Here is a 57,671-nt window from a genome sequence, read left to right on the forward strand (position 1 = left end):
GATGATATCACCTGGCTTGCGTTGACGCCCCATACGGGCCGCACGCACCAGCTGCGTGTGCATCTGGATCATATCGGGCATCCGGTGCTGGGCGATCCGTTTTATGGTCGGGGGGATGAACCGCCGATTTTTGGACAGCCGCCGACCCTGATGCTTTTGTCGCGCCAGATCGTGGTGCCGTTCCATGCCGACCGCGATCCGGTGGTGGTCGATGCACCGCCGCCCGAATTGATGCGGCCGGGGCTTTCGGCCTGTGGTTACGTGGGCGACTATGCCCCGCATGCGGCGTCAGTTGATGCTCAGTATGGCGGCGATGGCAGCGATGCTGAAGGCGGACAGGAGGGTTTCGAGGGTGATGATTGAGGCCATGGCTTCGGGATCGCCATTAAGCTGCCGGGCGAGGATATAGGCATTGCCCGCGCACGGCATCCCGGCATAAAGCACCCCCATGGCAAGCACCATGCCCTCCACCCCGGCCAGATGCAGCGCAATGCCGGTGATCAGCGGCAGGAGGGCGAGCTTGATCGTGGTTGAAAGGGCAATCGCGCCCAATGCCTGTTTGCTGAGGATAAATCGCAACCCGGCCCCGACCGACAGCAGGCTGAGCGGCAGGGCGGCGGTTTTGAAAAGGGCGGCGGTATTTTCAATCGGCAGCGGCACGTGAATGTTGCTGATATTCAGCACCGCCCCGGCCCCGGCGGCGATGATGATCGGGTTTTGCGCAAGGCCGAGCATGATGCGTTTGAAGCTGCCCTTGCCACCGGCAAAGGCATTCAGCACCACAACCGCCAGCATGTTGGTGGCAATCACCATCACGGCAATAAAGACAATCGCCAGTGCCAAGCCTTCGCTGCCATAAAGCGCATCGGCGACGGCGAGCAGGACATAGCTGTTATAGCGGACCGATCCCTGAAAGATCGAGGTAAACAGCGGTGTGTTGCGGGTGATGAGCGGGCGCAGAAGCAGCAATACCGCCGCAAGAGCAAGGGTCGCGCCCAATGTGACCATGACCGCAGTGCCGCCGTGGCCGGAGCCAAAATCGGCACGATAGATTTCGACAATCAGAAGCGATGGCAACAGCAGATAATAGGTCAGCCGATCAATCCCGGCCCAGATGTCAGACCCGGTGATCAGATAACGTTTCAGTGCCGCCCCGACCAGAATGGCGGCAAAGATCGGGAAAATGGCAGCGATCAGGTCATAGGCGAGTTGCATGGGGCGGTCGCATCAGTTTGACGTGGAGTGGGCCGGCGTGGTGGCAGAGCGGGCCGGGGATGTCTCAAACCTTGCGGTTCTGGTATTCGGCAAAAACCTGTTCGGGGGAATGGCCGCGATATTGTTCGCAGATTTCCTCGAATTTCGGGTTGCTGATCAGAAGGTCGGCGGTGCTGCGGTTGCAGGCAATCGGCACTTCATACATGTTGGCCAGCCGGATCAGGGCGCGGACATCGACATCGTGGGGCTGGGGTGTCATCGGGTCGGTGAAGAAAAACATCGCCTGCAATTCGCCATGCGCAATCATCGAGCCGAGCTGCTGATCGCCGCCGAACGGGCCGCTTTTAAGCGCCACGATATCAAGGTCGGGAAAGCGTTCCTGAAGCACGCGCCCGGTGGTGCCGGTGGCGAAAATCCGGGTGCCGGAAAACTGTGATTTGTGGGTTTCCAGCCAATCGGCCATTTCGCGTTTGCGACGGTCGTGGGCGACAAGTCCGATCGAAAGCGTCATGGGTGGTTTCTCCTGCGTCTTGATCCGGGCGATCCCGGCGGGCGATCTTAGCGGACCGGTCCATCATAGGGCAATATGATGGCATAGTTTATTGAAAATAAACGAGAATTTTTGCCAGAACCGGAAGTCGAAGATTTTTGCAAAATGTTCTTGATTTGTTCTTTTATTTGTGGCATAAAGATAAAGTCAACAGGACAAATGGGTCCGGAGACATAACCCGCCAAGCGTGATTCGCTTTGGCGGGTTTTTGCGTTTCGGGGTCGGATTGTTTGTCAAAAGCAGGGGATGAAGTGATGAAAAAGCGACGATGTTAAGTGGTTAAGTAGCAGGCGATCACCGCCAAGCGCGGCAGATCCGTGTGGGGTAAAGTTATTACGGCAGGAGTGCGTCCGGGCATTGAAACGGCCCGGGAAACGGCGGCGTAAAGTTTTACAAACCGGAAAGACAGAACGGGAGAGGTGCGCCTGCCGGGAAGGGCGCGGGCCAGATTTGGGCCGATGCGGGGCCGGATGCGGATCGAGCCGACGATTGGGCAGATCAGCAGCGGAGCAGGGGTGGTTCGGGTGCGATGTCATCACGCCCGTGCCGGGATTGGCAGCGTTGGTCAACACGGGTGAGTTCCGTTCAGGCCGCAGCATTTGGCGAGAGTGGTGCAGGAGCGTTCAGCGGAGCCCCGTCGCCATCGGTGGGCAGGGCCAGCATGTGCAATCGCATCGGCAACCAGACCAGCCCGATGGGACTGTTCGGCATCCGAGGTTCCGGTGCGGCGGGAGCGGGCATCGGCCGACCTGGAATGTCCTGCCTATTGCGCTTCGGGGTGCGGCCAGAGCAGAGAGGGAGGCGTTTGGACCGAGTCCGATAACCCAAGCCTTTGTCACACCCGCAGCAAAGCCTGATACATTGCTGTTACTCCCGAGCGACCACCGTGTCGTAAAGTCCGTAGTGCGACAGGCCCTCATGACTTTCAATACCGGTGTAACGCAGCGACGCATCCTCATAGCGGCGGAATGCAAAGACGGCTTCGTTCATACGCTCGGTGTTAAAAACCTTAAGGCGGACGAGCAGATGAAAGTCGGCAACCGTCAGACCTGTAACGGCGTGAAACAGGTCCGGTTCCAGTTTGGTGATCACGTCCCGGAGTGTATTTTCCCGGAAGTCCGTCAGATACATGAAGGCAGGAATTCTTGTCGCGAATTTTATCAGCTTTTCCTGAACGAGCTTCCGTTTTGATTTGTATTCCTTTTCCTCGTCCGTCAGTTCTTTCTTTTCTTTGGGGGATAATTTGCCATCCTGTGCTTTGGCCTTGTCCTTGAGACCTTTGACTTTGTCGCTCTTGTTGATGATGGTTTCGATGATGTTATCACCCAGCGCACGCCAACCCTCAATGCGTTCAACTGCGGACATCGCTTCGGGAGTATCCATGATCCGGCGCAAGGTATCGTTGTCCACGTTGACCAGCAGCGAGCTTTCCCACTTGCGCGCCAGCAATGTTGCCGACGTGCCTGCCATCGCGATGTCGAGAATACCTCCTGCGTCGATTTGGGTCATGTTCGCGCCGTCGTAGGCCAGCACCGGCAGGAAGGATACAAGATCCTTTACGGCATTTTCCGGGTTCGGTTCATTGGGTGAAAGGCCTATCCCGTATTCCGAAAGCTGCCGCAAGGCGCGCGTTGGCGCAAAGTCGAAGACGAAACAGACGGGTTTCAGGATTTCCTCTTCGTTCGGGTTGTCGCCGTTCGGGTTCTTGATGGACCAAGGCGACTGGACCCTGAACGCCGCCTGAAAATAGGTTTCTGGTGACTTCAGATTGCGAAGCATCAGAATGGATGTCCATTGTTTCACCGTAACTCCCGTGGTGAGCTTGCCGCACGAGAGGGTAACTGTCTTGGTGTCGAACCCGCTTCCAATTGCCGCGCGCACGGGCGGCAGCGCGTCAAGACCGATGCCTGCCGACGCACCGGCGGCAACGACGATATCGTATTCGCGCCAAAAGGTGTTGTGCTTCTCAGTAAGGAGTTTTGCCATTGCATGGCACGCCGCCACATTGGGCAGAAACCAGAAGGAATGCTGCAGATAGGGCAGCAGGCGAACGTCTGAATATGGGAAGGGAGGCCGGGTGCCTGTCTTAAGGCTATCAACAGCTTTTGCTGCGTACTGTCCCCGGATGATGTCCAGCCACTTTTGCACGTCGTTTTTGTGCTTGAACTGCGCCGCGTCGCCTGTGCCGTTGGCAGCAAAAAACTCGTTGAGATCGAACTCGTCGAATTCACCTGCGCTCGCGACTGCTACAAGTTCGTCGGGCATCTGGTAGGTCAACAGACGCATTTGCGGCAGTGCGCCATAAGGGTTCCATTCGTCAGGGTTCTTGGCGGCAAAATCGGCCTTGGCGCGCTGTTCGTCTGTATAGGTCCAGTTGAAGATTTGTTCTTCAATAAACTCACCCGTCGCCAGCGCCTTGAACGGCGTGCCGGAGAGATAAAGATAGGCCTTGGTGGTGATGGGAAGGAACTCGGTTTCCTTCTGCGACAGAACGTTCAGGTCCTCGTTCACCCCATCCAGATCGGCAGCGTATTCAAGCTTGGTTTCTTTTTTAAAGACCGTTTCTTCTTCGCCCTCGAACAGTTCCTTGGCGGTCTCGCGCCACGCGCCGAAATGATATTCATCAAACACCACGAGGTCCCAGTTTTCCTTATGGAGCCATGCGTTTTTCGCCTTGATGTTTCCAGCCGTGTCACGACCCAGCAGGTCCTGAAAAGAACCGAAATAAACAACAGGCTTGTTGCGATCAATCTGTGTCGGGTCGCCGCCCGATGATTTTGATAGGTATTGCCAACCGTCAAAATCCACATGGCTTTCAAGGTCGGTCTGCCATGCATCCTCGACTGCAGGTTTGAAGGTGACGACCAGAACCCGCTTTGCGCCAAGCTTTTTGGCCAGTTGGTAGGAGGTAAACGTCTTGCCAAAGCGCATTTTCGCGTTCCAGAGGAATCGCGGAACCGCGTGCATGTCTTCGGCCCAACGGGAATGAAAATAGGCATGCGTGACGTTAACCGCTTCTGCCTGTTCCCGACGCATGTGGAATGTTTGATGATGCGTTCCGCTGAATTTCTGTCCTGAGCGCAGTTCGGCAAGCACAGTACGCACGTCCGCGGCTGTGCACTGCATCCATTCCAGTTCAGTGTTTTTGAAACCCTTCCTGACCAGAGCGGTGCGTACTTCGTGGTCGCTAAACACGGTTCCGTCGTCACGCTCCGCCGGTTCGTCCAGTTCGATCTGATAGTTCTTTATGGCGGCGGTCTTGACCTGCTCAGCTATGCGCAGTTTGACATCGCGTGCTGTTTGTCCGACCTTGAGAAGACCAGTGTGTGCTTCATCCGCAATCGAATAAGCGTAGATGCGTGGTCGGGCTTTAGGTTTGGGGGCGAGGATTTCCGCAATGGTGGGCTTATTCATTTTCACTGTCGTCAATGTTCATCACTCTGACTTGAGATTCAATATAGGCCTGTTCTTCCTCGTTAATGTCGTATTTCTGATACAACTCTTCATCGGTCCAATTCCGATCCCAAGTCTGCATTGGTACCCATGTATAAGTGCCGTGGGTTGCATGCTGGGTAATTTTCCGAACAGAAACAAGAAAACGGAAGAACCGCGTTGTGTAGTAAGATTGAATGCTTTTTGCGGCTTCCAGTGATTCAACGTAAAAAAACAAAAATGATTGTGTGCATACGGATGGAGACGGAGCAATCAATGGTTTGCCCAATATCTGGTGTGGAATAGCATCTCCTCCATTGAACGCTTGTGGGACGAGTACTTTCCAATAGTCTGTCAGATGTTTGCTTTTGGTTACATCCCCTCTGTCTATATAACCAATGCCTCGCTTCATTTTTCGAATGAAGTAGAGTGGCACATCACCGGGCCGTTTAGTTTTATGAAAACCGTCAAAATTCGATGTCCAGCCGAATTCTTTGTCACGGGCAAGGATGTTGTTGATGGATGGTTCCGACATTGCCCGAACTTTGTGTAGAATCGAAACTGCTCGAGCGTCTCGAACGAATATATCATATTCACCAAGATTTCTTAGAACGGGACCTATCGCTTCTCCGCCCCTCATGGTTGTTACCTTGCAATCTCCGTCATGGGATGCATCCCAGAGGAAATAGCAAACGCCAGCTTTCACTTCGACACCGGGGAAAACATCATTTGCCGCAGGGAAGTCGATAAGCTCACGTATACTACGATCCTTAAGCATTGCTTGGCGAAACTCTGTAAGGCCTAGCCCCGAAGCCATCCACCGAGATGGGATAACCATTGTCAAATATCTTGGCTGAAGGGCCTTGGCTTGTTCAACAAAGCGTTGGTAGATGGGAACGTCGCGTGTTCCGCCATCGGACCCGAGTTGGTACGGGGGGTTTCCGATAATAACGTCAAATTGCATTTTGTCTCCAAACAGCTCTACAACCCGAGCTTCGATGTCGGTGGTATGAATGAATGCATAAGCATGGGTTTCCATACCATCTTCGCGGTCGTAACTAGATTGGCTAGCCTTGCAAAAAACACACCTGCCATTGAACCAGTCATGATTAGTGCGCTCGAACCAGATATTGCCTGCATGGGTGTCGAAGCTTTTTGCGACAGAATGCTCGCCATTCGCATGTTTTGAACAATAGAGGCTACGACGTGCGAGCAAGCTGGTAAGATGGGTGATGCCGATTCCGAAAACCTGTTTTGTCAGAATATGATCTACACGCTCTTGCAGGTCAGAAATTTCGGTAGCGAGGCCTTGAGTAAGACGATTGGTAATTTCACGCAAGAAAACCCCAGATTTTGTGCAAGGGTCCAAAAATTTTACCGATTTGTCAGCCCAGAGGTTCGCGCCGTTGTGGTCAGCTGCCCATGCTTCGGCCAAGGTGTCGAGCATCCGGTTGGCAAATTCGGGAGGTGTGAATACCTCGTCGTTAGACAGGTTCGCGATGCAGGTCAGTACATCCGGGTTTCTACCACGCAAGGAAAAACTGGCTTGCAGACTCATTTCGCTTCCTCCGGTACATTTTCGTAGGCAGCTGCCAGTGTGTTCACTGTCATTGTTGGGTAGGTCCTGATCGGTTTGAAGATTTCATGTTTGCCAAGATGAGCGAACAGCGAGCCTTCGGCGCTGAAAGCCGATGATCCGGTGAGAACATCGAGGCGGAAATCCCGCCGCTGGAACTTGCCTTTGCCGAGATAGCCCCATTCGGCGAATGAAATTGGTTCTCCATCATGCGTTTTCATGGTCAGTGCATCGCCCTGAACAAGGTTGACTGACAGTACCACCAATGCAGCACGGTAGAGGTTATCCGACGGATTCAGTTTGAGATAATCTGCAAAAATTTCAATGAGGTTGGCGCGGCATTCGATCATGTTGTCGGCCAGAAGTTCGATGCCATAGATGCACATTAGCCCGAGAAGCGCATAGTGGCGCTTTTCAAAATCGGATTTTCCGAACTTGATTTCGACGGCGGCAAGCTTCCGCTGCAGGACGTGGACCAGAAAATTACCGCTACCACAGGCAGGTTCCAGAAAGCGGGAGTCGATACGTTCGGACTCATCCTTAACAAGGTCGAGCATTGCCTCAACCATCCAAGCGGGCGTAAATACTTCGCCGTGGTCCGCGACGCGCTCTCTTGATCGGATCAATCGCTGGGCTGCTTTTTGCTCGTTCAGTTGGGCCATTGTCGTCTCTTTTTCTCGTTCATGCCTTTTGGTCCTGAGCGGCGTCCAAGTAGCGGCTTGGTTCCATCCGGTCATGCAGGACGCGGATGATGTCGACCCTGCCGGGTTCGGTGGTGCGGTAGAAGATCACATGCACCGGATTGCCGACCGGGGTAGTGTTGCTTTCGGTGCGGCTGTGGCGGATATGGAAGCTGCGCATATCGGGGTGTAATTCCGGGCGGGCGGCGGTGGCGCCGCCTTCGGGGTTTTGGGCGATGCGGCGCAGAGCGGCAAGAAGCAGGGCGGCGTAACGGTTGCGTGCGTCCTGCCCGTGCCGGTGCGTACTTTCATCAAGAAGGGCGTTGATATCGGCTTTGGCCGATGCCGTAAGCCGGTATTGTGCTGCCACGGATCAGGCTCCGGCGGTTTTGCCATTGGTTTTGTCAGTGGTTTTCTCGGGGGGAGCGAGCCAGCCTTCGAGGCTTGCGTCGTCCATATCCTCGTAATTGCCGTTTTCAAGATCGGCAATGCCGGTATCGATGCTTTTGCGCAGCAGTTCGAGCTTCAGCTCGTCCTCTTTCCAGCGTTGCTGCAAGCCGCGCACGGCGTCGCGCATCGCTTCGCTGGCATTCTGGTATTTTCCGGCCCGGACCATCTTTTCAACGAAAGCGTCCTGATCATCGGTCAGATTGACATTTCGGGTTGGCATGTCGGAGCTCCTTCTGATCGGCGAATTCTATCGTCATTGGCAAAGATTGCCAATGGGTGTTTGCGCTCGTGTCGCGCGGATGATGGACCGGGCCGAAGAAGTTTCCTTTTTCGTCTTTCGGTGGGGTTGGGGGTGCCGGGTTCGCGTAGGGGGCGTCTATCGACGGACCGGGCTTGCCGCACGGTTGTCTGGATTCCCGCCTGCGCGGGAATGACGTTGGGGAAGTTGCGGGGGACGGTTAAGAGGGCGGGCTGGCAAAGGGTGGTGCGGGTTTAGGCGGGTGGGGAGCCTGAAATCCGCGTAAAACAAAACGGCCGCCCCATTGGAGCGGCCGTTTCACGGATCGGGTTGCCCTGATCAGGATTACATATGGATCGCGCGTTTGTCGGCGTCCAGGGCGGCTTCCTTGACGGATTCGCCAAGGGCCGGGTGGGCGTGGCAGGTGCGCGCGATGTCTTCGGCAGAGGCGCCGTATTCCATCGCCAGCACAACCTCGGCAATCAGATCGCCAGCCGCCGGGCCGACAATATGTGCGCCGACGACGCGGTGGGTTTTCTTGTCTTCGAGGATTTTGACAAACCCCTCGGTGCTTTCCATTGCCTTGGCGCGACCGTTGGCAGTGAAGGGGAATTTGCCGACCTTGTAGTCGACGCCTTCTTCCTTGAGCTGCTCTTCGGTTTTGCCAACGGCGGCAACTTCGGGCCAGGTGTAGACAACACCCGGGACCTTGCCGTAATCGACATGGCCTTCTTCGCCAGCGAGCATTTCGGCCAGCGCAACACCGTCTTCCTCGGCCTTGTGGGCCAGCATCGGACCGATGATGGCGTCCCCAATGGCAAAGATGCCCTGCACGTTGGTCTGGAAATGTTCGTCGGTCTTGACGCGACCGCGATCATCAAGTTCGACGCCGACCTTATCAAGGCCAAGGCCCTTGACGAACGGACGGCGGCCAATGGCGACCAGAACGACGTCGGCCTTGACTTCCTCGGCATCGCCGCCCTTGGACGGTTCAACCGTGAGCGTCACGCCAGACTTGCCGGTTTTCGCACCGGTTACCTTGTGGCCCAGTTTGAATTCAAGGCCCTGTTTGGCAAAGATGCGCTGGGTCTGTTTGACCAGTTCGCCGTCCATGCCCGGCAGGATACGATCAAGATATTCGATCACGGTGACTTCGGAACCAAGCCGACGCCAGACCGAACCGAGTTCGAGACCGATCACGCCCGCCCCGATGACAACCATCTTTTTCGGCACTTTCGGGAGCACCAGACCACCGGTCGAGGAGACGATGTTTTTCTCGTCGATCTCGACACCCGGCAGCGGGGTGACTTCCGAACCCGTGGCGATCACGATGTTCTTGGCATTCAGGGTTTCTTCGCCGCCGTCCAGAAGGGCAACCTTGACCGAGGTGGGCGAGGTGATTTCGCCAGCACCCTTGACATAGGTGACCTTGTTCTTCTTGAACAGGAATTCAATGCCCTTGACATTGCTGTCAACGACCTTGTCCTTGCGGGCCATCATCTTTTCGAGATTGACCTTCGGCTTGGAGACTTCGATGCCATGGGTATCGAAATGTTCCGTCGCTTCCTCGAACAGGTGGGAGGAATGAAGCAGGGCCTTGGACGGGATGCAGCCCACATTGAGGCAGGTCCCGCCAAGGGTGCCGCGTTTTTCAACGCAGGCAACCTTGAGACCAAGCTGTGCGGCGCGGATGGCGCAAACATAACCGCCAGGACCGCCACCGATCACGACAACGTCGTAGTTCTCAGCCATGAGTTCTTTGATCCTTTTGTCTGATCAGATGTCGAGCAGGATGCGTTCCGGGTTCTCGATGCATTCCTTGACGCGTACCAGGAAGGAAACGGCTTCGCGGCCGTCAATGATACGGTGGTCATAGGACAGTGCGAGATACATCATCGGACGGATTTCGACCTTGCCGTCGATCGCGACCGGGCGCATCTGGGTTTTGTGCATGCCGAGGATACCGGACTGCGGCGCATTCAGGATCGGGGATGACAGAAGGGAGCCAAACACGCCACCATTCGAAATGGTGAACGAGCCGCCGGTCATTTCATCCATGCCCAGTTTGCCGTCACGTGCGCGTTTGCCGAAATCGACAATCGTGCTTTCGAGGTCGGCAAAACTTTTCTTTTCAGCCGAACGGATCACCGGAACAACCAGACCCTGCGGGGTACCAACGGCAACGCCGATATCGCAGTAGTTTTTATAGATGAAGCTGTTGCCATCAATCTCGGCATTGACCGCCGGCCATTCATTAAGCGCCGTGGTGCAGGCCTTGATGAAGAAGGACATGAAGCCGAGCTTCACACCGTGTTTCTTTTCAAAGCCGTCCTTGTACTGATTACGGCAGGCCAGAAGGTTGGTCATGTCCACTTCGTTATAAGTGGTCAGCATGGCCGCGGTGTTCTGGGCTTCTTTGAGGCGGCGCGCGATGGTCTGGCGCAGCTTGGACATCTTGACGCGTTCTTCGCCTTCGCGCAGTTCGCGTTCGGGCTTCGGTGCAGCAGGTGCCGCCGGAGCAGCAGCAGCAGCGCGCGGCGCCGATCCACCATTTTCGAGGAAGTTCAGAACGTCGCCCTTGGTCAGACGGCCGTCTTTGCCCGATGCCGGAATTTTCGATGGGTCGAGATTTTTGTCTTCGACCAGTTTGCGAACGGCAGGCGGCAGCGGATGATCGGCATTGGCCGAGGTCGAAGCCGCCGGTGCGCTTGCTGCCGGGGCAGCCGCCGGTTTGGCTTCTTCTTTTTTCGGCTCTTCTTTTTTAGATTCTTCCTTGGCTTCGGCTTTTTCTTCCTTGGCCGGAGCAGCGCCTTCGGCACCTTCCTTGATCATGGCGATCAGGGCGCCGACTTCGACTTCGTCACCTTCCTGGGCGACCAGTTCGGCAATCGCGCCGGCGACCGGTGCGTTGACTTCGACGGTGACCTTGTCGGTTTCAAGTTCGACAATCGGTTCATCGGCTGCAACTGCATCACCGACTTTTTTGTACCATTTCGCAATTGTTGCTTCGGTAACAGACTCGCCCAGCGTGGGAACTTTAACTTCAGTCGCCATTTTTTCCTCGACCGTTTTTTCAATCAGACAGTTTGGGCCTGCCCGAATACGAATGAATTCTGAATGTGCGGGTCGGACGGGCGGTTTCCCGCCCGTCCGATAAAGTTATTTTACGCTCAGCGCGGCATCGACCAGTTCGGCCTGTTCGCGCAGGTGAGCCTTGAGCAAGCCCGTTGCCGGGGACGCGGCAGCCTTGCGACCGACATAGATCGGGCGACCGGCCTTGTGTTTGATTTCAGACAGCACGCCTTCGATACGACGATCGACGAAGTACCAAGACCCCATGTTTTCGGGTTCTTCCTGACACCAGACCACGTCGGCATTGGGATATTTGGCAAGTTCTTCTGCCAGTTCCTTGGCCGGCCACGGATAGAGCTGTTCGACGCGCACCAGGGCAACATCGTCAATCCCGCGGTTTTCGCGTTCAGCCAGCAGATCGTAATAGACCTTGCCCGCCGACAGGACGACGCGTTTGACCTTTTTGGCATCGGTCAGTTTGCCGGTTTCGCTGATCACTGATTTGAAGACGGTCCCCGGTCCGAATTCGGACAGCGGCGAGACCGCCTGTTTGTGACGCAGAAGCGATTTCGGCGTCATCAGGATCAGAGGCTTGCGGAACGAACGGCGGATCTGGCGGCGCAGGATGTGGTAATAGTTTGCAGGGGTCGTGACGTTGGCCACCTGCATGTTGTTTTCACCACAAAGCTGCAGATACCGTTCCAGACGAGCGGAACTGTGTTCCGGGCCCTGACCTTCGTAACCGTGCGGCAACAGCATCACCAGACCCGACATGCGCAGCCATTTGGCTTCGCCCGAGCTGATGAACTGGTCAATGATGACCTGTGCACCGTTGGCAAAATCACCGAACTGGGCTTCCCACAGAACCAGCGAATGCGGTTCGGCAAGGGTGATGCCATATTCGAAGCCCAGAACACCGGCTTCGGACAGGGGCGAGTTGAGGACTTCAAGCTCGGCCTGGCCGGTACGGATGTTGTTGAGCGGGGTGTATTTTGCCTCGTTGGTCTGATCGACCAGTTTTGCGTGACGCTGCGAGAAGGTGCCGCGCTGGCAATCCTGACCGGACAGACGCACCGGTGTGCCTTCGCACATCAGGGTGCCGAATGCGAGGGCTTCACCGGTTGCCCAGTCGATGCCTTCGCCGGTTTCGAACATCTTGGCCTTGGCCTTGAGCTGGCGCAGGATTTTCTTGTTGATGTCATAGTCGCTGGGCGGGGTCGAAAGTGCCCGGCCAACTTCCTGCAACAAGTCGTTTTCCACACCGGTCTGACCGGTCCAGTCCGCATCTTCGCCGTGCGAGGAGGCGAGGCCCGACCATTTGCCTTCGAGCCAGTCTGCCTTGTTCGGGCGATAGGCTTCGGAGGCCTTGAATTCGTCGTCAAGGTGGTTCTGGAATTTCTGATCCAGTTCCTTGACGCGTTCTTCGGTCAGAAGACCTTCCTTGACCAGCTTCTGGGCGTAGATGTCCTTGGTGGTCGGGTGTTTGCCGATCACGTCATACATCTTGGGCTGGGTGAAGGCCGGTTCGTCGCTTTCATTGTGGCCAAAGCGGCGATAGCAGAACATGTCGATGACAACGTCCTGTTTGAATTCCTGACGGAATTCGGTCGCGATGCGTGCGGCGTGAACCACGGCTTCTGGGTCGTCACCATTGACATGGATGATCGGCGCCTGAACGACCTTGGCAATATCCGAGCAGTAAGGCGAAGAACGGCTATCGGACGGCTTGGTGGTGAAACCGATCTGGTTGTTGACGACAAAGTGGATCGTACCGCCGGTACGATAGCCTTTGAGGTGCGACAGATCGAAGGTTTCAGCGACAAGACCCTGACCGGCAAAGGCCGCATCCCCGTGAAGGAGGATACCCATGACCTGTTCGCGTGCGGTGTCCTTGCGCTGTGCCTGTTTGGCGCGGACCTTGCCCAGAACGACGGTGTTTACCGCTTCGAGGTGGGACGGGTTCGCGGTCAGCGACAGGTGAACAACGTTACCGTCAAATTCGCGGTCAGCGGACGTCCCAAGGTGATATTTGACGTCACCAGAGCCCATCACGTCGTCCGGCTTGGACGGGTTGCCCATGAATTCCGAGAAGATCGCCTGGAACGGTTTGTTGAGCACATTGGCCAGAACGTTCAGACGACCACGGTGCGGCATGCCGAACACGACCTCGCGGATGCCAAGCTGGCTGCCGCGTTTGAGGATCTGTTCAAGGGCCGGCATCAGGGCTTCGCCACCGTCGATGCCGAAACGCTTGGTGCCGACATATTTGGTGTGCAGATAGTTTTCGAAACCTTCGGCTTCGACCAGACGTTCAAGGATGGCTTCCTTGCCGCGTGCGGTAAACTGTGTCTGGTTGCCGATGCTTTCGACGCGCTGCTGAATCCAGGATTTCTGTTCGGGTTCCTGGATATGCATGAATTCGATGCCGATCGAGCCGCAATAGGTTTTGCGGGCCAACGATACGATCTGACGAACGGTCGCGGTTTCAAGGCCAAGAACATTGGCGATGTAGATCGGACGATCCATGTCGGCTTCGGTGAAGCCATAGGTTTTCGGATCGAGTTCCGGGTGTGGATCGCGCGGGGCAAGGCCCAGCGGATCAAGATTCGCTTCGAGATGGCCGCGCACGCGATAGGAGCGGATCAGCATCAGGGCGCGAATCGAATCATGTGCCGCGGCACGGATGGCGTCGGAGCTGACCGGCGCGGTCTGTTGTGCGGCGTGGGCCGCCGGTGCGTAACCGCCATTGGCGGGACGTTCGGCGTGGCCCTGTGAGACGTCGTAACCTTCCATACCGCCAACAACCTTGGTTTCCCGCGGCTGCCAGCTGGGTCCCTGCATTTCGGCAAGGAGATCGGAGGCGTCGTCCTGCAACCCGTCAAAAAACTCGGCCCAGCTCTGATCAACCGCAGTTGGGTTGCTCTGATACCGGGCATAAAGTTCAGCGATGTAGGTTGCGTTCGACTCGTTCAGAATCGTGTCGATATCTTGAGGTTTCATTTGTGGTCTTGGAAGGCATGGTCCCGAAAGAGACCACGCCTCCCCCTGCCTTTCCTCTGACTACCCTGATTACCCGTTCAAAGCCTTGAGCATGGTCGAGCCAAGGCTTGCCGGGGAATCGGCAACAAGAATACCAGCGCTGCGCATTGCTTCCATTTTCGCATCCGCAGTGCCCTTACCGCCGGAGATGATCGCACCGGCATGGCCCATGCGTTTACCCGGAGGTGCGGTGACACCGGCAATGAAGCCGGCAACCGGCTTTTTGACTTTGGAAGCCTGCAGGAATTCACATGCTTCTTCTTCGGCGGAACCACCGATTTCACCGATCATGATGATGCCCTGGGTTTCAGGGTCATTCAGGAACAGTTCAAGGCAATCGATGAAGTTGGTGCCGTTGACCGGGTCACCACCGATACCGATACAGGTCGACTGACCCAGCCCTGCGGCGGTGGTCTGTGCGACTGCTTCGTAGGTCAGCGTACCGGAACGTGAAACGATACCGATTTTGCCGCGACGGTGAATGTGGCCCGGCATGATGCCGATCTTGCATTCGTCGGGCGTGATGACACCCGGGCAGTTCGGACCGACCAGACGGGTTTTCGAACCCGAAAGGGCGCGCTTGACGCGAACCATGTCGGCAACCGGAATGCCTTCGGTGATGCAGACAGCCAGTTCGACCTTGGCGTCGATGGCTTCAAGGATCGCATCAGCCGCGAAGGGCGGCGGAACATAGATCACCGATGCATTGGCACCGGTCACATGGACCGCTTCGTCAACGGTGTTGAAGACCGGCAGGTCAAGGTGCTTGGTGCCGCCTTTACCCGGGGTCACGCCGCCAACCATTTTGGTGCCATAGGCAATTGCCTGTTCGCTGTGGAAGGTACCCTGCGAACCGGTGAAACCCTGGCAGATAACTTTGGTGTTTTTATCGACGAGAACAGCCATAGTTACGCGGCCTCCTTCACAGCTTTGACCACCTTTTCGGCGGCATCGGCAAGGTTATCGGCCGAAACAATCGGCAGACCCGATTCTTCGAGGATTTTCTTGCCAAGTTCGACATTCGTACCTTCGAGGCGAACGACCAGCGGAACGTTCAGGCTGACTTCGCGGGCTGCTGCCACAACGCCGTCTGCGATCACGTCACAGCGCATGATACCGCCAAAGATGTTGACCAGGATGCCTTCGACATTCGGATCAGACAGGATCAGCTTGAAGGCCGTGGTCACGCGTTCCTTGGTGGCACCGCCGCCAACGTCAAGGAAGTTTGCCGGTGCGCCGCCATAAAGCTTGATGATGTCCATGGTTGCCATGGCAAGGCCTGCGCCGTTGACCATGCAGCCGATGGTGCCGTCGAGCTTGATGTAGTTGAGGCTGTGTTTTGCAGCTTCGAGCTCGGCCGGGTTTTCTTCGTCTTCGTCGCGCAGTTCTTCGATGTCGGGATGACGGAACAGCGCGTTGTCGTCGAAGTTCATTTTGCAATCAAGCGCGATGATGTCGCCATCACCGGTAACGACCAGCGGGTTGATTTCAACCATGGCGGCATCGGTTTCGAGGAAGCAGTTATACATGGCGGTCATGAATTTGACGGCCTTGGAAACCTGTTTGCCTTCGAGGCCCAGTGCGAATGCGAGTTTACGGCCATGGAAGCCCGAGAAACCGGCAGCCGGATCGATGTCAACGGTGACGATCTTTTCCGGGGTTGCTTCGGCAACTTCTTCGATGTCCATGCCGCCTTCGGTGGAGGCCATGAAGATCACGCGCGAAGTGGCACGGTCAACAAGCAGCGAAAGATAAAGTTCGCGTGCGATGTCGCAGCCTTCTTCGATATAGACGCGTTTGACTTCCTTGCCATCCGGGCCGGTCTGGTGGGTGACCAGGGTCGCGCCGAGCATCTGGCCGGCATTGGTGCCGACTTCCTCGACGCTTTTGACGACGCGAACGCCGCCCTTATCGCCAGCGGTTGCTTCCTTGAAGGTGCCTTTACCGCGGCCGCCTGCATGGATCTGTGATTTCACCACGTAAACCGGGCCAGCCAGGGACTGGGCCGCTTCGGTGGCTTCCGCAGCGGTGTATGCAACCTTGCCGTTCGGCACGGTCACACCGTATTTGCGAAGAATTTCTTTCGCCTGGTACTCATGAATATTCATGTTCGGTCGCTTTCTTGCCTTCCGTACGATTTCCTGTGGGTCAGAAATCGTGGTTTCAATGTCCCTGCTTCATAACGGGACGTTGTTGCGAGGCCCGCGTTCATTGACGTTATAATAACGACAATGAATGAAAAACGGGCCGGTCACTGACCAGCCCGCTTCGCGATCTTAGAGCATGCCCTTGGCAGCTTCGACGAGGCCGCGAACTGCGTTCACGGAGTTGTCGAAGTTTGCCTTTTCGGACTCGTCGAGGTTGATTTCGACGATGCGTTCAACACCGCCAGCGCCCAGAACGACCGGGACGCCGACATACAGGCCGTCAACGCCGTATTCGCCGCTAAGGTAAGCAGCAACCGGCATGACGCGTTTCTGGTCTTTGAGGTAGCTTTCGGCCATCGCGATTGCCGAAGCAGCCGGGGCGTAGAAAGCGGAACCGGTTTTCAGAAGAGCGACGATCTCAGCGCCACCGTCACGGGTGCGCTGAACGATCTGGTCGATCTTTTCCTGGGTGGTCCAGCCCATTTTGATCAGGTCGGGAACCGGGATACCGGCAACGGTCGAATAACGGATCGACGGGACCATGGTATCGCCGTGACCGCCCAGAACGAAGGCGGTGACATCCTTGACCGATACATTGAATTCTTCGGCGAGGAAGTAACGGAAGCGGGCAGAGTCCAGAACGCCAGCCATGCCGACAACTTTTTTCGGATCGAAGCCGGTTGCCTGCTGCATCACCCAGACCATCGCATCAAGCGGGTTGGTGATGACGATGACGAATGCGTCCGGGGCATGTTCCTTGATGCCCTGACCAACCTGGGTCATGACCTTGGTATTGATGCCGATGAGGTCATCACGGCTCATACCGGGTTTGCGGGCCACACCGGCAGTCACGATAACGACATCAGCGCCTGCGATGTCCTTATAGTCACTGGTGCCCTTGAGGTCGGCATCAAACATGTCGACGGGGGAGGATTCAGCAATGTCGAGAGACTTGCCCTGTGGCATGCCATCAACGATGTCGAAAAGGACGACGTCGCCAAGCTCTTTCAGGCCGACGAGGTGGGCCAGAGTACCACCAATATTGCCGGCACCGACGAGCGCGATCTTGTTGCGGGCCATTCCGTTACCTTCTTCCCTATTGCGCTTCCGAGGCGTCGAAACTCAACTTGGGAGCGCGATTGAAAATTTAAACCTGCGAACGCGAAAGAATCGTTCGTAAACACCGAGTGTCGTAAACTGATTCGGCCGCTTTTACAAGGGGAAACGCCGCTGTTTTCACGAGGAAAACCGCCGGTTCCCGGTTTGTTGCAACTATTGTCTAAACGCTTAAAAACCAATCATGTTGCAGATGCGAATAATTGCAAATCGGCAGCAAAACCAAAGCCTGTTTGCGCCTTGGCGCTGCCTAAAGGAAAGGCAGGTCGCGCTTTTGCCGCGAATTGATGCGCATGATCTTATCTTCTGACGTCCAGCCTTGCAGGAAACGGCCATCTGCCATGCGGCAGGCGGTGCATGAGGAAATCGTGCTTCAGGCAGATTCTGCATTTTTGCAAAGACAAATGCACGCCAGACGCAAGAATCGGCATGCCAACCCGTACCTGCTGGTGATTTTTTGTGCCATCATTGAACCCGTGCGGGTGGAGTCGTTTTTGAGGGGTTCAAATTCGCCCGGACCGCAGGGGTGTCAGATGGGGCATCAAATGGGGCATCAAATGGGGCATCAGACCGATCAGGTCAGATGCGGCATGTCGAGATATTCCTGGCTGCGCATTTCGGTCATGCGTGACACGGTGCGCTGAAATTCAAACGAATAATCGCCGTCGGTATAGATTTCCGACGGATCGCATTCAATCGCACAGATCAGCTTGGTTTTATGTTCATACATCGCATCGATCAGGGTTCCGAACCGTTTGGCCCAGTCGCGGCGCGAGTCCGGCAGTTTCGGGATCAGGTCAATGACGATGGTATGGAAATGGGTGGCAATCGCGATGTAATCGCCCGGTCCGAGCGGCTTGGTGCAGAGCTCGTCAAAGGTAAAGCGCGCCACACCGGCCCCGGCGGCGGAAATTTCGATCTTGCGGCCCTTGTTGGTCAGGCTGTCGGGGGCGACGCGCGCACCTTCGGTGACGGTTGCGAACATCTCGTCAATTTTCGCTTTCGCATCGGGACCTGCCGGGAACAGGAAGACATCGGCCGCCGTCAGATTGCGCATGCGGTAATCGGTGGGGCTTGCGAGTTCGAGCACATCAAGTTTCTGTTTGATCATGTCGATGAAGGGCAGGAAGTTCTGACGTTGCAGGCCGTCCTTGTAAAGATCATCGGGCATGCGGTTGGACGTTGTGACAATCACCACGCCATGATCAAAAAGCTGTTCGAACAGGCGGCCCAGAATCATCGCATCGGTGATGTCGGTGACCTGCATTTCATCAAAACACAGAAGCCACGCATCATTGGCCAGATCCTTGGCAATTGGCGGGATCGGGTCGGCATCGTCCTTTGATTTGGTTTTGCGGAAACGGTGCATGCGATCATGCACGTCCTGCATGAAATCGTGGAAATGCACCCGGCGTTTGCGATCCACGGCAACGGTTTCGTAAAACAGGTCCATCAGCATCGATTTGCCGCGCCCGACTTCGCCGTAAATATAAAGGCCCTGCGGCGGTTCGGGTTCTTCGCGGCGGCGCGTCAGGCCAAACCGTTCGCGCCAGCCGCCCGACCCGGTATGCGGTTCGTAATGGTTCAGCGCCTTGAACAGGCTTTGCAGTTTTTCGGCACAGAGTTCCTGCATGGGATCATGGGACAGTTCGCCCGCGGTGATTTTCGCGCGGTAACGTGAAAGCGGGCCGTCGGTCATCAAGGATCTCGTCATGCAGTGAAAAGGAAAAAGGAACAGAAGGGCAATGTCATAGCGCCAAGCTGCTTTGCAATGCAACAAGGCTGTGTCGCATGGCTGGGACCTGGCCCCAGTTTGCGCGATGTGCAGAAGTGTCCCGTGCCGCAAAAGATGACATTCAGAAGCAGTTATATTTCGTGAAAATGCGAACCGGCATTGACGGAATGTTGGGAAGATCCTGTTTTTTGAGGCTTGCACGCAAGCATTCGATACTGAAGCTGATTTCCCGATCCAGATCGTGGCCGATTACAAAATCCATTCCACCTGTTTCGAGGAGGATTCTGGAGTTACTGTTAAGTTCGTGGCCAATAAACGTTACTTCGCCACTAAGCCCCTCATCACGTATAGCTTCCGCGATCCCCGTATTGCCGCCTGCGACATTATAAATGCCGCCAGGGGGGCCGTGATCACGAATATAATTTCGGACGTTCCTGTAGGAATATTCGAAATCATCATTGCTGCTGACGCGCTCTTCTACCGTCAGGGAGGGGTACTCTGAGCGAAGAACCCGTCTGAAGCCCAGTTCACGTTCTTCCTGGCAACGATACGGGGCGCTAATGACAAGCAAAACTCTGTTATTCGATGAGCTGATTGATGTTCCCATCAGACAAGCTGCCGTCGAGCCGGCCCCGGTTTGATCGTTGCCGATATAGGCTACTCGCCGGGAATTCGGCAGATCGGTTGTGACACATACGACCGGCACACCACGTGCTGTTACGGCGCGAACAGCTCTATTGATTGTTAAATCCTCACGAGCGACCAGAACCAGGCCATCGATATCCTGTGAGATTCGCTCGATCTGTTGGGCAAACTGTACGGGTTTAACTTCTGTCGTCAGTACGGAATGGAATGAAAGTTCGAGGTTGGGGTAAGCCGCCTGATAGGCATTAACGCCCTCTTTTAGGGATTGATTGAATGCTGCGCCAGAGTCCGAGAGAAACGCAATTTTCAAGCAGGATGCGGCGTCGGTTGAGCTTTCAATCGTCAGGGATGAGAAGGCATCAAGCACCCGTTTGCGCGTAACTTCGCGCACGCCGGGTCTTTCATTTAGAACCCGGTCAACAGTTGCCGTACTGCAGCCCGAAGCGCGTGCGATTTCGGTGATCGTGGGGGATCGCCAATTGCCTCGTTCATCAAAAATGTCGGTCGCATCAATTTTATCAGCCATTTGATGGATTATTCCTGAAACTAACATCACGTCAATGTGAATATCGATTCGATACAGCGTGGGACCAATTATCGGCTCTATTTTGATGTGATTTCAATCAAAATTGAGTGATTTTCCGATTATTTGATTTTTAAAGATGTGTTTTGATGTCTTCGTTATCCATCAATAAAAATCAAATATCGGGAGGATACCAACATGAAAAAGGTTATAAATGCGCTGGCAGCGTGTGCCATGCTGGCAATGGCAGCACCGCAAACAGCAACGGCCCAAGAGTCCGAAAACAACTATCGCTTTGTTATGGTGTCGCATATCGGATCAAATGATCCGAATATGAAATGGCTGACGCTCTCGCTTGAGGAGTTCGAGAAAAAGTATCCGAACGTCAAAACGGAATATATCTCGACCAATAACTACTCGGTTCAGGAGCATGTGCGACTGCTTGAGCAGGCAATTGCCACGAAGCCGGACGGCATCGCGGTGCCCATTGTCAGTACCGATGCGTTTGAAGTGCCACTGCGCAAAGCAATTGAACAGGGCATCCCGGTTGTTGCTTTCAACATTCCGGACCCCCGCCCGGAAGGCGAACGTATTCCCTATCTTACCTATGTCGGTGGCGATGAATATCTTACCGGCAAGAAGCTGGGCGAATATGCGCTTTCCCGAGCCGACCTGCCGGCCCCCAAACGCGTAGTTTGCGCAACTCATGACTCCGCCCATCAGGGGCTGAAGGCCCGTTGTGCCGGCATGAAGGATGCCATGGAGGCCGCCGGGGCAGAGTTTGAGGAGCTGTTTATTTCCGCAGAGCCAGCGACTGCACGCAATACCTTGCAGTCATATCTTCAGGCCAACCCTGACACCAACTACATTTTCACTGTTGCAAGCTGGTCTGCTCCCTGGGCCTGGGGTGTTGCAAACGATATGGGGCTTTCTCCTGATGTCGATGACAAGGGCGTGACCATCATTACGGTGGATGCGAGCCCGGTTGCATTGGCTGGTATTAAGGCGGGGCATGTTCTGGCGACCAACAGTCAGGGCTTCTGGTTGCAGGGCTATGCGCCAATGGAATGGCTCTATTGGAAGCATGAACTGGGGTATGAGCCGCAGTCTGATATCCTGACCGGCCCGATCGTTGTCGACATCGAGAACATTGATCACTGGGAAGGCTTGGTACGCAATATTTTCGGCGATGCGTACGACGAACAGAACACCTGGTAACCGAGCATGATAGCACCGGACCGAAACTGCCAGCTCGTGCCGTTTCGGTCCGGATGATGCCCGATACGTGTGTTCGAATGTCCAGCCACAGGTAATGTGCCGAAAGTAAGTTTCCATGTTTTTTCCGACCTCTCTTTCTCGCGGTGCCGGTTTTGGTGCTGTCGTCGGTGTCGCGTTAATGCTGTCCGTCTTTACGGTCATTGATTTTGACGGCTGGTGGACAGTTCAGACCGTCACCAACGTGCTGCACTTTGCCTCGATATTGGGATTGATCGCGATGGGCCAGGCATTGGTCATCATGTCCAAGGAAATCGATCTGTCTGTTGGATCGGTTTATGGCCTTGCGGGTATCGCCTTCATCACATTGCAACCCGGCCTCGGTGTTCCAGGCGCAATTGTTGCGGCACTTCTGATTTCGGCATTGATCGGTTTTCTTCAGGCAATGGCCGTACTGAAAGGCGCCCTGCCGTCGATGATTGTCACGCTGGGTGGTTTGTTTACTGTCCGCGGGATCATTTATGTCTGGACGGGCGGTTCTGTCCGCGCATTTCCGGAAGAAGCCAGATCACATTGGATCACCCGAATGCTGGGTGGGGAGTTTCTGGGGCTTGAAGCCTCGCTTTTCTGGCTGCTTGTGCTTCTTGCAATTCTAAGCGTTCTGCTATGGAGAACGAAGTTCGGGAACCATTTGCTGGCGGCTGGCGGTGATCTCGACAGCGCCAAATCCCAAGGTGTTCAAACAGACAGGACCAAAACGATCGCCTTTGTGATCTGTTCGCTGCTTGCCGGTTTTGCCGGGATTGTGACCCTTGCAGACCGTCCTCAAACCCATGTCACACTCGGAGAATTGCTGGAACTGGAGGCAATCGCCGCAGCCGTTATTGGCGGCTGTCTTCTATCGGGGGGACGCGGGTCCTTGCTTGGTGCCGTTCTTGGCGCGCTGATCGTTGTGAGTTTCCGATATGAGCTGATTGCGCTGGGCGCGCCGTCCTCGTGGTTCATGACCTTTGTCGGGATCGTTTTGATTATCGCCGTCATTTTCAACCAGAAACTGGCGCGCGCGGCCGGACATAGTCTGTGACCGGGAAGGAGGAAACAATGAAACAAACAAACACCCCTTATCCAGATCAAGAATCTGGACCTTCATTTCGGTGCTTTTCACGCACTTAAAAATGTGTCCGTAGACTTTCATGCAGGGGAATTGGTGGGGCTTGTCGGGGACAATGGTGCGGGTAAAACCACATTGATCCGTGTCCTTTGCGGTATCCACACCCCTTCTGCCGGTGAAGTTTATTTCGATGGAACCCGTGTGAAGACGTTTCATCCAAAACTGGCCATAGATCAGGGAATTGAAACAATCCAGCAGTCCGTCGGGCTTTGCGACAACCTGTCCATTGCGCGCAACTTTTATCTTGGGCGAGAGCCTGTGAAACGGTTCTGCGGTTTGCCGCTGCTTGATTTTGCGAAGATGCGCGAGATGAGCGGCAGAGTGATAAGGCAATTCGGTCTTCGTGAAAATGTCTCGGTTGATGATGAGGTCGAACGCCTGTCAGGTGGGGAACGTCAGTCGGTCAAAATTGGCCGGGCGGTGGAATTCAAGAACCGTGTTGTGATCATGGATGAGCCGACAAACCATCTTTCGGTCCGCGAACGCGAGCATGTCAACGAACTGGCGCTTCAATTGCGCGATCAAGGGTTGTTGGTGATCTATATCACCCACGACATCTTTCAGGTCCACAGGCTGGCTGATCGCATCGTGATTATGGAGAACGGCGAAAAAATAGAAGACGCATCCACTGAGACAATGTCTGCCGAGGCACTGGAGGAAGTCATTCGCCAGGGCGGGCGCATTGTCGAAAAACGGGATGCGGTCTGATGCTGAAGAGCGAAATCAAACGTCTCGTAAGGCGTCATACCGAGATCGGTATTCTGGTCATTTCCCTGTGTCTGGTGTTGCTGTTTACCCTTACGTCCGAGGGACGATGGGCCAATGCCTATAATATTGGCACCATTCTTCAGGTAACTGCCACGTTGGGGTTGATGACGCTTGGCGTTGCGCTGGTGATCGGAACGGGTGAGATCGATATTTCGGTGGGATCAACCTTTGGCATAGGTGCCCTGATTTATCTGTGGTTTGCCGTGCGCATTGATCCTGTCTTTGCCGCGCTTCTTGCCATCGGCGCAGGTGCTTTGATCGGGGCCTTCAATGGCATTTTGGTAACCCGTACCAAAACCCCGTCGCTGATCATCACGCTTGGTTCTCTGATGATCTTCAGGGGGCTGGCAATTGCGCTGACAGACGGATTTTCATTCTCGGTCCCTTACAAGGAGCGGGATGGATTTTCGTACTCCGTTCTTGGGGGAACCGAGTTCCTAGGCATCAATACCGGGTTCTACTGGTTGGTGGCCGGACTGGCAGTTTTGCTGATTGCTCTGAAAATGACGCCTTGGGGTAATCGGCTTCTGGCTGTCGGGGGCTCCGCCGCCAGCGCACATTCGCGCGGTGTTCGTGTCGAACGCATAAAACTCTCGGCTTTTATTGTTTGTGGTGTGCTTGCCGCCTTTGCCGGGACCCTCGAGGCCAGCAAGCTTGGCTTCGCCGATGGCTCTATGGGCCGATTGATGGAGCTTCAGGCAATTGCGGCCTGCGTGCTTGGCGGATGTGTTCTTGCTGGTGGTCGCATATCCCTGCCCGGAGCTGTTTTGGGCGCGTTCGTGTTGTCTTCGGTTCAATCCTATCTCGTGGTGACCGGTGTTCGCCCGCAATGGTTCATTTTGCTTCTTGGCCTGATTGTTGTTTTTGCAGCACTGGGCGACCGAACACTGCGCCGTTGGTCTTTGAAAAACTAATCTCAACTCGGAAATCTAAAAACATGACGGACAAAATTTATAATATTGCGCTTTTGGGCGCAGGCCGAATTGGACAGGTGCATGCGGCAAATATCGCCGCCCATCCCCTATCAAGGTTGTCCACCGTCGTGGACCCGCAGGAAGGGATTGCCCGGCAACTTGCAGAAGCTTACGGGGCCTCGGTACGTTCTTTGGAAGATGCCCTGTCGAGCAGCGATATTGATGCAATCGTAATCGCCTCGGCTACCAGCACGCATGCGGATTTAATTGAACGCGGGATACGCGCGGGCAAAGCAGTGTTTTGCGAAAAACCGGTTGATCTGTCCATCAGTCGCGTGAATGCCACGCTTGAGGCGATCAAAGGACAGGAAAACAGGCTCTTTGTCGCATTTAATCGCAGGTTTGATCCGGCAGTCGCTGAATTGAAACGCCGGCTTGATGCGGGGGTGATTGGTGACCTGGAACTGGTCACCGTTGTTTCAAAGGATCCGGGTGCGTTGCCCATCGATTATATCAAAGTATCGGGTGGTATGTTCCGCGATATGACAATTCACGATTTCGATATGGCACGCTTCATTCTGGGCGAAGAGCCGGTACGTGTGACTGCTCTGGCATCGACGCTAACGGATCCGGCTATCAAGGCGGAGGGTGACATTGATACGGCATCTGTAACCCTGCAGACAGCCAGCGGTAAAATTGCCGTCATCACCAATTCGCGGCGTGCGTCCTTTGGATACGACCAACGTGTCGAGGCCCACGGTTCGCTTGGTACCTTGCGCACGGAGAATGTCCCCAAAACCATGCTTGTGCAGGAACGTGAGGACGGCGTTACACGTGAAAAGCCACTGTTCTTTTTCCTTGAGCGGTATGCGGAATCCTATGCCGAAGAATGGAAAGAATTTGTCCGTGTTCTGAAGGGTGAAGTTGCGCCGGCACCATCCGGTGAAGATGGCCGCAAAGCTTTGCTGCTTGCCGAGGCGGCCTATCAGTCTCTTGAAACCGGTCGCACCATTGCGCTTTGAATGAGGATACAAAAATGAAAATCGGGATCGTGTCAGACTCTTTGTCCAATCAACCGTTTGAAACGGCGCTGGATACAATCGCGGGAATGGGAATAGAAGGTGTTGAAATCAACACGGGCAACTGGTCGTCCGCGCCACATATAGATTTGGACGCGATGCTGGCGAGTTCTGACGCACGCAAACGATTCATGAACGCGATTACCAGTCGTGGTTTGAGTCTCATTGCGTTGAACTGCAACGGCAATCAATTGCACCCAACGGACGGACAACGCCAATCATCCGTGGTCGAGAAGACAATCAGGCTCGCCTCTGAACTGGAGTGCAATAAAGTTTGCCTGATGTCTGGTCTTCCGGCCGGGGCTCCGACGGACAAGACCCCGAACTGGATTATTTCCGCATGGCCACCGGAAACGAGTGAAATACTTGCATGGCAGTGGAATGAGGTTTTGCTGCCGTACTGGCGTAAACTTGTCGACAATGGCATGGAGCTTGGTATCGACAATTTCGCAATCGAACTTCACGGAAATCAGCTGGTGTATAATGTGCCAACCCTTTTGCGGTTACGTGATGCAGTTGGCAAATCGGTTGGCGCGAACCTTGATCCGAGTCATCTGATGTGGATGGGGGCTGATGCGCTGCAGGCTGTATCCGCACTCGGGGATGCCATTCATCATGTCCATGCCAAGGATACCTGGATCAATCCCGACAAGGCCGCAACAATTTCACGGCTAGATACCGGACCGATGATCGATGTCGCCGAGCGCGCATGGTCCTATATCACCATCGGTTATGGCCACGGTGAAAGCTGGTGGCGAGAGTTTTGCTACAGGTTGCGGCTTGTCGGGTACGACGGTTGGCTGTCAATCGAACATGAAGATCCCGTGCTGTCATGTGCGGAAGGGGTTCAGCGTTCGGTGAATGTATTGAAATCAGCCGCACCAGAGAAAGTAAGTGATTTTTCTCTTCAGCCTATCTGATGCTCCGCCTCCCTTAGAGCATTAACTCTCCCCTCGCATGGCTTTTTCCTTTTGGGGTCAATTTGCTGTGTGGGGGGAGCTTTCTTTGAGCGCTTGTCAGTGATTCCCTTGTTTATCGGGGGCGGTATTTAAAGAAAGGTCAGATCAGGCGCATCTTTTTAAACAGCCAGATTTCAAACAGGACAATCCCGGCCAGAATGATCGACACGCCCAGAAAGCCAAACGGGCTTTCGGCGGCGGGAATTCCGCCGACATTGATGCCCAGAAGCCCGGTCACGAAACTGATCGGCAGGAACAGACCGGCGATCACGGTCAGCCAGTACATGGTGCGGTTCATGCGTTCGGTTTCCAGCGCCATCATGTTTTCATTGACGATCTGGATGCGTTCGCGAAGGGAGTCAAATTCTTCGACCAGGCGGATGGTTTTATCGGTCAGCGTGCGCGCGCGACGTTTATAGCGTTTATCAAGCCAGCCGGTTTTATGTTCGACATATTGCGCCAGCGCATCGCGTTGCGGGGACAGGTGGCGGCGCAGACGCAAAAGCTGATTGCGGACATCCGAACAGCGCCGACGCAGCGGCAGGGTTTTGTTTTCAGGCGTGCCTTCCTGATCGTCTTCGATGGTGTCGACTTCGTCTTCGAGGCCAAGCACGACATTATCGACGCGAAATACCAGCCGTTCGGCGACGGTGAGGACGAAATCATCGGGATTGCGCGGCGCGTTATTCTGCGCAATCGCGGCCCGGATATCATCAAATGCCTTCAGCGACCGGTTGCGCAGCGTAATCACCAGATTGCCCGATACCCAGAAGCGGGCCGAAATCATATCGGCGGGATCATTTTCGGCGTTCAGATTGACGCCCCGCAAATTCATCGAATAGCCATGATCATAAAAGAAGACCGATGGCCGGGTGCCGCGCGTGGACAGGTTATCGGCGATGGTGGGGTCAAGTCCGACAATGTCGATCAGCCAGCGCCGGACACCATCGGCCATCCAGTCGAGATGCACCCAGAGAAATTCATGTTCACCGGTTTGGGGAAGGTTTTTGCTGATGTCCTGCCATTCAAGGGGCGTTCCGTTGCCGTCGCTATCGAGTTTGAAAGCATTGATCAGGGCGGATGAAGGCATGTGGGGCTCCGTCTGGTGCTTGAAGACAGGTTGGGGCCGATCCGGGAACGAAACGGGACGTGATTCGTTATCGCCGACAGTGTAACCTGTTTGCAAATCAGGAAAAACGGGTTTTGGGCATTCGCCCGCCAGAGGTCAGTATGGAATATCTATCATGACGACAGTTCGACCGATTGTAGTGTGGATTATGGCGACAATAATGTCCGCCATCCTGATCAGTGGCGGCGCATATGCGCAGGACAAGACACAGGAAAATCCCCAGAAGATCGAACTGGATCAAAGCCAGAAACTGATATCTGGCTGGAATGACGGTCTTGATGACATTGATGCGGCCCTGTCGGACGGCGAAGTCAGCGGGCGGTTGTTAAATGAAAGCCGGGCCCAGGTCGAAAAGATCACCGAGGGCAGTGCGACATTGCAGTCAAGTGCGGCGGAGCGTCTGAACCGCCTGAATGCCGCCCTTGGCAAACTGGGCGAACCGCCCGCCGAAGGCCAAAGCGAAGTCCCCGCGGTTGCCGCCGAACGATCCCGTCTTAACGATGCCATTGCCGAGATCAGCGGCGTGATCAAGCAGGTTGAGCTGGTTGATTTTCGTGCGACCGAGGTTTCCGACCATCTGGCGCGGATTTCGCGCGAACGGTTTACGCGGCGTATTCTGGGCCGGGTTGACGTGCCGTGGGACGGCGAAACCTGGGGCCAGGTATGGTCGGGCGCGATTGAATTGCCCGACATGGTGCGCAGCCGCTATGCCGATCTTGATCTTGAAGGCCAGATTGGCGACGAGCTGGCAGAGGTCGCGCCGGGGCTGGTGTTGCTGGCGTTTATCGTGATGGCCGCCCTGATCGGCGGCGAGGTCGCGGTGCTGCGCTGGTTGCCGGAAAGATGGCAGCATGTGCCAAAGGAAGACCGGGTTTCATTGATATCGGGGACGCGGTTCCTGTTTACGGCGATGGTGCCGGGTATCGCACTTGTCATTGCCTATCAGATCGTTAATCGACAGCCCGATCTTCTGGCCGGAAGTATGGGTGATTTCATCTATCAGTGCTTTGCAGCCCTTTTGTTCCTGCTGTTTGTCGGGGCGGCGATCCGCAGTATTTATTCCCCGTTCCTGCCGGGGATGCGGCGTGCGGGCACGACCGCGACGGGGGCGCGGGTTGTCGGGCTTTTATCGTTGCTGGCGGCGGTGATTTACGCATCCGATCTGGTGCTGTTGCAGGGTGCGACCACGCTTGGCACGTCGCTTGAAATCGCGCTGGTGCAAAGTGTTTCCAACGTTTTCCTGATTTCGGTCATTCTGTTTGTCTGTTCGCTTGGCGTGTTCTGGGAACATGGCGAACCGGACCGGCACGAATTATGGGCCAAGGTCGAAAGACGGTCGCGCCGCGGATTGCGGATCGTGGCGGTCCTGCTGCCGGTACTGACGCTTCTGGGCTATGTGGCGCTCGCACGGTTCATCCTTGAAAACCTGATGACCGGGCTTGCGTTTATCACCAGTTACTGGCTGTTGCGCGGCTATGCGCGCGCCCTTGTGCATACCTATCTGGTGAAACCGTCATCGCCCGATGATGACGGGGCCAGTGATGCGGTGCATGGCACGCTTTATTTCTGGCTGCGTGTGACGATTGATGTCGTGATGTTTTCGGTTGCCGTGCCGCTGGCGGTGCTGATCTTTACCGACATTGCGTGGGCTGATTTGCTTGATGCCGCCGAAAAGGCGTTTATCGGGATACAGGTGGGCGGGATCAATTTCTCGCTCCGCGCCATTCTGATCGCGATTTTGCTGTTCCTTGCGGTTCTGGGCGTCATGCGGTTTTTCCAGCGGATGCTCAATACGCGCGTTCTGCCCAACACCAAGCTTGACGAAGGTTTGCAGCATTCGGTTTCGGCGATTTTCGGCTATGCCGGGATTTGCCTTGCGGTGTTGCTGGCGATTTCGGCGGCGGGGATGGATTTGTCCAACCTTGCGATCATTGCCGGTGCGATTTCGGTCGGTATCGGTTTTGGCATGCAAAGTATTGTCAGTAACTTTGTGTCGGGCCTGATCCTTCTGATCGAACGGCCGATCAAGGTGGGTGACTGGATCGTGGTCGGGGCCGATCAGGGGCTGGTCAAGGATATCCGGGTGCGTGCGACCGAGATCGAAACATTTGACCGGTCATCGGTGGTGATCCCGAACTCCGAACTGATTTCGAACCGGGTGATGAACTGGACGCTTAAGGATCGCAGCGGGCGGGGAATTATCCGTATCGGGGTTTCGTATGGATCGGATGCCAACAAGGTGCGAGAAATCCTGCTTGAGATCGCCGATAAGCGCCGCGAAATCCTGAGTTACCCGGCACCCCAGGTGGTGTTTATGGATTTCGGGGCCAGCTCGCTTGATTTCGAATTGCGCTATTTCCTGCGCGATATCGGTGATGTTCTGTCGGTCGGCAGTGCGGTGCGGTTCGAGATCCTTGAACGGTTCCGGGCCGAGGGTGTTGAAATTCCGTTCCCGCAGCAGGATGTGCATTTCCGCGATATCGACAGACTGGCCGACGCCATCCGCGATGCCGGGCGGGGCAATGCCAAGCCGGTGATCGAGGCGAAGGATGAAGTGCCTGAGGCGAATGCCGAAACAGGTGATGGCGAGGGCACCGACCCGGCCACACCGCCATCGACGGCCAAGGATGAAAACCGCGACAGGGATGCGGCTGCACGCAGTATCCCCGATGCCGGGGGTGATGCGGACGGGGATGGGCCACGTTAAGCAGGTAATCGGGCGGTATTAAATATCGAAAAGGGCAGCCGTGATCTTTTGGCCCATCGGGGCCATCAGGTGGCGGTCGCGCTGGGATAGCCAGCGCATTTCGGCGATTTCGCGCGACGGGGTCAATTTGCCGGTGAAGCGTGCGGCGAAGCATTGCATGCGGACAATAACCCCAGATGGCTGGTTATGGCCGCGACCGGCATGGATGCCCAGCGGGCGGATGGATTTTTCGATCAGCATTACGCCGAGTTCTTCGCGGATTTCACGGATCAGGGCTTCGATGGCGGTTTCGTCCGCATCGATCTTGCCACCGGGCAGGTAAAAACGATCCCGCCCGTGGCTTCTTACCGACAGGATTTTGCCGCCGTCGCGGAAAATCCAGTTGGCGGTTTCGACAATCCTTGGGGATGGTCTGATAGCGTTCATCGTGATCCGCCCCGATCAGAGAATGGCGACATCCAGCCCGATATCGACCGCCGGGGCCGATTGGGTGATGCGCCCGACCGAGACATAATCAACCCCGGTGGCGGCAATCGCGCCAATGGTTTGCAGGTTCACACCGCCGGATGCCTCTGTCTTGCAGCGGCCCGCGACAATCGCAACCGCCTGACGGAGCATATCGGGGCCCATGTTATCAAGCAGGATGATGTCGGCACCGGCATCTGTGGCTTCACGGACCTGATCAAGCGTGTCGCATTCGACTTCGATTTTCGGCAGGTTTGCCGCACGGGCGGATTTCACGCATTCGGTGATCGAGCCGACAACGCCGATATGGTTATCCTTGATCATAACCCCGTCATACAGACCCATGCGATGGTTTTGCGCACCACCCATGCGGGTGGCATATTTTTCCATCTTGCGCCAGCCCGGAAGGGTTTTGCGGGTATCAAGCAATCTGGCGGTCGTATTGCCCATCGCCGCGACATAGCTGCGTGTGGTGGTGGCAATGCCAGACAGATGTTGCAGGGTATTGAGGGCTGTGCGTTCCGCGGTCAGGATGCCGCGTGCATTGCCTTCGACCACGGCCAGCACGTCCTTGGCGGCAATCGCATCGCCGTCCTCGCAATGCTTGGTGATTTTGGCATCGGGGACCAGTTTGCGGAAACATTCAAGGGCGATATCCAGACCGGCGACCACGATATCCTCGCGTGTTTCAAGGGCGACGCGCAGGCGCGCATCGGCGGGGATGACATTGTCCGATGTGATGTCACCGGTGCCGATATCCTCGGCAAAGGCGCGGTCGATGAATTCGGAAATTTCAGCCTGGGTCAGGACGGTCATGGTGGGGCGCATCTTTTTGGGGGAGGGGGATGGAAAACAGCCCCGCGAAACGAGATTTCTGCGGGGCTGTTGATAAGGTCGAATTAGGCCGCGTTTTCTTTTTTCAGCGGAATGCCCTTTGACATTTCCAGCATCCGTTCAAGCGGCTTGACCGCCGCAACACGCAAATCTTCGGGCATGATGATCTGCGGGCCGTTATTGACCAGACACAGATAGAGTTTTTCCAGCGTGTTCAGTTCCATGAACGGGCAGTTGTTGCACGCACACGACCCATCGGCACCGGGCACGGGAATGAATTCCTTGTGCGGGGCGGCTTTTTCCATCTGGTGGATGATGTGGGGTTCGGTCGCGATCAGGTATTTCTGATCCGGGCCGTTGATCACATATTCCAGAATGGCGCGGGTCGATCCGATGTGATCGGCATGTTTGAGAATGCCGTCATGGCATTCCGGGTGGGCCGCGATTTTGGCATCCGGGTTCTGGGTTTTAAGGCGGATCAGTTCGCGTTCGGAAAACTGTTCATGCACGATGCACGAGCCGTTCCACAGCGTCATGTCACGGCCGGTTTTTTTGGCCAGATACGTGCCAAGGTGACGGTCCGGTGCCCACAGGATCGGTTTATCAAGCGGGATCTGATCGATGATTTCAGCCGCGTTCGACGAGGTCACGATGATATCGGATGCGGCCTTTACCTCGGCCGAGCAGTTGATATAGGTGACCGACACGTGATCGGGATGCTGTTCGCGGAATTTGCGGAACGGTTCGGGCTGGCACGAATCTTCGAGCGAGCAGCCGGCTTTTGAATCGGGCAGCAGCACGGTTTTGTTCGGGCTGAGGATTTTGGCGACCTCGGCCATAAAGCGGACACCGCAGAACACGATGACATCGGCATCGGTTTCGGCGGCCTTGCGCGACAGATCAAGGCTGTCGCCGACAAAGTCGGCCAGGTCCTGAATTTCTCCGTCCTGATAATAATGGGCCAGAATGATCGCGTTTTTCTCTTTCTTGAGGCGGGCGATTTCCGCTTCAAGATCAAGGGTCGGATCAATCTGCATTTCAGACATTGCGCCGGGCGCGGCCTCGGCGATGGTGGCAATCTGGTTCATGGCGTCGTCTCATCTCGCCTGTTGCAAGCCGGAGATAAGCAGCGGGGTCCGGCATTGCAAGTTAATGACAGTTTGAAACCTCAATATCGCCATTGGGCCGGGATGGCAAGGAATTGGGGGATGACGATGATCTTTGTTGAAGGGCACTTCACCGCAATATAACCGCCCGGCATATAACCGCGGGGGCAGTTGCGACCTGCTGCTACATATCTGCGTTGCAGAACGGGAAGTGTGCATTTGCCCGGGATGGGGGCATAACACGCGCAGCTGTTGCAGATGAGAGTCTTTGATATGGATTGGGTCCCTATAGCCTTTGGTACGTTCAAGGGTGTCGCGTTGGGCACGGGCATGTTCTTTGCCATCAAGTGGCATTACGATCAGGGAAAGAAGATCGGCAGGCGGAAGGTGCTGATTGCGACTGCCAAGATGGTGGCAATCTTTGTGCTGGCGGTTCTGGTCCTTGGGCTCGTTACCTTCGGGCTTGGCAATATGCTTGGTCTGGATCTGAGTTACTGACAGCATCACCTGTCCGGTCCGAACAATGGCCCCGTCTGACGGTGATGGGGCATGCCAGATAAAGAACCGGATAAATAAATCGCAAAAGACTATCGGGGGGCTGCGCGCCGGATCATTTTCGGGCGATGGTTTTCTGTGCCGATTCCATGATGACGTAAAAATAAAAATAAGTTCGTTGTAAAATATGGAAATCGATTCATATAAGTAAAAATCGGCGGGATATTTTCGCGATTTACCAGAATCGCAAATTTTATTTGTTCAAAAACGCATCGGATATTTTTGGGGCGTTGATTTTTTGAAGAATAAAATCCGCTTCCGCGTGTCTGCATACACCTGAAATAAACTGCGGTTATTTGGCGACGGGATTGATTCCTGTCGTTTTTCTTAACCAATGCGCATCTGCGCGCTAGGAGCTATTTTGACAAACCGTACCACATCGAAAATCCTGAATTTCGCGCGGCCGTTCAGTCTGCGCGGTCTGGCAGAAGTACTGCCAGCCGGGGCCTATAAGGTGATTACCGAAGAATCGCTTCCGGAAAATGTGACCTATCCGACCTATCAGTGGGTTTCGACCAAGATGCACCTGCATGCCAATGCGGACCGTGCGGGCGACATCCGCATGATGAATGTTGATCCCCGCGATCTTGAAGTCGCCCATCTGCGCGATCAGAAAATGATGGATTCCCGCCCGCGGGTCGCGTTTTCAGCGCACAAATCCAACAACCGCGCCAAACGCGTTTTCTGATTCTGGTCCCCGGTCAGGCTTTCCTGACCGGTACACCGCCCCCCGCCCCATCATTCAGACCGAAAACCCGTAATATTCCCATTCCGCCGCACTGACCTTGAGCGCCATATGTTCGTATTCGGCCTGCTTTATGCGGGTGAAGGCGGTGTGGAAGCGGGTGCCCAGCGTGCGTTTGTTGAAATCGGACGCACCGAAGCGGTCAATGGCGTCTAGCCAATGGCGCGGCAGGTCGTTAGGGCCTTTGTCATGGCCGATTTCATCGGTACTTGGCTGGCCGGGATCGATTTTGTTTTCGATGCCGTCAAGGGCGGCCCCAAGGGTGACGGCGGCGACCAGATAGGGGTTGGCGTCAACGCCCGCGATGCGGTGTTCGAAATGCCGGGTTTTGCCCGGTGTGCCTGGCACACGAAGCGCCACGGTGCGGTTTTCAACACCCCAGTCATCGGATGCCGGGGAATACATGGCGGATGCAAATCTGCGCCATGAATTCATGAAGGGGGCCAGGATCAGCATGGTGTCGCCAATCGTGCCGCGAATGCCGCCAATGGCGTTGAGCATAAGGGGGCTCAAGCTTCCGTCCGGCTGATCGGCAAACAGGTTATTGCCGTTTTCGTCCGCCAATGAGAGATGCAGGTGCATGCCAGAACCGGCTTCGTTGCCGAACGGTTTGGGCATAAAGACGGCCTCCATCCCGAAACGGCGTGCCGCGGTACGGATCAGGCGTTTGGCGATGATGACGTCATCGGCCGCGCGCATCAGATCGCGATAGCGGATCGTCATTTCATACTGGCCCGGCCCATATTCGGAAATCAGGGTTTCAAGCGTCAGATCAAGATGCTTCGCCCCTTCGTAAACCGCATCAAAAAGCGGCGACATTTCATCGATTTCATCGACCGACATGGTGTTGCGAAGCGATGATCGGCGTTTGGTCATTGCGTAGGATGCTGGGTGATAAAGGCCGCCCGCGTCCGCATCGCGATCTACCAGATAAAATTCCAGTTCGAACGCGCCCATCGGAGTAAGCCCGAGATCATTGGCGCGCTTGACCTGATTTAAGAACACATTGCGCGGATCAACATCGTGCGGGGTTGCGTCCTCGTTATACATGCTGATCAGAAGCTGGCCCCGGCCCGTGTGGGGCAGATAGCCCAACGTGCCCGGCACGGGCCAGCACCGGCCATCGCCGCCGCCGCCGGTCTGCACCAGCCCGCAATCATCAACATCCTCGCCCGTGACGTCCTGCCCGAAGATCGAGGTCGGCAATCCGCGCCCGGATTTATAGATGCCTTCAAGCTCGTGACGGCGGATCATCTTGCCGCGCCCGATGCCGTGAAAATCGGTCAGGATGATGTCGATGGCCTCGACATCGGGGTATTTGGCAAGGAATGCCTCGGCCTCGGACATATTGGAGCCGCTGGGGGATGAGGGGGCAGGGGCGTTGGTGCTGGACACGGGTCGAATTCCTGATGGGGGGCGGTTTTGGTTTTAGCCCTGATAACGGCGGAAGAAATAGCGATCCTGCGGGACGCCTTCGGGAAGCGGTTCGGCGATGGTGCCGGGTACGTCGATTTTCTGATCGGATGCGACAATCGCGCCCTTGATCAGGGACGGCGGCAGGGTTTTGCCGATGAAGGATGCGATTTTGGCGTTGAGCGCCTCGTCCCCCGTCCCGACATCGGAATGGACCAGTGCGACCTTGCCAGCGAAGCGTTCAACCGCCATTGGCAGGGTTTCGAAAATGTCGCCCAGAAACAGGTGATCGTCATCGGGGATGCATTTGGGGTGGGCGGCAATCTGGCGGTCAAAGACAAAGATTTCGCGATCCGGCATGATTTCACGCAAATGATCGAAGGTGCGGCCATTGCCAAGCCCGATTTCAAGAACAATACCGTCATGGTCCTTGATCATTTCGGCGGCGGCATTCAGGCAGTCGCGCTGGGCCTGCAGGCGGCGGATGACGCTGTTAAGGCGGGACATTTATTCTTGTTCTCCGGGCGGTGAAGGTGAAATCGCGATATCATCCGAAAGCGGCCCGGTGCAAGGTGGTTAACCCGCACCGGGGGGCTTTTGAACGGGGTATCAGCCCTTGAAAATCGTGGCGTCAAAGGCCGGGACGCGGGCACGGAAGGCATCGAGCCATGTGACGAGGGCGGCGTAAGTTTCGCGCCATTTGCCATCAAAGCGCAGATCAAGATAACCGAGCGCACAGGCAACCGCGACATGGCCGATGGTCAGGTCGCCTGCCAGTGACGGCGGGCTGGCTTCGAGCTGATCAAGGGCGCGTTTGACCTTGTCGGACTGATAGGACAGCCAGTCGGCATGGCGTTTTTCTTCGGGGCGCATGCGGTTTTCGTAGACCTGCAGGATTGCGGCATCGACGATGCCATCGCCCAGCGCCTGAAGGGTCAATGCTTCCCACCGGGCGTCGCCTTCGGTCGGATGCAGGGTGACGCCATCGACCTGCGCATCAAGATATTCGCAGATCACGCGGCTATCGAAAATCTTGCGGCCATCATCAAGGATCAGGATCGGGATTTTACCCAGCGGGTTTTGTGCGCGCAGGCTGTCAGCCGGATCGTTGGTGTTGGCCAGCTCGATGGTCAATTGATCGTAAATGCCAAGAATTTTGGCGACAATCTTGACCTTGCGGCCAAAGGGGGACGGGTCGCTGGAGCGCAGGATCATTGGGGTGCCTCGATATAATTCAACAGTTTGAACGCAGTGTAAGGGGGAAATGCTGTTTCGAAGAACCCCAAATTTCGCGATTGTGGAAATCTGGCCGGGAAAGGTTATGTCAGCCCCGGCGGTCATCGGGGGAATTGCCGGGGTCTGTAGCGGTTTCTGTGCCGGTTTCGCCCAGCCGGGCAAGGTGCAGTTCACGGGCCAGGCGGATGGAGGGCCGCAGGGCAAAACACACCGACCCGATGATGAAAAGCCACGTTCCGGTGTGCATCAGATCGTCATAAAGGAACATGATGCTGCCGATGACGAACAGAACCGCGGCCAGCCAATCGACGGTGGTATAGGCGATTTCATAGGCGCTATAGACCTGCCGGTGGCGTGAGGATGCGTCAAAACGGCGGCTTTGGAAAAGCTTCATGCGTGGCTCCCGTTTTGGGGTGGGTTGTTTTTCCATAACGCATGATGGCGGCAAACGTTCTTGAATATGTGGCCTATCGCCGCGCGCGGGGGTGGGTGCCGTGATAGACGGCCATCAGGCGTTCGGTATCGACCGAGGTATAGCGTTGGGTGGTCGAGAGCGAGGCGTGGCCGAGCAGATCCTGAATGGTGCGCAGATCACCGCCGCCAGCAAGAAGGTGGGTGGCAAAGGAATGGCGCATGGCGTGCGGGGTGGCGGTATCGGGCAGGTTCAGAAGGCCGCGTATTTTGCGCATTTCGCGTTGGGCGACCTGTGCGACCAGCCGCCCGCCGCGTGCGCCAACAAAAAGCGGTTCATTGCCGTTCGGCGCATAGGGGCAGGTGTGGACATAATCATCAATCGCGTCGCGCACGATTTGCAAAACCGGGACAAGGCGCTGTTTGTTGCCCTTGCCGGTGATGACCATCGAATCGCCCGTCGGGCGTTGATTGGCGTTAAGGTCGAGTGCCTCGGATATGCGCAACCCACAGCCATAAAGCAGGGTGAACAGGGCGAGGTTGCGTTTGGCAAGCCACGGTTCATCCTGCCACGCGCCGGCATTATCAAGGACGGCCATTGCATCGGCGGGGCTTAGCGGTTTGGGGACCGATTGCGGCAGTTTCGGATTGCGGATCGAATTGACCGCCGCGTTCTGGCCGCGCCCGGTACGATCCAGGAAGCGATAGAAATTGCGCAGTGATGACAGCGCACGCGCGGTCGAGCTTTTAGCCATGCCATCCATGCTGCGACGGGCAAGCCAGCTTCGGAAATCGCGCGGGTTTAATTGCAGAAGAACGGCGATATCGGGTGTGTCACCCTTATGCCCCCGGACAAAACCAAGGAAGGCATACAGATCGGCGAGATAATTTTCGGTGGTGTGATCGGAGGCGCGCCGTTCGGCGGAAAGCCATTGCCGCCAGTCGGCAATGGCATCGCGCACGTCTTTGGGCAGGGTCAGGGCCATAAGCCCCTTATTCATTGCGCCGGTGTCAGCCATCGGCGCACACCAAATTCGATCACGGAGGCGAGGAACATGATCAGGTCATGAGCCTGTGCCGGGCTGAAATAATCGGGTTCGGCGACGCCAAACGCCACCAGCCCGACCGGATCGCCATAAAAGGGTGCGACGCGGACAATGGCGGCGGAGCGGATATTATCGGCCTGCGGGCCAAAAATCGCCTCGTCCCCGGCATTGTCGGGCAGAAGCCAGACATCGTTTTCCTCGCCCAGAACCTGATCAACCGCACCGGCGGTCAGGCGACGGACACGGCCGCCGCAACGGGGCACCGGGGCATCTTCGCTTTCTTCAAAGCACAATGCGATGGCGTCGAGATCAAGCAGTTCGGGCACAAGGTCCTGCAGGGCTTCGACGAAGACATCAAAGCCGCGTGCATTGAGTAGCGCCAGAACCGCACGGTGGATGCGGCTTTGGGTTTCGAGGTTGGATTTGGAAATGTTGATCAGTTCGCTGGTGGCACCGCGCAGCTTTTCGCGTTCATCACGAAGGCGGGTGACGACATATTGCTGCATGTCGGCAATGCCTGAGCCCAGTTCGCGCACCGGCATGTCGAGGCTGTCAAGCAGGTCCGGCCGGTTGGCAAAAAAGTCGGGATGTTCGGCGAGGTAGGCCGCGACGTCGTCGGCGCGCAATGCTGTCTTTTCCATCTGATCCGGTAATTTGCAGTGAAACGAAAAACCCGGCAGCCACAATGCGGGCTGCCGGGTTAAATGCGTGTTAAGGACCGGTGATAAACCTGATCCTTGGCCTGATTTGTCGGTCTTAGAGGATCGACTGGCCGGTTTTTGCCCAATCGGCGACAAAGGTTTCAAGGCCCTTGTCGGTCAGCGGGTGTTTGAACAGCTGGCCAAGAACCTGCGGCGGGATGGTGACGACGTCGGCACCCAGACGGGCCGAATCGACAACATGCTGCGGGCCGCGTGCGGACGCGACGAGGATTTCGGTCTGCCAGTTCGGGTAGTTGTTGTAAACTTCGGCGATGTCGGCAATCAGCTGCATGCCATCGGACGAAATATCGTCAAGGCGGCCAACGAACGGCGAGACATAGGTCGCACCGGCCTTGGCGGCCAGAATGGCCTGACCGACCGAGAAGCAAAGGGTGACGTTGGTCTGGATGCCTTCGTCGGTGAAAGTGCGGCAGGCTTTGAGCCCGTCCGGGGTCAGCGGCAGCTTGACGACGACATTGTCAGCGATTTTCGCAAGTTTGCGGCCTTCGGCAACCATGGTTTCATAGTCGGTCGCGGCAACTTCGGCGCTGACCGGGCCGTCAACCACGTCACAGATTTCCTTGATCAGATCAAGGAACGAGCGGCCGGTTTTGGCAACCAGCGACGGGTTGGTGGTCACGCCATCAACGAGGCCGGATTTGGCGATTTCGCGGATTGCGTCGATGTCGGCGGTGTCGATGAAAAACTTCATTGGATTTCCTGCTCAGGAGCTTTTGAAGATCGTTGTTCGATGATGCGGTTAGCTGATAGGGTCCGGTTCCATTCAAATGACGGTACCAGACGCCCAGTGCTGTGGGACCGTTTTCTTTTGTGCCACAAGCCGGTTATGCATAATCATGCGACCAACCCAGAGGCATCCTGACGGGGTTTATAATATATGAGCGCCGCAAAGGCCATATCGGGAAATCTGTTTGGTGATGATCCGGCCTTTCAGGTTACGACCCGGCAGGTAACGGGCGAAACGATCAGTGTTCTTCCGCCGCTGCCCTTGGCGGGCCCGTATGATTATCTTGTCCCCGAGGGTCTGAGCGTTCAGCCCGGCGACTTTGTCGAAATTCCACTGGGCCGTCAGACCCAGCGCGGCGTCGTCTGGGGTAAGGCCAGGGGCGACGTCGATCCGGCCAAGCTGCGCGAAATTTATGGCGTTTTGCAGGCACCGCCGATGGCCGATGTGACGCGAAAGTTCGTCGATTGGGTGTCGGCCTATACCATGGCGCCGCAGGGGGCGGTGTTGCGCATGGCGATGAGTGTTGCCGACGCGCTGGAGCCGCCCAAGCCGATTTTCAGATTTACCCTTGCCGATCCGGCAGAAGGGGAAGGCGATGGCGAAAGCAGCCTTCGCATGACACCGCCGCGCAAGCGGGTGATGGCGTTTCTGCGTGACAATCCGCCGATGGAACAGGCTGATATCATGCGCGAAACCGGTGCCGGGGCCAGCGTGATCAAGGGGCTGGTCGAAGCAGGCGTCGTCCGGCGTTTGATGGTCACCCCGCCATCGCCGTTTGACGACCCCGACCTTGATATTGCGCGCCCGCATCTGTCGGATGCGCAGGAACGCGCGGCGGACATGCTGTGTGCCAAGGTGGCGGGGGATGGGTTTTCGGTCACGTTACTGGATGGCGTGACCGGGTCGGGCAAGACCGAAGTTTATTTCGAGGCAATCCGCACCGCGTTGGAGGCGGGCCGACAGGTGGTGGTCCTGTTGCCGGAAATCGCCCTTTCGGCGCAGTGGTTGCAGCGGTTCCGTGACCGATTCGGCGTTGAGCCGGCCCTTTGGCATTCCGAAGTCGGGCAGGCGCGGCGGCGCGATACATGGCGGGCGGTGGCCGATGGATCGGCAAAGCTTGTGGTCGGGGCAAGGTCCGCACTGTTTCTGCCCTATGCCAATCTGGGCCTGATCGTGGTGGATGAAGAACACGAACATGCGTTCAAGCAGGAAGACGGCGTGATTTATCATGCGCGTGACATGGCGGTTGCGCGCGCGCATCTGGGCGGTATTCCCGCGATTCTGGCGTCCGCCACCCCGTCGCTTGAGACCCTGGCGAATGTCGAAGCCGGTCGGTATGAGCGGGTCGAGCTTTCGGAACGCCACGGCATGGCGGTTTTGCCAAGTGTCGAGATTGTCGATATCCGGCAGGACAGGCCGGAACGGCAACGCTGGATCACGCCGACCTTGAAAAGGCGGCTGGCGGAGACATTTGCCGCCGGGGAGCAGGCGATGCTGTTCTTAAACCGGCGGGGTTATGCGCCGCTGACCCTTTGCCGGGCCTGCGGGCACCGGTTCCAGTGCCCGAACTGTACCGCGTGGCTGGTGGAACACCGGGCATGGGGCAAATTGCAATGCCATCATTGCGGCTATCAGGCCAAGGCCCCCGATAGCTGCCCGGCCTGCGGGGCGGAGGAAAAGCTTGCGGCGTGCGGGCCGGGGGTGGAGCGGCTTTATGAGGAAGCGGTCGAGACATTCCCGCAAATCCGCATCGAGGTCGCGACATCGGACAATATCGCCGGGCCAAAGGCGGCGGCGGAGCTTGTCAATCGGGTGCATAATCACGAGGTTGATTTGCTGATCGGTACGCAGATATTGGCCAAGGGCTATCATTTTCCGATGCTGACCTTTGTGGGGGTGGTCGATGCCGATCTTGGCCTTGCGGGCGGGGATCTGCGCGCGGCCGAACGCAGTTATCAGTTGATGACCCAGGTGGCCGGGCGGGCCGGACGTGGTGAGCGACCGGGCACCGTGTTGCTGCAAACCGCCGACCCGTCCAACCGGGTGATCAAGGCGATTGCGGCGGGCGATCGCGATGCGTTTAACGAGGTTGAATTATCCCAGCGCATGACGCATGGCATGCCGCCGCATGGAAGGTTGGCGGCCCTGATCATTTCGGGGAAAAAGGAAAACGAGGTCGACGAAGCCGCATGGCGGATTGGCCGGGCGGCACCGCGCGGTGATGGCATTGTCGTTCTGGGACCGGCCCCGGCCCCGTTATCGTTGCTGCGCGGGCGGTATCGCCGCCGTTTCCTGATCCGGGCGGATAAACAGGTGCGGTTGCAGGCGATGATCCATGACTGGTTATCAAAGGTGAAAACACCGGGCAGTGTCCGGGTACAGATCGATATTGATCCTTACAGCTTTATGTAGGGTCGGTTCGGATTCAGTTCTGATATTGGGACTGCCACCAGTCGAGCCCGTCCGGGCCGAGGTAATCCTGAAAGATGGTGGCGAGGCGGCCATCATTGCGCATTTCGCGGATGATCTGGTCATAGCGTTTGAGAAACGCGTCCTTGTCCGGGTAATCCGACGCCTTTGAAAACACATTATAATAGGGCGCGCGGCGAAGCGGCGGATAGATGAAGGCGATCTGTTCGCGTTGCCCGTTGCGCAGGGTTTCGTAAAGCGTGCTGAGGTAATTGACCGGCACGACATCAAAACGGTTTTCCAGCAGCATCGGGATCAGCAGATCGTTTTTGGCGACGATTTCGATATCAAGCCCGGATTGCCAGAAGGTATCGGTATAGGAATATTCCGCCGCCGCCCCGACGCGGTGGCGCGCCAGATCGGAAAAATCACTAAACGTGATCCGGTCGCGGTCTTCAATCCGCACGGCAAAGCGCCAATCGAGCAGAAGGTGGGCTTCGTCGGGATATTGCAGATACTGGCTGCGTTCGGCGTTTTGCGACAGGGTCAGGATGATGTCGCTGCTGCCGTTCTGGGCATTGTGCAAAAGGCGGCGGCCATTATCGACAAGCTGAAAGCGGTAATCGGTGATGCCCATATCGTTGAGCACTTCGGTCATGATGTCGATATCAATGCCACGCGGATCACGGTCGACCATCCATTTCAGCGGGGCTTCGGACAGGCCTTCGATGATCAGGGTGCGGGCATTTGCGGCCAAAGGAAAAGCAATAACGCACAATGCTGCGGTAAGGGCGCACAAATTCTCTAGGCGATATCGGAGCAACCTCGCCATATGCACGAACTTCCGGCATCGTGCCATATATTGTCTCCCGTCATGCTTGCGGGTTATGGATAGCCCAGATTTTTAAATCCCATGGATAAGATTTGATGACGAATGTTAAAAATTCAACAAGCGTGAGCGAAAGCCAGCAAAGCATATGTGACTGGGCCGAAAAGATTTTTGGCCCGGTTGCCGATCCCCGTGCGCTTGTCACGCGTGCGATGACGGAGATGAAGGAACTTGATGAGGCGGTTGTTGACCGCGATCTTTCGGAAATCGGGCGCGAAGCGGCGGATGTGATGATTTTGCTGTATCGGCTGGTCGATCAGTTCGGTCTGGACCTTGATCACGAAGTGCAGGCGAAAATGGCGATCAACCGGGCGCGGCAATGGTCGGCCAAGGGCGATGGCACCGGGTCGCATATCTAGGGTCCTGACCCTGATTGGCGGATCGGGCCACCGGTAGGGTGACCCGACGCGATGATATCAGTTGGCGCTGTAGACCTTGCTGGACTTGCTGGTGAGCCAGGCCGGGATGGATTGCTTTTTGGTGCCGACGGTGGCGCTGTTGAAATTGTCGGCTTCGAGATAGACGTGGGTGGGGGTGATGCCCTCGGCACTCATCCAGCTATCGGAGGGCACGTCTTCGGCCGGGGTTTCGGACAGCGGGGCGGTCACGGCATCGCAGGCGATTTTGTAAACCGTGGTTTTACCGCCGAATGCATTGAAGCGGCTATCAGCCATGGCCCTGTAATCCGCCGATGTCAGATCGACAAAAACGGAAATTGCGGTTCCGGCCTGATCCTGATCATCGTAATAGGCGCGCGAGGCGGATGGCACGAAGGGGCTGGCGGTGCCGGTTTCGACAAAACGGAAATAGCCGGTGCTACACGCGAAGGCGTTGATCGGAAGCAGCAGGGCAAGGCCTGCAATCAGCAGGCCGGCCAGAGGGGACATCGAGGGCAGTTTCATTTGAACCTCCTTGGGGATGACATGGGTGTCCGGAATTGACGCCGGGAAGGTTCGAATGTGATGTCGATTACACTTTTTGATCGGAAAAAACGGTTATCGATCAGGGGTTGTACGGACGGCATCGTCGAAAAAATCGGGGATTCGTTCCTTAAAGGTGATTTCCCAAAGACAGAATCCGCCGATGGCGGGAGAGGCGGCATTATAAAATAGTTGTAAAAAGCCTCGAAACGCGAGCGATCCGGGGCTGTTTTGCCCCAACTTCAGTAAAGAATGAAAAAGACCGCCCAAATGGCGTTGCGCGGGGGTTGCCCCTGTCATGGACATGTGATACCAAACGCTCGCTTCTCGGCGGGAACACCTTCCGAGAGACCATTTTTTTATACGTATCCGAGTCGTTCTCATAACCAGAATTGAGGGCTTTCACCGGTGTCCCAAAATACTGCCGCGACCGGGCTTCAAGGGCGCTACGCCACAGCATTATTCGAATTGGCCCAGTCGGCCGATGCGCTTGATGCTGTCAAAAGCGATCTTGAATTGCTCGACCAGGCCATCGTCGAAAGCGATGACCTGCGGAATGTGCTCCGTAGTCCCGTGATTTCCCGGGATGTGCAGGCCAAGGCAATGGCGGCCCTTCTGGACAAGCTTGGCGTTTCCGAGTTGACCAAGAAGACCGTTGGCGTTCTGTGTCAGAAACGCCGCCTTTTCGTTCTGCCGGATGTTATCAGTTCCTACCTTTCCATGCTCTCAGCTTTCAAAGGCGAAGTGACCGCACAGGTGACGTCGGCTTCCGAGCTGAAGAAAGAGCAAATCGAAGCCGTTACCGGCGCTCTTAAAGAAGTTGTCGGTGCCACTGTCAAAGTGGACCTGAATGTCGATCCGGCGGTTCTTGGCGGCCTTGTCGTCAAGGTCGGTTCCCGGGTTTTTGATGCCTCGCTTCGTACCAAATTGCAGAAGCTCGAGCTCGCTATGAAAGGGGTTGCGTGATGGAAATCCGCGCCGCGGAAATCTCCGCTATTCTTAAGGATCAGATCGCCAATTTTGGCGCTGAAGCCGAAGTTGCCGAAGTCGGTCAGGTTCTGTCTGTCGGTGACGGTATCGCCCGTGTTCATGGTCTTGACAATGTTCAGGCCGGTGAACTGGTCGACTTCCCGGGTGGCATCAAGGGCATGGCCCTGAACCTTGAGGAAGACAATGTCGGTATCGTTATTTTCGGTTCTGACCGTACCATCAAGGAAGGCGACCAGGTCAAGCGTACCGGTGCCATCGTTGACGTGCCGGTTGGCAAGGAGCTGCTGGGCCGCGTTGTTGACGCGCTTGGCAACCCGATCGACGGTAAAGGTGAACTGGGTGCGAAAGAACGTCGCCTTGCCGACGTCAAGGCACCGGGCATCATCCCGCGCAAATCGGTTCATGAGCCGGTCCAGACCGGTATCAAGTCGATTGACTCGCTGATCCCGATTGGCCGTGGCCAGCGCGAGCTGATCATTGGTGACCGTCAGACCGGTAAAACCGCGATCATCATCGACACCATCCTGAACCAGAAGCCGGTGAACGATGCAGCGAAATCCGACAGCGACAAGATGTTCTGCATCTATGTTGCGGTTGGTCAGAAACGTTCGACCGTTGCACAGGTTGTTAAAGTCCTTGAAGAACGTGGCGCGATGGAAAACACCATCGTTGTTGCCGCGACCGCTTCTGATCCGGCGCCGATGCAGTTCCTGGCACCGTTCGTTGCCTGCGCAATGGGTGAATATTTCCGCGACAATGGCATGCATGCCACCATCTTCTATGATGATCTGTCGAAACAGGCTGTTGCCTATCGCCAGATGTCGCTGCTTCTTCGCCGCCCGCCGGGACGTGAAGCTTTCCCGGGCGACGTTTTCTATCTGCACTCCCGTCTGCTGGAACGTGCTGCGAAAATGAATGACGAAAACGGCGCTGGCTCGCTGACCGCTCTGCCGGTTATCGAAACCCAGGGTAACGACGTTTCGGCGTTTATTCCGACCAACGTGATTTCGATCACCGACGGTCAGATCTTCCTTGAAACCGACCTGTTCTATAAGGGTGTTCGCCCGGCTGTGAACGTTGGTCTGTCGGTTTCGCGTGTGGGGTCGTCCGCTCAGATCAAGGCAATGAAACAGGTTGCCGGTTCGATCAAGCTGGAACTTGCCCAGTATCGTGAAATGGAAGCTTTCGCACAGTTCGCATCGGATCTTGATCCGGCGACCCAGAAACTGCTGGCACGTGGCGCACGTCTGACGGAACTGCTCAAGCAGCCGCAGTATTCGCCGCTTAAAGTGGAAGAACAGGTTGTTGTGATCTATGCCGGTGTTAAGGGTTACCTTGACGGTGTGGAAGTTGGCAAAATTCGTGCTTTCGAAGAACAGTTCCTGAACGATATCCGTTCGACCGGTTCTGACATTCTTGATGCGATCCGCACCGAGAAGGTTCTTTCGGAAGCCACCGAAACGAAGCTCAAAGCGTTCCTCGACAAGTTCGCGAAAACCTTCGCGTAAGTCTGAAATTTAGGCGAAGGAGGAAACGCAATGGCTAGTTTGAAGGATCTGCGCTCGCGCATTGCCAGCGTCAAATCGACGAAGAAAATTACTTCGGCGATGAAGATGGTGGCGGCCTCCAAGCTCCGCCGTTCGCAGGATGCAGCAGAAGCAGCCCGTCCCTATGCGGATCGCATGGGGACGATGCTGGGACGGCTTGCAGCCGCGGTTGGTGGCGCACAGGGGGCACCGAAGCTTCTGGCAGGTACCGGCAAGGATGATGTGCATCTGCTCGTCGTCTTTACCGCGGACCGTGGCCTTTGCGGTGGTTTCAACGCATCGATCATCAAAGCGACCCGTATCAAGGTCCGCGCCCTTCGCGCGGCTGGCAAAACGGTGAAGCTGATCTGTGTTGGCCGCAAGGGTGCCGATGCGCTCAAGCGTGAATTTGGTGACGCGATTGTCGCCCGGTATACTGGCGTCGAAGGCAAGAAGGGGATTGATTTCTCTGCTGCTACCGACGTTGCTGACAAAGTTCTGGCGCTGTACGAAGAAGGCGAATTTGACGTCTGCTCGATCTTCTATAACAAGTTCGTGTCAGCAATTTCGCAAGTCGTGACCGAACAGCAACTGGTGCCGTTCGCGGTGCCGGAAGCCGACGGGCAGGAAGAAGCTACCGGTTCTTCTGCGGTTTATGAATATGAACCGTCCGAAGAAGCCATTCTGGCTGATCTGCTGCCGCGTAATGTCGGGGTCCAGATTTTCGGTGCGATGCTGGAAAGCAGTGCATCCGAGCACGGTGCGCGTATGTCCGCGATGGATAACGCAACCCGCAATGCCGGCGATATGATCGACCGACTGAGCATCCAGTACAACCGCTCACGTCAGGCCCAGATCACCAACGAACTGATTGAAATCATTTCCGGCGCCGAGGCTTTGTAAGCGGGTCGCAGGAACTAACGGATAGTTTTGTCCGAGCAGGAGACAATACCTATGGCGAACAAGAAGGCGGGGAAAATTTCCCAGGTTATGGGCGCCGTCGTCGACGTTAAATTCGACGGCGATCTGCCTCCCATTCTGAACGCGCTGCATGTTGACAACAACGGCCAGCGTCTGGTTCTTGAAGTTGCACAGCACCTTGGTGAGAATGCCGTCCGTACCATCGCGATGGACACCACCGAAGGTCTGCGTCGCGGTCAGGAAGTCATTGATACCGGTGACGCGATCCTGGTTCCGGTTGGTCCGGAAACCCTTGGTCGTATCCTGAACGTCATCGGCGAGCCGGTCGACGAACGTGGTCCGGTCAACGCGAAAATGACCTCTCCGATCCACCGTGAAGCACCGTCTTTCACCGATCAGTCAACCGACACCGAAATCCTGGTTACCGGCATCAAGGTCATCGACCTGATCGCGCCGTACACCAAGGGTGGTAAAATCGGGCTGTTCGGCGGTGCGGGCGTGGGTAAAACCGTTCTCATCATGGAACTGATCAACAACGTGGCAAAAGGCCACGGTGGTTATTCGGTTTTCGCAGGTGTTGGTGAACGTACCCGTGAAGGTAACGACCTCTATCACGAGATGATGGATTCGGGCGTTATCAACCCGGAAGGTGCATCCAAAGCCGCACTGGTTTATGGCCAGATGAACGAACCCCCGGGAGCACGTGCACGTGTCGCTCTGACCGGTCTGACGATTGCGGAATATTTCCGTGATGAAGAAGGCCAGGACGTTCTGTTCTTCGTCGATAACATCTTCCGCTTTACCCAGGCGGGTTCGGAAGTGTCGGCACTTCTGGGTCGTATCCCGTCTGCCGTGGGTTATCAGCCCACACTGGCAACCGACATGGGTGCGCTTCAGGAACGTATTACCTCGACCAAAAAAGGTTCCATTACCTCGGTCCAGGCCATTTACGTCCCTGCCGATGACTTGACCGACCCGGCACCGGCAACCTCGTTTGCCCACCTTGATGCGACCACGACGCTCAACCGTCAGATTGCCGAGCTTGGCATCTATCCGGCTGTTGATCCGCTCGACAGTACCTCGCGTGCGCTTGATCCGGGCGTTATCGGCAAGGAACACTACGAGACCGCCCGTGAAGTGCAGCGTATCCTTCAGACCTATAAGGGTCTTCAGGACATCATCGCAATTCTCGGCATGGACGAGCTTTCGGAAGAAGACAAACTGGTCGTGGCCCGTGCCCGTAAGATCCAGCGTTTCCTTTCGCAGCCGTTCCACGTTGCAGAAGTCTTTACCGGTACTCCGGGCGTGTTCGTTCAGCTCGAAGACACCATCAAGGCATTCAAGGCCATCTGTGCTGGTGAATATGACCACATGCCTGAACAGGCATTCTACATGGTCGGCACCATCGAAGAAGCCATCGAGAAAGCCAAGAAGATGGCCGAAGCTGCCTAAGGCAGCTTCGGTCCCCCTTCCCATACGGGAGAGAGGACTGTCATGACTGATACGACTGTATTGGAACTTGTTTCGCCGTCTGCCCTGCTCAAATCCGAGCCGGTCGAGATGGTCGTTGTTCCGGGCACGGACGGGAATTTTGGCGTGCTGCCGAAGCATTCGCCGATGATCTCGACCATTCGCCCCGGTGTCATCGACATCTATGCAGGTGGCAAGGTTTCCGAACGTATCTTCGTCGCCGGTGGCGTCGCCGAGGTTAACCCCGAGCGTTGCACCATTCTGGCCGAAGAAGCGGTTCCGGTTTCCGATATCAAGGCCGATGAAGCCCAGGCACGTCTTGAGACCGCGCAGGCGGATCTGAAGGCGGCAACCACGGCGCATGACAAGGCGAATGCCGAGCGTGCGCTTGAGGTTGCCCGTGCGCAGATTGCCGCACTGTCCAACTGATCATCGATCTTCGACTTTGTTAAAAAGGCCGCTGTTGTGCAGACAGCGGCCTTTCTGCTTTTGGCATGTCAGAAGGGCTGATTGGGAAAGCGTGATGGGGGTAGCCGCAACCGGCGGCGGGATCAGGGGGACGGGGTCAGGGCAAGACCGAGCCAGAAAGATTCGATCATCTTCATCAGTTCGATGAATTCCGTGACATCGACCGGTTTGCGCAGATAGCAGTTCGCCCCCGCCGCATAGCACAGATCCACATCATGTTCGGCCCCCGACGTGGTCAGTACGATCACAGGGATCGAGGCGGATGATGGATCATTCCGGATTTCGCGCAGCATTTCGCGGCCATCCTTGCGGGGCATGTTCAGGTCCAGCAGGATCAGGCGGGGTCTTGGCGCATTGCGATAGGGGCCATCCTGTTGCAGGAACTGGCGCGCGGTCATCGCATCCTTGACATGATGCAGCGTAACCGGGTGGGTGAATTCACGGAGCGCTTCCTGAACCAATCGGGCGTCGCCCGGATTGTCTTCTATCAGCAGCAAATTGCTTACGGCCCCGCTTGCACCGGCGATCATGCGACGTCCTTATTCTTTTGGATGGGGAATGTCGGAAACTCCCCCTTTTGATAGATGAGAATTATAGTCAATCTTTTAGGGGAATTGAAGAAAAAGACAGAATAAATTCAATCTTGTAGGCGAAAAGTTTGAAATTTCTGAATCCGGTTCACTTTTTCAACGGGTCAAATTTGAGGAAACAGAACGCCAAATCAATAGGATACAGGCGAAAGTTTGATCAAAATACTATCCTTGCGTATTATTTGGCTGGCTGCATTCGTATGGGTGTAAACAGAAAAAACGCACCGCGATTTTTCACGGTGCGTTCGATTCTGGGTGATGAATGATGGTGGCCGTTTGGGGCCGGTCAATTCGCAGGGATGCCCAGTTCATCGGCCAACCCGGCAAAGCGGGTCAGGAGATCGGTATCATCGGAAAATACCTGTCGGGCGTTGTCATAGGCCTGCTTTGCCTGCTCGGGTTGGCCGATCACCATATAGGCGCGGATCAGACGGGCCCAGCCTTCGGGGTTTTCCGGGTTTTCCGCCAGTTTATCGGCGAGCTGCGACACCATGCCAAGGATCATTTCCTGACGTTCTTCGGGCGACATTTCGGCGGCTGCTTCCATGTCTTCGCGCGAGGGTCCCCCGGGCCCGGCAGGGGCGTTTGAGGCCATTGGCGGGGTGATCTTGATCCGGCCGGTAATGTCGATCCCCTGGGCGAGGGCGGCTTCGTCGATCCGGGCCAGCACCATCGGAAGCCATCCGGCATCGGACGGCGCACCATTCACCAGCACGATCCAGCGATCAATCGCGGCAGCGACATTGCCGTTCTGCGCATCGGCAAGACCGAGGAAATACTGGATGCGGGGGTCCTTGCTGCCGGATTGGGCGGCTTCTTCGAGTGCGCCGCGGGCGATTGTGTTGACCTGGCCGTTATTCGCCCGGATGACGCTTTCGGCATACATCGCCAGATAATCACCATCGCGACCGGATTGCTTGACCGCTTCGAGGAAGGCGGTCTGGGCTTCTTCGGCGCGCCCAAGCGCCATCAGACTGGCGCCAAGCAGTTCCCAGCCCTTGAGGTCATCGGGATTTTCAAGCAGGCGGTTTGACAGGTCCTGTACGGCGCGGTTCAGCGCGTCATTGCGGCTGGCGTCATTTTCGCTGGCCTGCCGGGCGGCCATGATTTCGTCAGTACGGCTGGCAATGGGGCGATCACGCAGGTCGGGGCGGCCAAGGTCCAGATAAAGGCCGATACCGCCGACAAACAGAAGCAGGGTAAAGATCGCAACAGCCGGGCGCAGGCGGGAGATGCGCGTTGCGGCCTCGCCGGATTGCTGGCGGGTGCTGATGCGCTGATCGGTGGCAAGGATGCGGCGCTGGACTTCGGTGCGGGCGGCATCGGCCTGTTCGCCGGTCAGAACGCCGCGTTCGATGTCGCGGCCGATTTCGGCAAGCTGGTCGCGGTAAACCGCAAGATCGCGTTGCAGTTCGTCTTCGTCCATGTCGGCAAGGTGATCATCACCCGCATCGGCACTGGCGGAACGCGCATTTCGCAAGATCGGCCAGAGGACGTAACCCGCCACCAGAGCCGTCAAGGCGCCAAGAACAATCCAGATGGTCATTGAGAATCCTATTCGGCGGGTACGGTGTGAACCGTTTTGGTGGAGCGGGCAGGGGCACCGACGCGATAACGACGATCGGAGAGCGACATCAGACCACCCAGCACCATGATGATGCCACCGGCCCACATCCACGGGATCATCGGTTTGACATAGAAGCGCGTCACCCATTTGCCGCTGGCGTCTTCATCGCCGATGACAGCATAGATATCGCCGGTGAAACCGGACCGGATTCCGGCCTCGGTCGTGGGCATGCCTTCGACGGTGTAGACGCGCTTTTCCGGGGTAAGCGTTATGGTGCGTTCGCCCGGGGTTGCGATGGTGATGGTGGCCTCGCGGGCGAAGAAGTTCGGCCCCTGATATTCGCGAAGGCTGCTGAGCGTGAAGGTATGGCCCGAAACAACCGTGCTTTCACCGATGGCAAGCGATTGAACCGATTCTTCGGTCCATGCCTGTGATCCGGTGATCCCGGCAATGACAATCGCCATCCCGGCATGGGCCAGCATGGTGCCGTGTGCCGAGCGTGGCAGATTGCGCATCCGGCGGAAGCTGGTCGAGAGCGGTTCGCGGAAAAGCTTGATCCGTCCGGCCCATTCCAGCATCGTTCCAACAAACAGCCAGATCGCCAGCCCCATGCCAAACAGGGCAAAGGCCGGACCACCGGCAAGCCAGTAGGTGACGATCAGAACGAGGATCACGGCGGCAATGGCGATTTTGAGCTTGCCCAGAACCGCAAACAGATCGGCACGTTTCCAAGGCATCATCGGCCCGAATGCCATGGCAATGATCAGGGGCGTCATGATCGGAACGAAGGTGGAATTGAAGAACGGCGCGCCGACCGAAATCTTTTCACCGGTCAGGGTTTCAAGCAGCAGCGGATAAAGGGTGCCGAGCAGCACCATGGCCGCGGCAATCGAGAGCAGCACGTTGTTGAAAACAAGTGCGCCTTCGCGCGAGATCGGCTGAAACAGACCGCCGCCCTTCAGGGTTGGCGCGCGCCAGGCATAAAGGGCCAGCGACCCGCCCACCGTCAGACACAGCAGGAACAGGATAAACACCCCGCGCGTCGGATCGGTGGCAAAGGCATGAACCGATGTCAGCGCGCCCGACCGCACAAGGAAGGTGCCGAGCAGCGAGAAGGAAAAGGCAAGGATCGACAGGAAGATCGTCCAGCTTTTGAGCGCGTCACGTTTTTCAACGACAATCGCCGAATGCAAAAGCGCGGTTCCGGCCAGCCACGGCATGAAGGATGCGTTTTCAACCGGGTCCCAGAACCACCAGCCACCCCAGCCAAGTTCGTAATAGGCCCACCAGGAGCCAAGCCCGATCCCGGCGGTCAGGAACATCCATGCGGCCAGCGTCCAGGGACGGACCCAGCGCGCCCATGCCGGATCAACCCGGCCTTCGATGAGTGCGGCAACGGCAAAGGCAAAGGCCACCGAGAAACCGACATAGCCGAGATAAAGGAACGGCGGGTGAATGGCGATGCCGGGGTCCTGAAGCAGCGGGTTCATGCCTTCGCCGTTGAGCGGCGGATTAATCACGCGCTCGAACGGGTTAGACGTCAGAAGGATGAACAGCAGGAAGCCAAGCGCAATCAAGCCCATGACGCCAACGACGCGCGCCAGAAGGCTTGGTGGCAGGTTCTGGCCAAAGCCCGCGACGGCAGCCGAAAACAGGGTCAGGATCATCACCCAGAGCAACATAGAGCCTTCGTGGTTGGCCCAGACGCCGGTGATTTTATAGATCAGCGGTTTGGAGGTGTGGCTGTTGGCGACCACATTGACGACCGAGAAATCGGATGTGACATAGGCATATGTCAGGGCGGCAAAGCTTGTACCGACAAGGGCAAAGCAGGCAATCGCCAGACGTGGCGCAATTTTCAGAAGTGCGACATCACGCCGCGATGCGGCCAGAAACGGGATGGTCGACTGTGCCAATGCCACCACGAGTGACAGCACCAGGGCATAATGTCCGATTTCAACAATCATAAGTGGGCCTGTTGTTTGCTCTTATCCGCCTGCGGGGCTGATATAGTCGCTCCGGTCTGGTTTGAAAACCTTGCGGAATATCAAATATGCGCTATTTGCTGCACAGGCGAAGGTCAAAGTATGGCAATAGTCATTACATATTACGCCAATTCACGATATAAAACCGCAATCAGCGAGCGGAAATTGAAGACCAAGGGTCTGTAGAACATGAGTCAATGTCCTGTCATTGACATCGCGCAAAGGGAAATATGGGCACGTCGGGCAACCACGGCCTCTATTGTCATTGCTGCGACGCTGATTGCCATCAAGGCCGCCGGTTGGTTCATGACCGATTCCGTCAGCCTTCTGTCTTCGATGATTGATAGCATGCTTGATGTCGGGACGTCTGTGATCAACTTCATGGCGGTCCGAAGCGCATGGCGCCCGGCCGATCACGATCACCGTTTTGGCCATGGCAAGGCCGAACCGCTGGCGGGGCTTTTCCAGTCTGCCTTCATGATCGGGGCGGCCATTCTGGTTCTGGCGGAGGCCGGATCGCGGCTTGCCGAACCACAGCCGATCCGGTTTGCGGTTGAAGGCGTGTGGATCATGTCGATCTCGCTTGTCATGACCGTCGGGCTTGTGTTGCTGCAACGAAAGGCGGTGCGGATGTCCGGGTCGTTGGCGGTTGACGCCGATTCGATGCATTACACCAGCGACATCCTGTCCAATCTGGCGGTGATTGTTGCCCTTGTTGCCGGTTTTTCCGGCCTGAACTGGGCCGATCCGGCGATTGGCGGCATGGTGGCGCTTTTCCTGCTTTATTCCGCGGTCAAGGTCGGGCGCAATTCGGTTTCGGTCCTGATGGATCAGGAATTGCCGGAATCAGACAGCCAGAGGATCATCGAACTGACGATGAAAAACGCGTCCGTGATCGGCATTCACCGTCTGCGCACCCGGTCATCGGGCGTGCATCGCTTTGCCGAGATCGAACTGATCATGGATGGCGGGATGCTGATGCGGGAATCGCACACCATCTGCCATCAGGTGATGGACAGCATCCGGGCGGAATATCCCGATCTGGATATCACGATCCATCCCGAACCGCCCGAAGACATCCATCTCGACGAGTTTAGCGGTTATACCGAAGACCCGGAATTCTGGCATACGGGCCGGGCGCGCAAGGCCGGTCAGGACAGTATTCCGGCGTCAAATGGCGAGCTGGCGACGGGTCGCTAGGTTTCGGGTGTTTTCCACCAATTGACATTACCCGCATAACTTGTAACCCTGCAATCGATCACCTGGGGAGCCCCGACAAGGGGCTGAGAAACTGCTGGCTTTGCAGCGCAGTGACCCTTTGAACCTGATCCAGTTCATACTGGCGTAGGGATGGTGCGGATGCCGGCATATTTACCTGTTTTGATACTGTGGGTACGCCCCGTTTGTCATGGCGGGTTTGCCATTACCGGTCGGCATTTTTCATCAGCAGCCTCTCGCAGAACTGGGTCTCCATTGCCTTGATTGCAAAGGGGCCTTTTATGTCTGTTCCATCTACCAAAACCGATATCAGTATTGATGTCACCAGCGATGTTACAACCGGGCCGTTGCCCGCATCGCGCAAAATCCACATTACGGGATCGCACTTTCCCGATATTCGCGTACCGATGCGTGAAATTGCGGTTCATCCCACCGCAGGCGAACCACCGATCAGGGTTTATGATCCGTCGGGGCCTTATACCGACCCGGATGTTACGATTGACATTGCCAAGGGACTGCCACGACTGCGCCGAAGCTGGATCGCGGCGCGTGCTGATACCGAACGATATGCCGGGCGCGACATCAAACCCGAAGATAACGGCTTTGTCGAAAGTGAAAGCTATGCGGTTCCGGCATTTCCGCAAAGCCATGCGCCGTTGCGCGCAACTGGCGGGCGGGCAGTGACGCAGCTTGCCTATGCCCGGGCCGGGATCATTACCGCCGAAATGGAATATGTCGCGATCCGTGAAAATCTGGGCCGGGCGGAAATGCGCGCCAATGCCAAGCGTGATGGCGAGGCATTCGGGGCGGTGATCCCCGATCATGTGACGCCCGAATTCGTGCGTGAAGAAATTGCACGGGGGCGCGCGATCATCCCGGCCAATATCAACCATCCCGAAGCCGAACCGATGATCATCGGGCGGAATTTTTTGGTCAAGATCAATGCCAATATCGGCAATTCGGCGGTGACATCATCGATGGCCGAAGAAGTTGAAAAGATGGTCTGGGCAACGCGATGGGGGGCGGATACGGTGATGGACCTGTCGACCGGGCGCAATATCCACAATATCCGCGACTGGATCATCCGCAATTCGCCGGTGCCCATCGGGACGGTGCCGATCTATCAGGCCTTGGAAAAGGTTGGTGGTATTGCCGAGGACCTGACATGGGAAATATTCCGCGACACATTGATCGAGCAGGCCGAACAGGGCGTGGATTATTTTACCATCCATGCCGGATTGCGGTTACATCACATCCCGTTAACCGTGGACCGGGTGACGGGCATCGTATCGCGGGGTGGGTCGATCATGGCGAAATGGTGCCTGTATCATCATCGCGAAAGTTTCCTGTATGATCATTTCTCCGAGATTTGCGACATCTGCCGGGCGTATGACGTTTCCTTTTCACTGGGCGATGGATTGCGGCCCGGATCGATTGCCGATGCCAATGATGCCGCCCAGTTTGCCGAACTGGAAACACTGGGCGAGCTGACCCGCATCGCGTGGGATCACGATTGCCAGGTGATGATAGAGGGGCCGGGTCATGTGCCGATGCATAAAATTCGTGAAAACATGGACAAGCAATTGTCGATTTGCGGCGAAGCACCGTTTTACACGCTGGGGCCGCTAACCACCGATATTGCGCCCGGCTATGATCACATTACATCGGGGATCGGGGCGGCGATGATCGGCTGGTTCGGCACTGCGATGCTGTGTTACGTGACGCCCAAGGAACATCTGGGCCTGCCGGACCGGGATGATGTGAAGACCGGGGTGATCACCTATAAGATTGCTGCCCATGCCGCCGATCTTGCCAAGGGTCACCCGGCAGCGAAGGCACGCGATGATGCGCTTTCGCGTGCGCGGTTTGAATTCCGCTGGGAAGATCAGTTCAACCTGTCGCTGGACCCGGAAACCGCACGGGCATTTCATGATCAGACCCTGCCGAAAGAGGCGCACAAGGTCGCGCATTTCTGTTCGATGTGCGGGCCGAAATTCTGTTCGATGCGGATTTCACACGAAATCCGGGCCGATGTGCAGAAGGAAGGCATGGCGGCGATGGCGGAAAAATACCGTGATGGCGGGGATTTATACATGCCCCGAAACAACGGGAAATAAGCCTGTGAAAATGGCGGGCCCGGTGACGGACCCGCCTTCTTCTTTTGGTTTGCCGTGCCGAAAGGTTAAAGGACGGTCAGCATGCTGGCGACCAGCGGATGACGGACGATGTCCCGATCAGCCAGTTTGACGCAGGCGATGTCTTCGACATTTTCAAGACGGTCCGACATTTCCGACAGGCCCGACATTTCCGGCAGAAGGTCGGTCTGGTCCGGGTCGCCGGTCAGGATCATGGTTGAATTCCAGCCAAGGCGGGTGACCAGCATCTTGAGCTGTCCGTAGGTGCAGTTCTGGGCCTCGTCAATCACGACGAAGGCATTGTTGAGTGTGCGGCCACGCATATAGCCAATCGGTGCGATTTCGATCGTGCCGTCCGAAAGGTACTGCCGCAGGCGTTTGGCACCGAGACGGTCATTCAGTGCATCGTAAAGCGGGCGAAGATAGGGGGCCATTTTGGCTTCGACGTCGCCGGGCAGGAAGCCGATATTTTCGCCAGCCTCGACCGCGGGGCGGGCCAGAACGATGCGGCCGATTTCGCCCTTGTCCAGCGCTTCGACGGCCTTGGAAACAGCGATGAAGGTTTTCCCGGTTCCCGCCGGGCCAAGTGCAAGGATGAGGTTGAAGGCATCGATTGCTTCCATCAGGGCCGCCTGATTTTCGCTTTTCGGGCGAATGTGGCGGCGGAAGCTTTGATCGCGTTGGCCGTTCTGAGGGACGTCACCCTGACCGTTCAGGGGATGCCAGTTTGACTTGTCACCGTCAAACAGCTCGTGAACGTTGGTGTCTGCCTGTTGCGGACGGCTACGACGGCGTGCTGCGCGCTTACCCATAAGTCACCTCATCAATTGTGCCAATAAAGCAAAACGCGCCATTCCATCATGGAAAGGCGCGCATTCAATTTTCATCTTGCGATGGAAGTGGCGGGTGGGTTCACCGCCGTTCGCAGCAACATGTTGCATCTGCGATCCGGGGGGCGAAAAA

At 56.4% G+C, this 57,671-nt stretch carries 52 protein-coding genes and 1 riboswitch (1 of these 53 only partly in view); of the genes, 19 read left to right on the forward strand and 33 right to left on the reverse strand.

The features are described from left to right. Positions 1–363 carry the final stretch of an RluA family pseudouridine synthase gene (locus IT971_RS00985; RefSeq protein ID WP_063093631.1) on the forward strand. It extends 447 nt beyond the left edge of the window, so 363 of the gene's 810 nt are visible here — the last part of the coding sequence; the start codon falls outside the window, past its left edge; its stop codon occupies positions 361–363. Here IT971_RS00985 and IT971_RS00990 read toward each other — a convergent pair. The 16 genes from IT971_RS00990 to IT971_RS01060 all read right to left on the reverse strand — a co-directional run bounded on the left by IT971_RS00990 (position 289) and on the right by IT971_RS01060 (position 20,421). Then, positions 289–1,215 (reverse strand): AEC family transporter, encoded by a 927-nt coding sequence (locus IT971_RS00990; RefSeq protein WP_063093632.1) that lies wholly within the window; start codon positions 1,213–1,215, stop codon positions 289–291. The genes IT971_RS00985 and IT971_RS00990 overlap by 75 nt on opposite strands. Positions 1,216–1,279: 64 nt before the next feature. Then, positions 1,280–1,726: a methylglyoxal synthase gene (locus IT971_RS00995; protein WP_007089211.1), complete on the reverse strand. Its 447-nt coding sequence runs from the start codon at positions 1,724–1,726 to the stop codon at positions 1,280–1,282. 624 nt (positions 1,727–2,350) lie between these two features. Further along, a complete protein-coding gene (locus tag IT971_RS22500) occupies positions 2,351–2,476 on the reverse strand; it encodes a hypothetical protein (protein WP_255356829.1) in 126 nt (41 codons plus the stop codon). A gap of 156 nt (positions 2,477–2,632) precedes the next feature. After that, positions 2,633–5,179: a DEAD/DEAH box helicase family protein gene (locus IT971_RS01000; RefSeq protein WP_063093633.1), complete on the reverse strand. Its 2,547-nt coding sequence runs from the start codon at positions 5,177–5,179 to the stop codon at positions 2,633–2,635. Further along, positions 5,172–6,755 carry an Eco57I restriction-modification methylase domain-containing protein gene (locus tag IT971_RS01005; protein WP_063093634.1) on the reverse strand — a complete coding sequence of 528 codons (1,584 nt, stop codon included), beginning with the start codon at positions 6,753–6,755 and terminating at the stop codon, positions 5,172–5,174. Before IT971_RS01005 ends, IT971_RS01000 begins: the two co-directional genes overlap by 8 nt. Beyond that, on the reverse strand, positions 6,752–7,435 hold the full coding sequence (locus tag IT971_RS01010; protein ID WP_063093635.1) for an N-6 DNA methylase: 684 nt from the start codon (positions 7,433–7,435) through the stop codon (positions 6,752–6,754). The genes IT971_RS01005 and IT971_RS01010 overlap by 4 nt, the downstream gene beginning before the upstream one ends. A 19-nt stretch (positions 7,436–7,454) precedes the next feature. Then, the gene (locus tag IT971_RS01015; RefSeq protein ID WP_063093636.1) at positions 7,455–7,823 is read right to left on the reverse strand and encodes a type II toxin-antitoxin system RelE/ParE family toxin; all 369 of its coding nucleotides are present in this window, start codon (positions 7,821–7,823) and stop codon (positions 7,455–7,457) included. A gap of 3 nt (positions 7,824–7,826) precedes the next feature. Then, complete coding sequence (locus IT971_RS01020; protein WP_063093637.1) at positions 7,827–8,123, reverse strand: type II toxin-antitoxin system ParD family antitoxin; 297 nt, start codon at positions 8,121–8,123, stop codon at positions 7,827–7,829. A 363-nt stretch (positions 8,124–8,486) separates the two neighbouring features. After that, a complete protein-coding gene (lpdA, locus tag IT971_RS01025) occupies positions 8,487–9,893 on the reverse strand; it encodes a dihydrolipoyl dehydrogenase (RefSeq protein WP_007089208.1) in 1,407 nt (468 codons plus the stop codon). A 24-nt stretch (positions 9,894–9,917) separates the two neighbouring features. Next, complete coding sequence (odhB, locus tag IT971_RS01030) at positions 9,918–11,195, reverse strand: 2-oxoglutarate dehydrogenase complex dihydrolipoyllysine-residue succinyltransferase (RefSeq protein WP_063093638.1); 1,278 nt, start codon at positions 11,193–11,195, stop codon at positions 9,918–9,920. Positions 11,196–11,300: 105 nt separating this feature from the next. Next, a complete protein-coding gene (locus tag IT971_RS01035; RefSeq protein ID WP_063093639.1) occupies positions 11,301–14,213 on the reverse strand; it encodes a 2-oxoglutarate dehydrogenase E1 component in 2,913 nt (970 codons plus the stop codon). A 69-nt stretch (positions 14,214–14,282) separates the two neighbouring features. Continuing rightward, positions 14,283–15,158, reverse strand: coding sequence for a succinate--CoA ligase subunit alpha (gene sucD, locus IT971_RS01040; protein ID WP_007089205.1), 876 nt, complete (start codon positions 15,156–15,158; stop codon positions 14,283–14,285). A 2-nt stretch (positions 15,159–15,160) separates the two neighbouring features. Continuing rightward, complete coding sequence (sucC, locus tag IT971_RS01045; protein WP_223305232.1) at positions 15,161–16,390, reverse strand: ADP-forming succinate--CoA ligase subunit beta; 1,230 nt, start codon at positions 16,388–16,390, stop codon at positions 15,161–15,163. A 138-nt stretch (positions 16,391–16,528) separates the two neighbouring features. Next, positions 16,529–17,479: a malate dehydrogenase gene (mdh, locus tag IT971_RS01050; protein WP_007089203.1), complete on the reverse strand. Its 951-nt coding sequence runs from the start codon at positions 17,477–17,479 to the stop codon at positions 16,529–16,531. 610 nt (positions 17,480–18,089) lie between these two features. Further along, a complete protein-coding gene (zapE, locus tag IT971_RS01055; RefSeq protein WP_007089201.1) occupies positions 18,090–19,214 on the reverse strand; it encodes a cell division protein ZapE in 1,125 nt (374 codons plus the stop codon). Between the two features lie 157 nt (positions 19,215–19,371). Further along, complete coding sequence (locus IT971_RS01060; protein WP_063093641.1) at positions 19,372–20,421, reverse strand: LacI family DNA-binding transcriptional regulator; 1,050 nt, start codon at positions 20,419–20,421, stop codon at positions 19,372–19,374. Positions 20,422–20,616: 195 nt separating this feature from the next. On the opposite strand from IT971_RS01060, the gene IT971_RS01065 reads away from it, so the two are divergent. The 6 genes from IT971_RS01065 (at position 20,617) to IT971_RS01090 (ending at position 26,485) form a co-directional block, all read left to right on the forward strand. Then, positions 20,617–21,636, forward strand: a complete 1,020-nt coding sequence (locus IT971_RS01065; protein ID WP_037990451.1) for a sugar ABC transporter substrate-binding protein — start codon at positions 20,617–20,619, stop codon at positions 21,634–21,636. A gap of 115 nt (positions 21,637–21,751) precedes the next feature. After that, positions 21,752–22,717 (forward strand): ABC transporter permease, encoded by a 966-nt coding sequence (locus IT971_RS01070; RefSeq protein WP_037990454.1) that lies wholly within the window; start codon positions 21,752–21,754, stop codon positions 22,715–22,717. A gap of 93 nt (positions 22,718–22,810) precedes the next feature. Further along, positions 22,811–23,512: an ATP-binding cassette domain-containing protein gene (locus tag IT971_RS01075; RefSeq protein WP_371734406.1), complete on the forward strand. Its 702-nt coding sequence runs from the start codon at positions 22,811–22,813 to the stop codon at positions 23,510–23,512. Then, positions 23,512–24,486 carry an ABC transporter permease gene (locus IT971_RS01080; protein WP_037990456.1) on the forward strand — a complete coding sequence of 325 codons (975 nt, stop codon included), beginning with the start codon at positions 23,512–23,514 and terminating at the stop codon, positions 24,484–24,486. Before IT971_RS01075 ends, IT971_RS01080 begins: the two co-directional genes overlap by 1 nt. Positions 24,487–24,509: 23 nt before the next feature. Then, the gene (iolG, locus tag IT971_RS01085; RefSeq protein WP_196871101.1) at positions 24,510–25,508 is read left to right on the forward strand and encodes an inositol 2-dehydrogenase; all 999 of its coding nucleotides are present in this window, start codon (positions 24,510–24,512) and stop codon (positions 25,506–25,508) included. 14 nt (positions 25,509–25,522) lie between these two features. Further along, complete coding sequence (locus IT971_RS01090) at positions 25,523–26,485, forward strand: sugar phosphate isomerase/epimerase (protein WP_063093642.1); 963 nt, start codon at positions 25,523–25,525, stop codon at positions 26,483–26,485. A 139-nt stretch (positions 26,486–26,624) separates the two neighbouring features. Here the strand turns inward: IT971_RS01090 and IT971_RS01095 are convergent, their stop codons facing one another. Next, the gene (locus IT971_RS01095) at positions 26,625–27,614 is read right to left on the reverse strand and encodes a zinc transporter ZntB (protein WP_063093643.1); all 990 of its coding nucleotides are present in this window, start codon (positions 27,612–27,614) and stop codon (positions 26,625–26,627) included. Positions 27,615–27,768: 154 nt separating this feature from the next. Between IT971_RS01095 and IT971_RS01100 the strand changes: the two genes are divergently transcribed. Further along, positions 27,769–30,360, forward strand: a complete 2,592-nt coding sequence (locus IT971_RS01100; RefSeq protein WP_223304968.1) for a mechanosensitive ion channel domain-containing protein — start codon at positions 27,769–27,771, stop codon at positions 30,358–30,360. Positions 30,361–30,378: 18 nt separating this feature from the next. On the opposite strand, the gene IT971_RS01105 is transcribed toward IT971_RS01100, so the two are convergent. The 3 genes from IT971_RS01105 to nadA form a co-directional block, all read right to left on the reverse strand. Then, positions 30,379–30,786, reverse strand: coding sequence for an NUDIX domain-containing protein (locus IT971_RS01105; RefSeq protein WP_063093645.1), 408 nt, complete (start codon positions 30,784–30,786; stop codon positions 30,379–30,381). Between the two features lie 15 nt (positions 30,787–30,801). Then, positions 30,802–31,653, reverse strand: a complete 852-nt coding sequence (nadC, locus tag IT971_RS01110) for a carboxylating nicotinate-nucleotide diphosphorylase (RefSeq protein WP_196871102.1) — start codon at positions 31,651–31,653, stop codon at positions 30,802–30,804. A gap of 71 nt (positions 31,654–31,724) precedes the next feature. Further along, positions 31,725–32,747: a quinolinate synthase NadA gene (gene nadA, locus IT971_RS01115; RefSeq protein ID WP_007089196.1), complete on the reverse strand. Its 1,023-nt coding sequence runs from the start codon at positions 32,745–32,747 to the stop codon at positions 31,725–31,727. Positions 32,748–33,038: 291 nt separating this feature from the next. Here nadA and IT971_RS01120 point away from each other — a divergent pair, with 291 nt between their 5' ends. Together IT971_RS01120 and IT971_RS01125 are read left to right on the forward strand one after the other, a co-directional pair. Then, positions 33,039–33,263, forward strand: a complete 225-nt coding sequence (locus tag IT971_RS01120) for a hypothetical protein (protein WP_063093706.1) — start codon at positions 33,039–33,041, stop codon at positions 33,261–33,263. A 418-nt stretch (positions 33,264–33,681) separates the two neighbouring features. Further along, positions 33,682–34,008 carry a hypothetical protein gene (locus tag IT971_RS01125; RefSeq protein ID WP_007089193.1) on the forward strand — a complete coding sequence of 109 codons (327 nt, stop codon included), beginning with the start codon at positions 33,682–33,684 and terminating at the stop codon, positions 34,006–34,008. Between the two features lie 54 nt (positions 34,009–34,062). On the opposite strand, the gene IT971_RS01130 is transcribed toward IT971_RS01125, so the two are convergent. From IT971_RS01130 to fsa, 7 genes are all read right to left on the reverse strand, one after another. Then, positions 34,063–35,460: a glutamine synthetase family protein gene (locus IT971_RS01130; protein ID WP_223304970.1), complete on the reverse strand. Its 1,398-nt coding sequence runs from the start codon at positions 35,458–35,460 to the stop codon at positions 34,063–34,065. 33 nt (positions 35,461–35,493) lie between these two features. Next, positions 35,494–35,985: a class I SAM-dependent methyltransferase gene (locus tag IT971_RS01135; protein WP_037990466.1), complete on the reverse strand. Its 492-nt coding sequence runs from the start codon at positions 35,983–35,985 to the stop codon at positions 35,494–35,496. Positions 35,986–36,087: 102 nt separating this feature from the next. Further along, entirely contained in the window at positions 36,088–36,693 is a 606-nt protein-coding gene (locus IT971_RS01140; protein WP_063093649.1) for a glutathione S-transferase N-terminal domain-containing protein, read from the reverse strand. Positions 36,694–36,802: 109 nt separating this feature from the next. Next, on the reverse strand, positions 36,803–37,108 hold the full coding sequence (locus IT971_RS01145; protein ID WP_063093650.1) for a YrhK family protein: 306 nt from the start codon (positions 37,106–37,108) through the stop codon (positions 36,803–36,805). Positions 37,109–37,181: 73 nt separating this feature from the next. Next, on the reverse strand, positions 37,182–38,144 hold the full coding sequence (locus IT971_RS01150; RefSeq protein WP_082822615.1) for a tyrosine recombinase XerC: 963 nt from the start codon (positions 38,142–38,144) through the stop codon (positions 37,182–37,184). Next, positions 38,123–38,812, reverse strand: a complete 690-nt coding sequence (locus IT971_RS01155) for a DUF484 family protein (protein WP_007089187.1) — start codon at positions 38,810–38,812, stop codon at positions 38,123–38,125. The genes IT971_RS01150 and IT971_RS01155 overlap by 22 nt, the downstream gene beginning before the upstream one ends. Positions 38,813–38,927: 115 nt before the next feature. Further along, a complete protein-coding gene (gene fsa / locus IT971_RS01160; RefSeq protein WP_037990470.1) occupies positions 38,928–39,584 on the reverse strand; it encodes a fructose-6-phosphate aldolase in 657 nt (218 codons plus the stop codon). A gap of 186 nt (positions 39,585–39,770) precedes the next feature. Here fsa and IT971_RS01165 point away from each other — a divergent pair, with 186 nt between their 5' ends. Next, positions 39,771–42,032, forward strand: coding sequence for a primosomal protein N' (locus IT971_RS01165; protein ID WP_063093652.1), 2,262 nt, complete (start codon positions 39,771–39,773; stop codon positions 42,030–42,032). A gap of 13 nt (positions 42,033–42,045) precedes the next feature. Here the strand turns inward: IT971_RS01165 and IT971_RS01170 are convergent, their stop codons facing one another. Beyond that, entirely contained in the window at positions 42,046–42,861 is an 816-nt protein-coding gene (locus IT971_RS01170) for an ABC transporter substrate-binding protein (protein WP_223304972.1), read from the reverse strand. Between the two features lie 95 nt (positions 42,862–42,956). Between IT971_RS01170 and IT971_RS01175 the strand changes: the two genes are divergently transcribed. Then, positions 42,957–43,277 carry a DUF550 domain-containing protein gene (locus IT971_RS01175; RefSeq protein ID WP_007089183.1) on the forward strand — a complete coding sequence of 107 codons (321 nt, stop codon included), beginning with the start codon at positions 42,957–42,959 and terminating at the stop codon, positions 43,275–43,277. Between the two features lie 57 nt (positions 43,278–43,334). Here the strand turns inward: IT971_RS01175 and IT971_RS01180 are convergent, their stop codons facing one another. Further along, positions 43,335–43,820, reverse strand: a complete 486-nt coding sequence (locus IT971_RS01180; protein ID WP_063093654.1) for a hypothetical protein — start codon at positions 43,818–43,820, stop codon at positions 43,335–43,337. A gap of 426 nt (positions 43,821–44,246) precedes the next feature. On the opposite strand from IT971_RS01180, the gene IT971_RS01185 reads away from it, so the two are divergent. From IT971_RS01185 to atpC, 5 genes are read left to right on the forward strand one after another with little or no spacing between them, the layout of a single operon-like run. Continuing rightward, entirely contained in the window at positions 44,247–44,804 is a 558-nt protein-coding gene (locus tag IT971_RS01185) for a F0F1 ATP synthase subunit delta (RefSeq protein WP_007089181.1), read from the forward strand. After that, a complete protein-coding gene (gene atpA / locus IT971_RS01190; protein ID WP_007089180.1) occupies positions 44,804–46,336 on the forward strand; it encodes a F0F1 ATP synthase subunit alpha in 1,533 nt (510 codons plus the stop codon). The genes IT971_RS01185 and atpA overlap by 1 nt, the downstream gene beginning before the upstream one ends. A 30-nt stretch (positions 46,337–46,366) precedes the next feature. After that, positions 46,367–47,257 carry a F0F1 ATP synthase subunit gamma gene (locus IT971_RS01195; RefSeq protein WP_007089179.1) on the forward strand — a complete coding sequence of 297 codons (891 nt, stop codon included), beginning with the start codon at positions 46,367–46,369 and terminating at the stop codon, positions 47,255–47,257. Positions 47,258–47,308: 51 nt separating this feature from the next. After that, entirely contained in the window at positions 47,309–48,727 is a 1,419-nt protein-coding gene (gene atpD, locus IT971_RS01200) for a F0F1 ATP synthase subunit beta (RefSeq protein WP_007089178.1), read from the forward strand. 42 nt (positions 48,728–48,769) lie between these two features. Beyond that, complete coding sequence (atpC, locus tag IT971_RS01205) at positions 48,770–49,174, forward strand: ATP synthase F1 subunit epsilon (RefSeq protein ID WP_007089177.1); 405 nt, start codon at positions 48,770–48,772, stop codon at positions 49,172–49,174. Between the two features lie 122 nt (positions 49,175–49,296). On the opposite strand, the gene IT971_RS01210 is transcribed toward atpC, so the two are convergent. The 3 genes from IT971_RS01210 to IT971_RS01220 all read right to left on the reverse strand — a co-directional run bounded on the left by IT971_RS01210 (position 49,297) and on the right by IT971_RS01220 (position 53,337). Next, positions 49,297–49,743, reverse strand: coding sequence for a response regulator (locus tag IT971_RS01210; protein WP_007089176.1), 447 nt, complete (start codon positions 49,741–49,743; stop codon positions 49,297–49,299). 346 nt (positions 49,744–50,089) lie between these two features. Continuing rightward, entirely contained in the window at positions 50,090–51,349 is a 1,260-nt protein-coding gene (gene ccmI, locus IT971_RS01215) for a c-type cytochrome biogenesis protein CcmI (RefSeq protein WP_063093655.1), read from the reverse strand. An 8-nt stretch (positions 51,350–51,357) separates the two neighbouring features. Then, the gene (locus tag IT971_RS01220; protein ID WP_037990475.1) at positions 51,358–53,337 is read right to left on the reverse strand and encodes a heme lyase CcmF/NrfE family subunit; all 1,980 of its coding nucleotides are present in this window, start codon (positions 53,335–53,337) and stop codon (positions 51,358–51,360) included. 207 nt (positions 53,338–53,544) lie between these two features. Between IT971_RS01220 and IT971_RS01225 the strand changes: the two genes are divergently transcribed. Next, the gene (locus IT971_RS01225; protein WP_007089173.1) at positions 53,545–54,555 is read left to right on the forward strand and encodes a cation diffusion facilitator family transporter; all 1,011 of its coding nucleotides are present in this window, start codon (positions 53,545–53,547) and stop codon (positions 54,553–54,555) included. A 53-nt stretch (positions 54,556–54,608) separates the two neighbouring features. Then, positions 54,609–54,724, forward strand: a riboswitch (TPP riboswitch). Between the two features lie 130 nt (positions 54,725–54,854). Further along, complete coding sequence (gene thiC / locus IT971_RS01230; RefSeq protein ID WP_063093656.1) at positions 54,855–56,690, forward strand: phosphomethylpyrimidine synthase ThiC; 1,836 nt, start codon at positions 54,855–54,857, stop codon at positions 56,688–56,690. Positions 56,691–56,755: 65 nt separating this feature from the next. On the opposite strand, the gene IT971_RS01235 is transcribed toward thiC, so the two are convergent. Further along, positions 56,756–57,520 (reverse strand): PhoH family protein, encoded by a 765-nt coding sequence (locus tag IT971_RS01235; protein ID WP_007089171.1) that lies wholly within the window; start codon positions 57,518–57,520, stop codon positions 56,756–56,758. Between the last annotated feature and the right edge of the window lie 151 nt (positions 57,521–57,671).

The organism is Thalassospira sp. B30-1 (genome assembly GCF_015767575.1).
Classification (GTDB): Bacteria; Pseudomonadota; Alphaproteobacteria; order Rhodospirillales; family Thalassospiraceae; genus Thalassospira; species Thalassospira xiamenensis.

What these genes read in the sequence shown, in the direction of transcription:
- IT971_RS00990 (WP_063093632.1), bottom strand. Translation starts at nt 1,215, where the DNA reads ATGCAACTCGCCTATGACCTGATCGCTGCCATTTTCCCGATCTTTGCC.
- IT971_RS00995 (WP_007089211.1), bottom strand. Translation starts at nt 1,726, where the DNA reads ATGACGCTTTCGATCGGACTTGTCGCCCACGACCGTCGCAAACGCGAA.
- IT971_RS22500 (WP_255356829.1), bottom strand. Translation starts at nt 2,476, where the DNA reads ATGCCGAACAGTCCCATCGGGCTGGTCTGGTTGCCGATGCGATTGCAC.
- IT971_RS01000 (WP_063093633.1), bottom strand. Translation starts at nt 5,179, where the DNA reads ATGAATAAGCCCACCATTGCGGAAATCCTCGCCCCCAAACCTAAAGCC.
- IT971_RS01005 (WP_063093634.1), bottom strand. Translation starts at nt 6,755, where the DNA reads ATGAGTCTGCAAGCCAGTTTTTCCTTGCGTGGTAGAAACCCGGATGTA.
- IT971_RS01010 (WP_063093635.1), bottom strand. Translation starts at nt 7,435, where the DNA reads ATGGCCCAACTGAACGAGCAAAAAGCAGCCCAGCGATTGATCCGATCA.
- IT971_RS01020 (WP_063093637.1), bottom strand. Translation starts at nt 8,123, where the DNA reads ATGCCAACCCGAAATGTCAATCTGACCGATGATCAGGACGCTTTCGTT.
- lpdA (WP_007089208.1), bottom strand. Translation starts at nt 9,893, where the DNA reads ATGGCTGAGAACTACGACGTTGTCGTGATCGGTGGCGGTCCTGGCGGT.
- odhB (WP_063093638.1), bottom strand. Translation starts at nt 11,195, where the DNA reads ATGGCGACTGAAGTTAAAGTTCCCACGCTGGGCGAGTCTGTTACCGAA.
- IT971_RS01035 (WP_063093639.1), bottom strand. Translation starts at nt 14,213, where the DNA reads ATGAAACCTCAAGATATCGACACGATTCTGAACGAGTCGAACGCAACC.
- sucD (WP_007089205.1), bottom strand. Translation starts at nt 15,158, where the DNA reads ATGGCTGTTCTCGTCGATAAAAACACCAAAGTTATCTGCCAGGGTTTC.
- mdh (WP_007089203.1), bottom strand. Translation starts at nt 17,479, where the DNA reads ATGGCCCGCAACAAGATCGCGCTCGTCGGTGCCGGCAATATTGGTGGT.
- zapE (WP_007089201.1), bottom strand. Translation starts at nt 19,214, where the DNA reads ATGACCGACGGCCCGCTTTCACGTTACCGCGCGAAAATCACCGCGGGC.
- IT971_RS01060 (WP_063093641.1), bottom strand. Translation starts at nt 20,421, where the DNA reads ATGGCTGATAAAATTGATGCGACCGACATTTTTGATGAACGAGGCAAT.
- IT971_RS01065 (WP_037990451.1), top strand. Translation starts at nt 20,617, where the DNA reads ATGAAAAAGGTTATAAATGCGCTGGCAGCGTGTGCCATGCTGGCAATG.
- IT971_RS01070 (WP_037990454.1), top strand. Translation starts at nt 21,752, where the DNA reads ATGTTTTTTCCGACCTCTCTTTCTCGCGGTGCCGGTTTTGGTGCTGTC.
- IT971_RS01080 (WP_037990456.1), top strand. Translation starts at nt 23,512, where the DNA reads ATGCTGAAGAGCGAAATCAAACGTCTCGTAAGGCGTCATACCGAGATC.
- iolG (WP_196871101.1), top strand. Translation starts at nt 24,510, where the DNA reads ATGACGGACAAAATTTATAATATTGCGCTTTTGGGCGCAGGCCGAATT.
- IT971_RS01090 (WP_063093642.1), top strand. Translation starts at nt 25,523, where the DNA reads ATGAAAATCGGGATCGTGTCAGACTCTTTGTCCAATCAACCGTTTGAA.
- IT971_RS01095 (WP_063093643.1), bottom strand. Translation starts at nt 27,614, where the DNA reads ATGCCTTCATCCGCCCTGATCAATGCTTTCAAACTCGATAGCGACGGC.
- IT971_RS01100 (WP_223304968.1), top strand. Translation starts at nt 27,769, where the DNA reads ATGACGACAGTTCGACCGATTGTAGTGTGGATTATGGCGACAATAATG.
- IT971_RS01105 (WP_063093645.1), bottom strand. Translation starts at nt 30,786, where the DNA reads ATGAACGCTATCAGACCATCCCCAAGGATTGTCGAAACCGCCAACTGG.
- nadC (WP_196871102.1), bottom strand. Translation starts at nt 31,653, where the DNA reads ATGCGCCCCACCATGACCGTCCTGACCCAGGCTGAAATTTCCGAATTC.
- nadA (WP_007089196.1), bottom strand. Translation starts at nt 32,747, where the DNA reads ATGAACCAGATTGCCACCATCGCCGAGGCCGCGCCCGGCGCAATGTCT.
- IT971_RS01120 (WP_063093706.1), top strand. Translation starts at nt 33,039, where the DNA reads ATGGATTGGGTCCCTATAGCCTTTGGTACGTTCAAGGGTGTCGCGTTG.
- IT971_RS01135 (WP_037990466.1), bottom strand. Translation starts at nt 35,985, where the DNA reads ATGTCCCGCCTTAACAGCGTCATCCGCCGCCTGCAGGCCCAGCGCGAC.
- IT971_RS01140 (WP_063093649.1), bottom strand. Translation starts at nt 36,693, where the DNA reads ATGATCCTGCGCTCCAGCGACCCGTCCCCCTTTGGCCGCAAGGTCAAG.
- IT971_RS01145 (WP_063093650.1), bottom strand. Translation starts at nt 37,108, where the DNA reads ATGAAGCTTTTCCAAAGCCGCCGTTTTGACGCATCCTCACGCCACCGG.
- IT971_RS01150 (WP_082822615.1), bottom strand. Translation starts at nt 38,144, where the DNA reads ATGGCTGACACCGGCGCAATGAATAAGGGGCTTATGGCCCTGACCCTG.
- IT971_RS01155 (WP_007089187.1), bottom strand. Translation starts at nt 38,812, where the DNA reads ATGGAAAAGACAGCATTGCGCGCCGACGACGTCGCGGCCTACCTCGCC.
- fsa (WP_037990470.1), bottom strand. Translation starts at nt 39,584, where the DNA reads ATGAAGTTTTTCATCGACACCGCCGACATCGACGCAATCCGCGAAATC.
- IT971_RS01165 (WP_063093652.1), top strand. Translation starts at nt 39,771, where the DNA reads ATGAGCGCCGCAAAGGCCATATCGGGAAATCTGTTTGGTGATGATCCG.
- IT971_RS01170 (WP_223304972.1), bottom strand. Translation starts at nt 42,861, where the DNA reads ATGGCGAGGTTGCTCCGATATCGCCTAGAGAATTTGTGCGCCCTTACC.
- IT971_RS01175 (WP_007089183.1), top strand. Translation starts at nt 42,957, where the DNA reads ATGACGAATGTTAAAAATTCAACAAGCGTGAGCGAAAGCCAGCAAAGC.
- IT971_RS01180 (WP_063093654.1), bottom strand. Translation starts at nt 43,820, where the DNA reads ATGAAACTGCCCTCGATGTCCCCTCTGGCCGGCCTGCTGATTGCAGGC.
- atpA (WP_007089180.1), top strand. Translation starts at nt 44,804, where the DNA reads ATGGAAATCCGCGCCGCGGAAATCTCCGCTATTCTTAAGGATCAGATC.
- IT971_RS01195 (WP_007089179.1), top strand. Translation starts at nt 46,367, where the DNA reads ATGGCTAGTTTGAAGGATCTGCGCTCGCGCATTGCCAGCGTCAAATCG.
- atpD (WP_007089178.1), top strand. Translation starts at nt 47,309, where the DNA reads ATGGCGAACAAGAAGGCGGGGAAAATTTCCCAGGTTATGGGCGCCGTC.
- atpC (WP_007089177.1), top strand. Translation starts at nt 48,770, where the DNA reads ATGACTGATACGACTGTATTGGAACTTGTTTCGCCGTCTGCCCTGCTC.
- IT971_RS01210 (WP_007089176.1), bottom strand. Translation starts at nt 49,743, where the DNA reads ATGATCGCCGGTGCAAGCGGGGCCGTAAGCAATTTGCTGCTGATAGAA.
- ccmI (WP_063093655.1), bottom strand. Translation starts at nt 51,349, where the DNA reads ATGACCATCTGGATTGTTCTTGGCGCCTTGACGGCTCTGGTGGCGGGT.
- IT971_RS01220 (WP_037990475.1), bottom strand. Translation starts at nt 53,337, where the DNA reads ATGATTGTTGAAATCGGACATTATGCCCTGGTGCTGTCACTCGTGGTG.
- IT971_RS01225 (WP_007089173.1), top strand. Translation starts at nt 53,545, where the DNA reads ATGAGTCAATGTCCTGTCATTGACATCGCGCAAAGGGAAATATGGGCA.
- thiC (WP_063093656.1), top strand. Translation starts at nt 54,855, where the DNA reads ATGTCTGTTCCATCTACCAAAACCGATATCAGTATTGATGTCACCAGC.
- IT971_RS01235 (WP_007089171.1), bottom strand. Translation starts at nt 57,520, where the DNA reads ATGGGTAAGCGCGCAGCACGCCGTCGTAGCCGTCCGCAACAGGCAGAC.